Origin of the sequence: Nostoc sp. 'Peltigera membranacea cyanobiont' 232, assembly GCF_002245985.1 — a bacterium.
GTDB lineage: Bacteria > Cyanobacteriota > Cyanobacteriia > Cyanobacteriales > Nostocaceae > Nostoc.
This window is the reverse complement of the sequence record NZ_NOLK01000022.1, coordinates 1-57,671: the sequence shown is the minus strand read 5'-3', so window position 1 is coordinate 57,671 and position 57,671 is coordinate 1. Positions and strand designations below refer to the sequence as shown.

The following is a 57,671-nucleotide window of genomic DNA, read 5'->3' as shown; positions in this document are numbered from 1 at the left end:
CACCTATGTTAAATGGTCAGTTTCGGCGTTCCTATGTGTTGTGGCAAGAATATGTCGCTCCTCTAATTGTACTGGAATTCGCTTCTGGGAATGGTTCAGAAGAAAGAGATAATACTCCAATTACTGGTAAATTCTGGGTATACGAGCAAGCAATCCGCGTACCTTTTTACGGCATTTACGAATTTAGCAAAGCTGCGGTTGAAGTTTATCACTTAGTTGATGGTAGATATCAGCAACTCACAGCTAACGAACGTGGACACTATGAGATTTCCTTGATGGGTGTCCAATTGGGTATTTGGCAGGGACAGTATGGAAATACTACAGCGCCTTGGTTGCGTTGGTGGGATGCACAAGGAAATTTATTACTAACTGGTGAGGAAAAATCGCAGTTATTAACACCTCAATTAGAACAAGAACAAGAAAAATCCCAGTTATTAACATCTCAATTAGAACAAGAACAGCAAAAAAAACAGCGTTTAGAAGAACGCTTAAGACAACTTGGAATAAATCCTGATGAAGTTTAATATCTGATTGGGGATGGATTCAAGAATGTTATGAGCAGTTATTCGCTTTATGGAGACAATGCTAAGAGCGATCGCGCCTTGTGTTCTGGTAGGTGATGAACCAAACTTGAAGCGATCATTATATAACTAAATAAATCATCAGTTGCAACTACTCTCTAACTGTTTTATTTGCTGTTCTTGATATTCTTCAGGAACGAAACTGTAACCAAACTCAGAACACTTGGACTTGACAACTTTGGCTAATTCAACCTTTTTTTTTTTTCGATTCCCATTCTCAAACTTGATTAAATTTGTCTCATCAGCCCCCTTAGCTTCAAATTTAGGGTCTGCTAGATTATCTCGTAAATTTAGACGTGTTGGCTTATCTTTTATATTTATAAATAAGGACTGAATTAAGACTTCAGAAGCATCGTAAGCTGTCACAGCCCAGGGACTAATTTCTCTACCTCGCCATAATTCTTCGGCTTTCTTAGCAAAATTGGATTGAGAAACTGTTGTTTGTATCCACGGAGTAGTCACCACTAAACGAGCTACAACATCTTCACCTAGCAGAAGTGTGTCATCAGTGAAAAGGGGATTTGCTCCTACCATCACAAAATCATTAGGGCTAGCCTTGATTAATTTGAAAGCATTCCGTATGCTATAATTCGTGGTTCCTCCATCTGGAATCAGGACAAAGGCTTTAACCCCTTTAGCATTGGCTTTTTTAATAGCTTTGCTTGGCTTAAAGAAAGGGTTAGATAAATGAAAATCTATATCTTCTCGGTCATTTATAATATCTATTTTAAATGCAGAAAAATTATTATTTAATTCCGTCCAAAATGAACGACTAAAGTCACTGGATGGATTGTAATAAACTGCTACTTTAAAATATTTGTGATTCTCTAGATAACGTGCTACAGCTATAGTGTTCATCTTAAGAGAGGGGATTGTACGGAAGAAAAAATGATCGTTTGGGCGTGGAAGTTCTGTGGCACTACTACCAGGAGAAACCGATACTAACTGGCCATTTTCATAAATGTCCCTTGTTTTAAGAGTAAGATCGCTGGCATAATGACCTATAACTGCAAGTATATGCTTTTGTAGTACCAAAATTTTTGCAATTCCCATAGCTCGATTAACGTCGTTTGCGTCATCTGCTATTAATACTTTAAGACCAATTTTTGGCTGATCTTGTTGTTTACTTAACAACTCTTCTTGGGCTTGAGCAACTCCCCTCAAAATTTGTAACGAAGTATAAAGGTTGGTATTTATAGGAACTACTACAGCAATTGTATAAGCTTGTGTCTTGTATTTTTCAATTTTGGCGTTATTAAGATATATCAATGTTTCAGGATCATTTGGTTCTTTGTTTCTTGCTTTTTCAAAGAATTCAATAGCTGTTGGATAATCATTGTTTCTATAAGCCTCTATACCTTTGCTTTTATCATTTAAAATAGACCCTGATATTAGAGATTTTTCACCGCAACTTAAAAAATTACTAATTGGTAAGTTTATATTAATATTCTCCTTACCATTTGGACAAATAGTAGGAGAATTAACTATTAATGGATATATTGATATTACTAAGAGTAATCCAATCATTATACATCCGATAAAAATTAGTATTTTTTTTAAATGTCTTCTAATTCCAATTTTTTGCTTTCTTGATTCCTTGTTATTTATATTGTCATAATTTGGTACTGTTTTTAAATCATCTGTTTCTAATTGCGATGGATTAACCCTACTAATCGAATTTTCTGACTGAGTTTGTTTTGTTTTTAATATTTTTAACTTTTGGTCTATTTTTTCAATCTCATTTTGATGATCTATTATCCTTTGATTGATCTGCTGAATATCATTTGTAAACTTAAGCTGTCGCCTTGGATCTGTTTCACAACGCAGCTGATTTTGTAGTTCATTCCATAGCTTCCTATCTGTTGCCAGCTGCTCTTGCAGGTCTTTAAGCTGATCATCCATAGTTAGTTTAGTCTCTCCGCAATTTAGCGATTAACTGTTCCCAAGCCAACTTAATGTTGAAACCACTTCCAAACTCTAACTCCCCTTCGTATTCCACAAGCATTGGCACAATTGGTAGAGTTATTTTTAATTTATGTTTGGCATCTAGCTCAGGATCTTTGATAATTTCAGCTACTGCTACACTATTGAGAGGCAAAGTAGGAATTCTTTTTTCTAATGCTGCTAACATGTGTTGCATCTGCTGCTCTGAAATCAAGTTTGCTTCCAGTGCATCTATTAGGTTCTGAATCAAAACTAATTGTGCTTGATCTAATTGCTGAGTAATAGCACTAATTATGGCTCGTTCGATAGCATCATAGCGGTTTAATAAAGCTTGACGCATTTGATTTTGATTTTCATAAATTGCAATTTGACCATTTAATAAAATATTTAACTTCACATCCATTTGCTGCAATTGGCTTTCGACCTTCTGCATCTTTGCATTTGGAGTATTTAATAATTCTTGGTCTAGTTCAGCGTACTCTTGTTTGTAGCGAGCAAGTGAGTCCCATTGCCGCTCAATTTCCTGACGATACCCAGCCTTTACACGAGGGTTTGTCTCGTAGCGCAATGCTTCTTCAAACTCCTTAAGCAGTTCTTGGTCTTTGCTAATGTGTGTTTCTAAATCTTGTAGTCTCTGAGAAAAGGCTGGAGAGAGCATAAGGTTAATTCTTTACTTCCTGATAGCTAACTTTGTAAATCGCAGATAGATTAAGTAAACTCAACAGCACTTGGTTTTTATTCGGAACTCAACTGAAGTCAAGCCATACCGTAATTACCGTAAGTCCTTTTTAGTGTAGCAATGTCTCGCATCTGTGTGCGATCGCACCCGACAAAATCCTTACCCGATCAAATGAAGTTAAAGCGATCGCACCTTTGGTTGATTTCAGGTGCGATCGCCTTCTGTTATCCAACCTCAAGCCGTTATTTCAGAACTACGGCAGGAAAATCAGCCAAAACTCATAGACAAAGCTGTAGCATTGAGTGAAGTACCCGTCAGCAAGGGAGCGAGGGCGATGTACGCAACCGTCACACAACCACTGACTTTTGAAGAGTTTCTCGCCTGGGACGATGGTTCAGGCAGAGAGTTTGAGCTATTGGATGGGATTCCCGTGCCATTATCAGAACCAAATGCAAATCATGAGGATTTGATCCAGCGACTGTGCGCCTACTTAGAAAATCACTGCCAAGAAAATGACCTACCTTACATCTCTCGCCAGTCTAAGCAGGTTCGGCTCAAAACAGCGCCACCAGAAAAGGAAAAAAGCCGGAAAGCAGATATTGTCATATTTGCAAGAGTTGAATGGCAGAGGATGAAAACTAGCTCTAGTTCTGCTGCTGCATATATTCCACCACCCGGAATCATTGAGGTCGTTAGCAACAACTGGAAGGACGACTATCTGACAAAACTTGCTGAATATGAGGATTTGGGCGTTTTCGAGTACATCATTGTAGACTATGCTGCTTTTGGCGGCATTCGGTTCATTGGTTCTCCCAAGCAGCCAACCATTACAATCTACCAACTTGAAGATGGAGAGTATTTACCCCCAAAGGTATTTCGAGGGCAGGATCGAATTGATTGTAGATTGTTTCCGAACATTCCCTTAACGGCTGAACAGATTTTTGCAATGAGTCGTTGATTAGCATTTCTGTCTCAGATAATGTTATGGTAGCCACTTTAACTTCTGGCGGCTCCACATTTTCTGTTATTGGAATTTCTGAAGGATTTTCTGACATCGATTTTGTCGTAAGATAAAATCTGTAATTGGATACCTTAAATAAATAATCTTAATTCATGCAAAAAATCGTATCCGATCCAAAAATAATGATGGGCAAACCTGTCATTTCAGGAACTCGTATTACAGTTGAGTTAATTCTCGAAAAACTTGCTGCGGGTGAAACATCTGAGCAGATACTCCAAGCGCATCCACGACTTACCGACGAAGGAATTAAAGCAGCTTTGGCATTTGCGGTTCAAGCTTTACGGTATGATGTGGTTTATCCAACGATTGAGAGAGCTTCTTGAAGTTTTTAGGGGACGAAAATTTAGATTGGCAAATCGTTGAACATCTGCGGCTTGATGGTCACGAAGTTCTGTATGTTGTCGAAATGAACCAGGAATTGCTGACGATGAAGTTTTGAACTTGGCTAATAATGAAGGTGCAATTCTATTGACATCAGATAAAGATTTTGGTGAGTTAGTTTTCCGTTTAGTCGAATTGCAACAGGTGTCGTATGAATTCGGTTATTCGGTTTATCTCCAAATGATAAAGCAGAAATTATTGCCAATGCCATTAATCAACATGCAGATGAATTATTAGGAGCTTTTACTGTTATTTCATCTAAAAGTATTCGCATTCGTAAAATGACATGATGTAGAAGAATTCAAAGAAGCGTTTTCCATCAGCTACGATGAAAATAAAAATCCCTATGACCTGCTATTAATCAAGGTCTTAGGGATTTATTTCCTTACGGGACTGGTGCGGCTCGAACGCACGACCTGACGCTTAGGAGGCGTCCGCTCTATCCAACTGAGCTACAACCCCAACTAGGAAGCATATATGATTATAGCAGTAGTTTTAGCGAGACTGCCAAAGATTATCCCAAGAGCCGCCGCCTACTTCTAAACCACAAAGAAAACTTTCTACTTTTAGAATTATCTGAGATTTTCTCCCATTTAATTCTCGTAACTCTAAATTTAACTTTCCTTGCATAGTGTCTCGGCAACAATATCTTAAACCTTCTGCTGTCGGCGCACGCAGAGGTGTACCAGGTAAATCTGTGATTCCTGTCAATTCAATTTCATAATTAGAATTGGTAGCTTTCATTTGCCATCTACCCCAAGGCTGAATTTCCCAATCTACTTGGGAATTCCAGGGAACGAATTCATAAAATTTACCTTGATAGTGCAACCCAATCATCGCTACAGATTCCATCCACCACAGCACACCCCGCCGTCCACCGCCAGCAGTTAATGCTAAGTCGGGTTCGCCTTCAAAGCAATTACAATTTATCCAAAACCATTTTTGAGGAAAAGCACCACCCCAATTTTTCTCGCCGTAGGCTGGGGCGTTGGTAAATTCGTAGATTTTGCCATTCCAGTCGATTTTCCCACTGGCTAAACCGTGAGCCATTAAAATCTGCCATCCAGGTTCAAAAATCTGCGAGAATGAGAGCCAGCCAGCAGTTGATTGCTGAATACTATTTTTATTACCCCAACCGTATACTGGTTGAATTTCATACTCCCAACGGCAATAATTATTTGTAGCGTAGTCGCGAATAATTCCCTGATTCAAGGTAGCTGTGGCTTGATATCCTTCTTGAACATGATGCTCAAACTCTGCTGGTAAAAGATATAGAGGAGCAATTTGCAAATCCGTTTTACCCCAATGACCTAAACCTAAAACATCCCGACTACCCCAAAATTTCTTCACATCAGGAAAAGTTCGGCATAAATACTCATCATCTGGGCCGAGGACTTGGGCTGCACCGCCACTGTAAGGTTTACCGCCGATGGGGTCTTCAATGGAGTACATAAAAGCGAATGTTTGCCCAATTTCTGGCAAAGTAACGCGGTAATACCAACCCTCAAAAAAGCGGCGACTACCACCATCCCAGTGATAACCAGAATGGGGCGTTTGGGTTGATTGGAGGAAATTTAGGGGAATAGTTAACATAGTATATAGTTGCCGATTTTTTCAGTATGCGCGATGTTTAACGACAAGCCGAAACGTCTACGCTTCGATATCAATGATGCTTATGAAATTCTTGGGCTGGAACCTGGTGCATCTCAAGCACAGGTGAAACGAACTTACCGTAAACTGGTGAAAATTTGGCATCCCGATCGCTTTTTCGATCAAAAGCAAAAACAGGAAGCTGAGGAAAAGATCAAATCAATTAACGCAGCTTACAACAAGCTCAAATCTGAAAGTCCATCCGAGCCTCCCATTTCTGAAAATCCATCTTCATCTTCGCCTAAAAAATCCCCAAAAATATCTGTCAATCGTTGGGATGCAGAAGCTTTCTATACTTTAGGAGTAGAAAATGCCACAGAAGAAAGATATGAAGATGCGATCGCAGATTTTACCCATGCAATTCGTCTCAATCCTCACTATGTTGACGCATATAAATATCGTGGACTAGTTTGCTCTCAACTCGGATACGAATATAGAGCCGCTTCCGATTTAAATAAAGCTGCACAAATAGAACAAGAGTTAAGAAATCCGGGTGCTGTACGGAAAGTGCGATCGCCTAGATATGTATCAAAGCCTAAACCTTGGCTAGAAAGATTTTGTCAGGGGATTAAAAAGATATTACGGCTAAATCGGCGTTGGAGATGAGAAGCGCCATATTTTAAGATGCTTTGGATGCCGATAACATACTTTGAGTTAGTTAATACTTATGCTTGCGAATACTAAGTATATTGAGATTTGCTGCTGATTTTCAGTATGAGCGATGTCTAAAGACAAGCCGAAACGTCTACGCTTTGATATAAATCATGTTTACGATATTCTGGGGTTAAAACCAGGTGCATCCGTTGATCGGGTCAAGCAAGCTTACGGCCAGATGGCTAAGACTTGGCATCCAGATTGTTTTTTTGAACCGCAAAGGACGCAAAGGACGCAAAGGACACAAAGGACACAAAGGAAGAGAAGGAAGAAATCCTTAACTGAACTGTATTGATATATACCTAAGCCTCAGTCTACTGAATCGATGCTCTAGAGCGTTGGTCGTTTACTTTCGAGGATTTCTGTAGCCTTCAGAACAGAAAGTGGGCGGTAGAATAAATAGCCCTGTACCTCCTCACAGTTGATAGATTTTAAGAACTCCAATTGCTCTTCTGTTTCTACCCCTTCGGCTGTCAACTTCAATCCCAAACTGTGTCCCAAGGTAACTATGGCCTGGATAATATGAGCTACTTTGGAATCCGGCTTCAAATCTTTAACGAAAGACTGATCTATTTTCAGATTGTGAAGTGGCAAAAGCTGTAAGCGCGAAAGCGAGGAATGTCCCGTACCAAAGTCATCAATGGAGATGTAAACACCCATCTGTTTTAGATTCTCTAACACCGTTCTGGTAAAATTTAAATCCTCAATGGCTGTGGTTTCCATAATTTCTAATTCTAAAAAGCGCGGCTCTAGACCCGTTTGCTCTAAAACTGTGGCTATAATCTCCACCAATTTGGGTTGGCGAAACTGCTTTAGAGAAAGATTGACAGCGATCGTTATGGGTGGTAATCCTGCATCTTGCCAGATTTTGTTTTGGATACAGGCTGTCCGCAGCACCCATTCGCCAATGGGGATAATTAATCCACTTTCTTCGACGAGGGGAATGAAGACACTGGGTGCAACCAATCCCATTTCTGGGTGTTGCCAGCGTAACAGAGCCTCCATACCAGTAATTTCTCCTGTGGCAATGTTTATACGAGGCTGATAGTACAGCGCAAATTCTTTACGTTCTAGGGCATAGCGCAAACTCTTTTCTAAAGTCAGAAGTTCGGGATTTTTGGCGCTTAGAGAAACACTATAAAATTGGTAGTTATTCCGCCCTTTATCCTTGGCATAATATAAAGCGGCATCTGCGTGCTGAATTAGTGTTTCGGCATCAGGACTGTTGTTATCAAGCAACGCAATACCGAGGCTGGCAGTCACATAAAGTTCATGCCCTTGGAGATGGAAAGGATCTTCTAAGGTTTGTAAGATTCTGTACGCCACCTGCGTTACTTCTTCAATATCTAGGACTCGCGGCAGTAAGATAGTGAACTCATCGCCTCCCCAACGGGCTATAGTGTCTCCACCTCTGAGTAAGTCTTGTAATCTTTGAGCGAGGCTTTTTAACAATTGGTCTCCCAAAGTGTGCCCCAGGGTGTCATTAATGACCTTGAAGCGATCCAGATCGAGGAAGATCACAGCTAAACTTTCGCCATTTCGAGTGGCATTGGGCAGAGTTTTACTGAGCAGTTCGCTAAATAGTAAGCGATTGGGCAACCCTGTCAGCAAGTCATGGAGGGCTTGATAGCGAATTTTCTCTTCTACTTGCTGACGCTGCCGCGCACCAATGATACTGGCGGCCATTGTCAACAGGGTAGATTCTTCATGCTTTGACCAATGACGCTCAAAGGTGCAGTCTGCCAAGCCAAGATACCCCCAACACTCGTTCTCTAAGCGGAGAGGCACCAGGAGAAGGGATTGAATGCCATCTCTGATCAGGAATTCTTGTTCGGCGACAGGAAATTCTGAGGTGAGGCCGCTAATCGACTGGCCGCTAGAGAGAACAGTGTGCCAACGGGCTAATCCAGAAGCTTGATAAGGTTGATTCTGCCAATGGTGGTGGGTAGATTCAATCAAAGATTGCGTCCATTCAAACCGGAGGCTGACAGCTATTTCTCCTGTAGCAGGATGGAGATGGTTCTGAAAGAGATAGGCCCGATCTGCCTGGGCAGCTTCACCCAGCAGAGCTAGAGCTCGATCGATACCAGTTTCATAATTCATTTCCCCTAGCAAATAATTGGCAGCTTCTGCAACAGCTTGTAGCAAGCGATCGCGCTGACGCAGTTCGGCTGTAGCTTGTTTTTGCACCGTAATATCTCTAATAATAAAAGTTCTAATTAAATCACTTTCAGGCAGGTAGAGAACGGATTGCTCAAAAACTTCTGTACCTACTTCCACTTCGCGCACAAAAGAATTTTTTTCTAGATTCTTAACTGTATTCAGAAGTCCCGCTAATATTGGGTGTTGCGTCCCAACTTTTCTGAGGTTAGGAAACTTGAGAGCTGCGGCTGGATTGAGATAAGTCACTATGCCCTCGAAGTCCATCTCAATAATTGGATTGGGGATGAGTTCAGGGAACGATGCTAGGCGAGCTAAAGCAGACTCACTAGCTGCTTCAAAACCAGGATCGATAGCTAGGGTTTGAAAAGGATTGGCAGGACTGGCTTGCTCTGATAAGAAACCAGATAAGTCTTCAACATCAAAAGATTCAGAGAATGCTTGTTCTGAAATGTTGGAAATAGCATAATATTTAGCCTGAGCTTGATTACTACCAAAGGCAATGATATCTCCATTTCTAAGATTATGAGAAAAGCATTTAGCACTATTTATAAATAAGCCATTAGTACTTCCTTTTCCCTTATAGTTGCCATCAATAATCTGGAAGCCATATTGGTCAGTCTCTGGAACAGTTACTCGTAATAAAATTGCATGTTGCATTGATACTGACCGAGAAGCCAAGATAATAGTGTTTGCAGGATGCCGCCCCAGAGAATAAGTAGTCTCTCGCAAGGGGACAGTTCGCCGCCCTCGCAGGTCTTTGATGACCAACAGATGGCGTATTTTTTCCCGCTCATTTCCTAGCATGGCTGTTCCTCAATTTCTCATATATTTATGTTTTAGTCTGAAAAATAACACTTTCAGAAGGTGGTATGAAAGTCTTAACTTCTAGGAAAACTTGTTTAATCAAAGTTGTCACCACCTGCGATCACAAAATTAGTGTGAATTGCAAACCAGCCCTTCTATTCATTATTGACCTTATTGAATAATATGGCTAATTGTTGAATCAGTTTTTGCGGTAGAAGTTCTAGCTATTTTCTCGACTCATTTGGACTTCCCAAAAATAAATTATTCAGTAGGGTGTGTTATGGTGTTAAGCCTAACGCATCACCTACAAATAACTGGTGAGTGCGCTATCGCGGTAACACACCTTACAACTATGACTATTGGTTGGAATATTTTTAAATTGAAATCTCAGAGATAAGTTATAAGAGTACTCCAAGAAAGAAAATGCCCAATTGTCGTTGCGAGCGAAGCGAAGCAATCGCAGCCCTTGGGATTGCTTCGCTTCGCTCGCAACGACGGGTTTTGGATCATTTATTTTTTGGAACACTCTAAACTTTGTCCCTTCGTCTATATAACCCAACCTTCTCTTTCTTAGGATACCCAGAATCAGATCAAACACTGAATAGAATACATAGTGTATTTACGGATTTTTATTTGGAGTGGGGAAACTCCAAATTATATAGATAACCGTGTTATTTTTATTTTTTAATGGCTGGAATCCGCCATTGGTGCAGCCTATCGGATATCAAGGAAGGAAAATAAACTATTTCTAACACCTAAATTTTAAAAAGGATTATAGAGTAAACTGAAATACAGACCGTTTTCTTGTAATGTTCTGTCATTTGAGTCAACAGATATTAAAGGAACGCCCCAATCAAGACGAACGGTGAAGCGATCGCCCTGTGTCCAACGCAACCCCAAACCAACAGCAGCTAAAGTATTATGGTTGGGATTCTCTCTACCCGAACTATTCCAGCCAATACCAAAATCTGCAAAGGGGACAACCTGTAAGGTACTATCTATTTGAGGTAAACGCAGAATTGGTACTTGAACTTCCGCAGAGACAAAAGTGCCGTTATCCGTTAGCAGGTAATCTTGACGATAGCCCCGAATGCTATCTTGCCCACCTAAGCCAAATTGCTCTAAAGGCAAAAGTGTTCTAGATGCAAGTTGTGTGTTTAAACGAAGTAACAGTAAGGTTTCAGGAGCTAAAAGGCGTATCCACTGTGCTTGTCCTTGCCAAGCAAAAAAACGCCCATCGGGAGCATTTTGATTAATCGTGGGATTCAATACATCTATGCCCAAGCTAAATTGAGAGCGGAGGGCGATGACTTGGCGACTGTTACGACTCGTCCACTCTTGAAAAAATCGGAATGCAGATACCTTTGTGCGTCCCTCTTCATCAGCACCTAAACCGGGGAAAGGTAGTTGTTCTCCCAAAGGGCTATAAGAGGCTTCACTTTCCCGGCGAGAGGCTGTCAATCCCAGAGCAAATTCTTGGGTAGGAGTTTGAACTATGGGCTGGCGGAATGTTACTTCGTAATAGCGAGAAGCCGATTCGATATCTAAAACGTTGAAAGGAGGTTCAATGACATTACTTGACGTAGTGTCATAGTTGAAGGTAAGTGTCCCATTGCGGGGATTGAGTGGTAATGTGTAGCTTGCGTCAAAGGAATTGCTACCATCGGTATTAGTGTAAGCAACACCTAGAGAATCTCCTAATCCCAATAAGTTGGCTTCATTCAATTGTAATCGGCGGCGAAAACTGCCAACACTAGGCGATCGCCCATTATCAAGAACTATTTGGCTACTAAAGGTTTTTGCCTCACTAACCTTGACTTCTAAAAGACTCGAACCTGTCCGCGATCCTGCTGATAGTTCAGCAGACACGTTTTGAATTAAAGGATTCAGTTGCAATAGTTGCAGTGCTTCTAGTAGACGTTGGCGATTCAGAGGTGCTGATGTAGCTATTGCTAGTCGGCTGCGGACATAATTTGGATTTAACCGCCGAGTTCCAGTTACCTGAATATCTTCTAATTTACCTTCAACCACCTGAATTTTGACAACACCGGATTGGATTGTTTGGGGTGGGATATATGCACCAGAAGTAATGTAACCATTTCTGACATATAGATCGGTAATTTTAGAACGCGCTTGATACACTTCAGTCAGCGAGATCGGTCGTTTGGTAAATTCAGCAGTGGCTTTGGCTAACTCTTTGGGACTGAAGACTGTGCTACCAAGAACTTCAAACCTTTCTACAACAATAGTTTGAGGAAAGTTGCCAAGTGGTGGTTCATCAGGTGTGGGAGTTTGGATAGAGGGGGGAAATAGTTCTGCTGGTGGGGGAAGTTGCTGTGGTAGTTCTGGTGAAGGACGTGGCGAAGGTATGGGTGGTTGTAAATCTCGTGGTGGTGGGAGTTGTTGTGACAGGATAAAATTACTAGTTGGTAATTGTGTTGTATCAACAGCCTGAGCTTTCAGTGGACTAGAAGATATGCTGCTGAGTAATATAAGCAGTGGTAACTGGGACGTTATAAGATTCTGAGGATATTTATTAATCATCACACTGGACTATTTTTTGTCAGTAACTATGGGATTATACGGAAACTGCCTCAGATGTGAATCTTACTTCATCTTTTGCCGCTAAAGTTGATATCTTGGGCAAATCTCAATTTAAAAGCGAAATAATCTGGTGATTGCAGACTTCAAAGCATCGATTATTTAGACCGCAGAGTGTCAATCCATATCCCTTTCCTGGAACATTCCCATTAATTTACGTTTACGAGCGTGGGTTTGCATCAAGTTTTGCCGATAACTTAACCAGTCAGCTTTCTTCCCAGATTCCAAATAGGCGGTACGTGCCTTTTTCAACCATTCAACTGCGTAGTAGTAGTATTCGGCTTTACCCGCATCCATAATCTTTTCGGCACGGCGACGCGCATTAGCAATCACCCAACTAGGATTGTGAGAGATAGCAGCATTCATGACGCGATGAATCAACTCGGAATCATAAGAACTGAGTTCGCTAGCGATCGCAATTGCATCATCAATTAGCCCCTCATGCAAGAATATATCCACCTTGGCTGATTCTGTTCCCCAACCACTATAAGTACGAATAATTTTCAGCAAGTCTGTTTTGACACTTTCCCAGTTTTCCCCGGCTAATTCTGCCATCCTTTGGTAGTCAAAAAAAGAGGGCTTAACTTGAAAAGCCGCCTTGATTGCTAATAAAGCAGCTTCACTATTACCCAACTCAACAGCTAAATCACTTGTCCAAATTCCTAATTCATACTGACAATTCCCTGGTAAATTTAAGCCACTCTGGGCTATATCTAGTGCTTGCTGTAATGCCTCCTGTTCGCTAAGTGTTTTCGCTAGGGCAAAAGCCTCTTCCATTGAGTTCATCTGGGTTTGAGCAGCATCAATTGCTTCTTCCACCCTGCCCAAACGCCCTAACATTGTCAGATATTGTTGGGTTTGCCCTTCTGCTTTTGCTAAATACAAGTATTCTTGGTAACGTTCCTGACCTTCAAGGATTTTTAGCCGAATTAGTGCCAAATCATCTGCATAGTCTGGCACATCTTCTTCCCAAGCTCCCCTTTCAGTAATATTACCTTGGAGAACTTGTAGCAATGGTGGATAATCCCAACCTTGGCGTAAAGCTTCCATAACTAAGCCAAAATCAGCATTCCACTCATCTTGCCAAGCTTCCAAATTTATTTGAATATCAACTTTTTCTTCGGGGGTAAGTTCAGCAGTCAGAATTGCTTCACACCAAGCCTGATTTAATTCGCCAACAATTTCATCATTTTCAGCACCGTAATCTGCAATATCGTCCCAATTTTCCACACAGGTAAAGGTAATCGCTTCTAAAATAGCGATCGCATTTTCACCTTCTCCCCGTTCGCTAAAATCTACCGCAGTTTGCACCACATTCAGTAAATCTTCGGCAATCGGATCTTCTTCACACCCCTCCTCAAAGTAGCGGACAGCATCCCGGATAATCTGCCGGACTTGTCGCCGAATGGGAGCCGGATCGATAGTAAGGCGGCGCACAAGTCTTATGGTTGTTTGCTCAACCATCGGATTCGTCATCCAACCTACATGACGGTCAATCGCCTCAATTAGTGGTGGGTATTCTTTTACCAACTCTTGCAGCAGCCTTTGAGTTTGGCTACGATCTAAGCGATCGAGTAGTTGTTCTAGGGTGGGGCGCTGCTCAATATTTTCCGACTCACGGGCACAGACAAGCATCGTCGCGACAATGTGTTTGCACCATCCGTCAAAGTTGTAGGCACAGGTGCAGTTTGCTGAGGTTAACCCACTGTCATCGAAGCTCAGATTGACATGATAAGGTCTATCTTCAGTGCCTGCAACTTCAGCCTGAAGCAGATGACCGCGTTGGGTAACGGCATTGACAGCACCAGCTTCATAGTATGCCTCGCCACGTTGGAAAGATTTGGTGTTGGCATGACGGCGGATAGTAAATTCAGTAATTTGGGGAATAGACATCGAGCGATCGCCTGTGTAAATCCTCTGGATGAATCCAGTTATCAGGCAGATGGTAGGGGATTTAAAATCAGTTAGCAGTTTCCAGTATTCACTGATAATTGTATGCTGGGGGCTTAAACCCAGCAACGAAACTGACAACTGATAACTGATAACTGTTAAAGGGGTTGCGCTGATTGTCGGTCAAGTTGAGAATAAATAGGCGAAGCACACGGGGAACCTAAGGTGAGTCAAGGATTTGATTACGATTTAGTCATTATCGGCGCTGGTGTAGGCGGACATGGTGCAGCCTTACACGCCGTAGGTTGTGGTTTGAAAACAGCGATTATTGAAGCTGCTGATATGGGAGGAACCTGTGTTAATCGGGGCTGTATTCCTTCTAAAGCACTGCTGGCGGCATCTGGACGTGTGCGGGAGTTACGCAATGCCCACCACCTCAAATCGCTGGGAATTCAAATTGGTAGCGTGGAATTCGATCGCCAAGCGATCGCTAATCATGCTAATAATCTCGTCTCGAAAATTCAAGGAGACTTAACCAACAGCCTCAAACGTCTAGGAGTAGATATCATTAGGGGTTGGGGAAAAATCGCTGGGGCGCAAAAAGTCTCTGTAACCGGAGACGGTGGCGAAAAAACCATCACAGCTAAAGACATCATCCTTTCGCCTGGTTCAATTCCTTTTGTACCTCCAGGGATTGAAGTAGACGGCAAAACTGTCTTTACCAGCGACCAAGGTGTAAAGTTAGAGTCGTTACCAGACTGGGTAGCGATTATTGGTAGTGGTTACATCGGCTTGGAATTTTCTGATATTTACTCAGCTTTGGGTTGTGAAATCACCTTGATTGAAGCTTTAGATCAGTTAATGCCAGGATTTGACCGCGATATTGCCAAACTTGCCGAACGAGTGCTGATTACTCCCCGCGATATTGAAACCAAAGTGGGGATATACGCTAAAAAAGTCACCCCTGGTTCACCAGTGGTAATTGAATTAGCAGACTTCAAAACTAAAGAAGATGTAGATGTCATCGAAGTAGATGCTTGCTTGGTGGCTACAGGACGCATCCCGGCGACCAAAAATCTTGGTTTGGAGTCTGTGGGTATAGAACTCGATCGGCGGAGTTTTATCCCAGTTGACGATCGCATGGCAGTACTATCAGCCGGTGAAGTAGTACCAAATGTCTGGGCAATTGGCGATGCTAATGGAAAGATGATGTTAGCACATGCGGCTTCTGCTCAAGGCATCATCGCGGTAGAAAATATAGTTGGGAGGGAAAGAATAGTAGACTATCGCAGCATCCCCGCAGCAGCTTTTACCCACCCAGAAGTCAGCTATGTAGGTTTAACAGAAACCGCAGCGAAGGAATTGGGACAAACTGAAGGTTTTGAAGTCGCCACAAGTCGGAGTTACTTCAAAGGGAATTCCAAAGCGTTGGCAGAAAATGAAGCCGACGGTATTGCCAAAGTGATATATCGCAAAGATACAGGAGAAGTCTTAGGCGTTCACATTTTCGGACTGCACGCCTCAGATTTAATTCATGAAGCCTCAGCCGCGATCGCAAACCGTCAATCCGTCCAAAGCCTCGCGCATCTAGTTCATGCCCACCCAACACTCTCTGAAGTCTTAGACGAAGCTTATAAACGAGCGATCGCCATTTAGGGATTGGGGATTGGCGATTGGTAATTTACAAATAACCAATGACAAATAACAAATGACAAAGGACTAATAGCAGCAAATGCTAGGCAGTGCTAAAATTAGCATTTCGACCTCAGAATTTATCAGCAGAGGAAACTAACCCTCAATTTCTCGGCAACAGCCAGATTTAGGTTACTTCCTCGCCGACTAGTTGCTAACTAATCTCTAAACAGGAGAATGATTCTTCAACCATGATCAAACTGCGCTTGAAACGATTCGGTAAAAAACGGGAAGCAAGTTACCGCATTGTTGCCATTAACAACCTCGCTCGCCGTGATGGCCGTCCCTTAGAAGAATTGGGATTTTATAACCCCAGAACCGATGAAGTGCGATTAGACGTTCCCGGTATCGTCAAGCGACTACAACAAGGCGCTCAACCCACTGACACCGTACGTCGCATTCTAGTAAAAGCTAATGTTTTTGAACAGGTCAGTGCAACAACAGCCGCATCATAATTTCGGAACAAAATTGCCAACAGCCAGTCCCAACTATGTTGATCTGGTTGGGTTTTTGGTGCAGCCGTTTTTGGAATCTCCAGAAACTTTAAGCGTCGATTGTGAAATTTCTCAGGCCCTAAACCGGGTTTGGGTTCGCATCGCCTTTGAAAGCACAGATAAAGGAAAAGTGTTTGGTCGAGGGGGACGCAATATTCAGGCGATTCGGACAGTAATTGCCGCAGCCGCAGCCGCAGCTGGGCAATCAGCATACCTGGATATCTACGGCAGTACCACTCCGGGCCGTGAAGGTATGTCTTTTGATGAAGAGACAGAAGAGCGATCGCCACCGCCAACTAAGAGAGAAGTGCGTGGAAATGATGGGCCTAAACCCATTGTTAAACCCCGCCTCCGCTAGTTTAAAACTAGAGAGCAAATCTGAGCGGTTGTAGTTACCTCCGCTCAGAATTTTTGTAAAGATGGAAAGTAGCAAAAAGATTTTTAGATATTTTTTTGAACTCTTCACCAGTAGGGGCGTAATAATTACGCGCCCTACAACAGATTAATTTGTTGCAAAGATTTTTCTAAAATGTAAGTAAAAAAGCGTAATTTCGCCTTTAGCGATAAAATATTAACCTTTGTCAAAAATAGATCCTTACGAATTAAAAAATACTATGGCAGGTGCTTTAACAATTCAGCTGCCGAATGTTGCTAGTGCGATCGCTCTTGGGGGAGATGGAGAAGAAAATCTCAAAATCCTATCTCGCCAAACAGGAGCCACTTTAGTGCTACGCGGACAGGAATTAGTCATTTCTGGTACCCAAGGGCAAATCGATCTAGCTTCTCGATTAGTGCGATCGCTTGAAGACCTCTGGATTAAGGGCAATACTATCACCAGTGCTGATATTTTAACAGCCCGTCAAGCCATAGATAGCGATCGGCAAGGGGAACTGCAAGATTTACAGCGAGATGTCCTTGCCAAAAATCGCCGAGGCGAAGAAGTCCGTGCTAAAACCTTCCGCCAGCGTCAATATATCGACGCACTCCGTAGACGCGATCTTACCTTTGGGATTGGGCCTGCTGGTACCGGCAAGACTTATCTCGCCGTTGTTGTCGCCGTGCAAGCACTCCTTGCCAACCAGGTTGAAAAGCTAATTTTAACTCGCCCTGCCGTTGAAGCTGGTGAAAAACTCGGTTTTTTGCCTGGAGACTTGCAGCAGAAAGTTAATCCCTATCTTCGCCCACTTTACGATGCTATTTATGAATTCATCGACCCAGAAAAAGTACCTAGTTTAATGGAACGCGGTGTGATTGAAGTCGCACCCCTCGCCTACATGCGGGGACGCACCCTCAATAACGCTTTTATCATTGTTGATGAAGCTCAAAATACTACACCCGCTCAGATGAAAATGGTTTTGACTCGTTTGGGTTTCCGTTCGCGGATGGTGATTACAGGAGACATGACACAAACTGATTTACCACTTCACCAACAATCGGGTTTAGGGGTGGCTTTACAAATTTTAAAACACGTTGAAGGCATTGCCTTTTGCGAATTTACTCAAAAAGATGTAGTTCGCCATCCTCTTGTTCAGCGCATTGTCGCTGCTTATGAACAATACGAAAAATAGGAATTGGTATTGGTAATTGGTAATTGGGGATCAACAAATAACAAAGGATAATAATTTATGAGTACTACTTTGAAAGAATTTTTAGAAGCTTGTGAGACTCTTGGAACTTTGCGTCTAATTGTTACTAGTAGCGCGGCTGTATTAGAAGCACGTGGCAAGATTGAAAAGCTATTTTATGCAGAATTACCAAAGGGTAAGTATGCAAATATGCATACTGAAGGCTTTGAGTTTCACTTGAATATGGACAGAATTATTAAAGTAAAATTTGAAACGGGTGAAGCAAAAAGAGGAAATTTTACAACCTATGCTATTCGGTTTTTAGATGATAAACATGAGTCTGCTTTAAGCTTATTTTTGCAATGGGGTAAACCGGGAGAATATGAACCAGGCCAGGTGGAAGCTTGGGAGACTCTAAAAGAAAAGTATGGGGAAGTTTGGGAAGCTTTACCAGCAGAAATTTAATACATACAGCTAAACTGACAGGGGTGGAGGAAATCTGATATCTGCACTGAATTGCTGCACATTCACGCTGCGATGAATCGGTAAAACATATTCTAAATTTTCATGGGGTCGAGGAATAATATGAGAAGAAAGCACCTCGCCACCGCTAACTCGCAGTACCGCCTTTAGTCCTGCTGTCACTGCCACATTAACCTCACCAATAACCCCTCGAATTAATACGGTAATTCGTCCTAAATCAGTATTTTCATAACCAACAAGGGTGACACGAGCAGCTTTACACATGGCATCTCCAACTTCCACTGCTGTGGGAACGCCATAAACTTCAATCATGCCTAGTGCCAATGTCATGCTGTCACCATAATTTAGGATTGTAGAGTTAGATATTTTTAACTATAGGAATCCGGTTTGATTTCTGAAAATATCCGTAGGATGTGAGCGCGGAGAGTACGGCATCAAACCCTTAATAATAGTGCGTTACGAACTCCGTTCTAACACACTCTACAATACCTAATTTCGTTCAAAAATCAAATAGTAATCCTATATATAGCGGTTATCGATTGGATGAGAACACCAAAGTCCTTGCTGTCAAATCATTTCAGCAAAGTTTTTGTATCTCACTGAACTGCACACCGCTATATCGGCTAATTGTGATGGTAAATTAGTTACTAAACGATATTTTGTGAGTTAATAGCTAGCAGCATAATACGCAATATATTTAGTGTATCATTATCCCATATTTTAAGTAAATTAACGCAAATAAAGTGAACTATAGAAAGAAAAATAAAACTCTGTGATTATCTTTTAGTAAGTGCTTGAGTGCTAAAGCACTTACTAAAATTTTTTAATTTTTTACACAAATTTACTTGATTTTTAATCGATAAATAATAAACGTTAAATACAAAATTGCGAATGCTTACAATAAAGGTAATTTGGAGTTTTTGCTTGCTGCTTTCATTCCTACTATGGAATGGCGACGCTCTTGCAGGAGAATTGTCTGAACGGTTAGCAAATTTTCCGCAGTGGGAAAAATTAACTTCAGTGCAACCGGCTTCGGGTGATTTGGTTTACCCGGAATGGATGGCTGGTTCTTGGCAAGTTACGAGTACTTTGGTAGATTTAGCCGCGCCTTTAGCACCAGATATCGTAACTCCAGGGTTTGAAGGTAATCGCCACCAATTAGATCAGCCTGTGAATTTTGTAGTAAGATTTGTGAAAGAGCAACCACATCTAGCCGGGTTAAAAATATTCCGTAAGACAGATTACAAGTCCCCAAATTTAGTAGCAGATAGAGCATTTAATAGCTTGAATTTGGCACGGGCTTATTTAGGGAATGAAGCAGTGTTATCAGTAAAAGTAGATCCAGATTCACCTAATCGTCAGATTACATTCTTGCGTAGCAGTCGCCAACTAGTCTCCATTGTGACTGCACGAGCTACAGAAACTATCCCTGATGGCAAATTTATCACTACAGAAGTGTTTCAACAATTATTTAAAGGTGGTTCACGCCCCTATTTAAACTCGGTAGAATCTACCACCGCTTATCATAAACTTTTAACGACTAATCCGGCAATTGAAGCAGATCAAGTTACTGCTGTCTATCTTTCACCCCAAGATCCAGATTACTTTAAAGCTGGTTCTCGACCAGTTGCTCTCTATCGCTATCGCCTAGAGTTTGTTCCAGTACAAATGCCTAATATTCAGAAAGAATGATTTAAACTTAATAGACCTTGACTAATTTGTATTACGTTTGTAGTATATAAATTCCAAGCTCACGATCGCGCTCTTGGACGGTGTGCATCATGGCCAAATTTCAAGATATTGTCAATTACTTTCGCTCTGACTGGAAGCTGAGTGTTTTCAGTATTACAGCATCTAGCATCTACGAAATTATTGATTTGGTTGTTCCTTATGCGATTGGGCAGATTTTAAATGTTTTGTCTAATCAACCTTTGGATAAACCACTTCAAAGTGCGATCGCAACTTTTTCGGACATCACCAATTACCCAGTTAATAAAACTCTATCTTTGGGTATATTACTGAGTTTAATATTTGTTGTCACAGTAGTGAAAGCGCCTGCACAACCTTGGTTAACCCATTGGTTTCATTGGGATATAACCTTAAGGATGCGTCGCCAGAAAGCCCAAACAGCCATAGAAAAAATTCTCACTCTTCCACTAGAATTTTATGATGAAAATAACCCCGGACGTATTGCTGGAAGAATAGCTAGAGGAATTTCTAACCACACTTTTACTTACCCTGAAGTTGCCGGACAGTTTATTCCTAGATTAGTTCGAGTGCTGGCAATTTTTGGATTTATCTTGGTAATTGAGTGGCGAATTGCAATTTTGTATTTGATTTCCTTTGTAGTTATTTTGAGCTTGAGCTTAAAGCATTTAAAGCAGCTGATTTGGCACGAAACTATTCTCGATAAATATTCAGAAGATACGGAAAGTCGTAATTCGGAACTAATCACCAACATCAAAACGGTGAAAGCATTTGCTACAGAAGCTAATGAACTGAAACGGCAAAAGCAACGTTTAGATCGGGAATTAATGGTAGTTGAGTATCGTGTCCACAAAGGATATACCAAACTAGCTACTTGGCAAAGGACTGTAATTCAGTTTTGCGTGTTTACTATCTTGGGTTTGACTCTAGCAGCAACCGTAGATGGAAGAATTTCTCTTGGTCACTTTGTCATGACCTTAACTCTTTCTAGCATGGCTTATGCGGAATTAGAACCTATTAGCAATTTGGGAGAAGTTTTTGCCCGTCGTTATTCTTCGATGATCCGGTTTCACGAATTTCTCCAAGAGCCAACTGCATCTGGTTCAGCGAGTCTTTTAGAAGAGAGTAACCACACAGAATCACCTTATAAATTTACTGGAAAAGTTGAGTTGTCGCACCTCACTTTTGGATATGAAGCCAACCGTCAAGTTTTGCAAGATATCAACTTGTTGATTGAGCCATACCAAACAGTAGCATTAGTGGGGCGTTCGGGTTCTGGTAAGTCTACTTTAGTGAAGTTGCTGTTACGATATTTTGAACCTCAACAAGGTCGAATTTTGATTGATGGTCAAGATATTCGCACTTTGGATGTGGGTAAGTATAGACGGAGATTAGCGATCGTTCACCAAGAAGTAGACGTTTTCAACGGTACTATATTGGATAACCTGACTTATGGTAGGCGAGATGCCAGCTTGGAGCAGGTTAAACAAGCCTGTAGAATTGCCAGAGTCGATGAAGTAGTGCAGCAGTTACCCCAAGGTTATTACACCGTCGTGGGGGAACGAGGTGTCAGGTTATCTGGAGGACAAAGACAACGGTTAGGAATTGCTAGGGCGTTGTTAGTGGAACCAGACGTACTGATTTTTGATGAAGCCACCTCTAGTTTAGATTATGAATCTGAGCGTTCGATTCAGCTAGCGATGCGATCGATTCAGGGTACTTGCACCACTATTGTGATTGCTCACCGTTTAAGTACAGTGCGGGAAGCAGATAAAATTGTAGTTCTAGAGCAAGGCAAGATTGTAGAAGTGGGTAGCCACGATGAACTCTTGCGTCACGAGGGCATTTACCGCCGTTTACACTCCCTGCAAGAAACAGGAGAACTTCTAAGTTAGGGGATATACACATTTTGGATTTTACATTTTGGATTTTGGATTGACCCCATGAATCAATCTACTTGATTCAATCGACTTTATTGACAATACAATAAGGTCGATTTTTCTAATTGTCCCCCGCAAGATTACGTTCTATATTAAATAAAATTACTTTTTCAGCAACATTAAGAAGCTACCAATAGCAGCCTCTTAATAATCATTATGAATTATTGAATATTTAATTTTTTGGAAGTCTCAATTAGAAGTAGCTATTCTCACCTTGGTACAAGGAATTGGCTATTTATTAAAGCTTTTATTGATAAATTACAAAACTAAGTACAGATTTTAACTAATTCGTAGCGAATTAAATTTGACAAGACTCTGTGTCCCTACCCTACGGAAAGGCAAAGCGCATCTGCACTTACCTTTGCTACTTAGTGCGTTTAAAAACGCTACGATTTCACGCAAAACTGTACTAAGATTTACTCTTCTCAGCTTCTTTCTGCGCCGCCTCACTATATTTCTTATATAGTTGAGTCCGAATTTTAGCTTCCTGATAACGGCTGTGATTTTGTGGTACCTTACTCATTAAATCTGAAGCCCGTTGCCACTTAGCAGCGATCTCTAGCCACTGAGTTGAGGTTGTGGCTGTTTTACCAGATGTAGAAGCAAGATTTGCAATTCGCACAGATATTGCAAATGGATCGTCAGATGGCTCATCAAAGCTATTGTTAGGAACGCGAGATGGTGTTTGGGCTTTCCTCTGGTTAGTATTTTCTGTAGTTAAAGATTTAGAAGTTCCTAGTTGCATTAGGTTTTTTAGTTGATCGCCTAACTGGGCATAAACAATCCAACTAAGCAACAACAGTGAGCATAAACCAACTGCTGCTAATACCTTAGTTTTAGGTTTATTATTGTGTTTCTCTTTGTTAATAAGTACCAAAGGACGAGAGACTGGGGTTTTAGGAAAATTTGGTTTTCCTAGTTCAGCTTGAGCGTCTGTGAAATCTTTAATTAGTTGCTTTACAATATTGGGCTGAATTAAGGCAATTTCGTGCGACCAAAGCAATTGGTTGTCGCGATCGCTATCTATTTCTTTTAACCACAGTAATTGTTGTTCCCGAACAATCCGACTATTGATATTGACCCGGCGAATGTGACGCGGGGCGATAGACTCAAGAATTTGCTGGATTTGTTCTACGAGAGGGGATTGCTCAAGTTGCTCTATCCTAGCCGCTTCACACAGAAGTTGTAAGACACCATCAGAAAAAATGGCTCTAGTTCTGACACCAGACTTAGCTAGCTTTTCATTCAATAGCTGAATAATCGCAGCAACACTGCCTTGGTGAGCTTGCCAACCGATATCGTTTATCCGGTCTACCATCTGAGGTTTGGTGATAACTCTTCCACCCTGACTGATTAACGTATTCATTAATTTAGGGACTCTTTTCTACTGACCTTGATCTTGTCTTCGATTTTACGAGTAAAAAGATGAGTTGCCAAATAAAATCACAAAAGTCGAGCCTCCCTTCTCGGTTCGGTAAGGATGCTCGATCGCACTCAGTTAATTAGACACTCCTACGGTTTGAAAGCGTAGGATTCTTGAACTGAAACCGTACTTTCAGGGTAACGCCCATGCTGACGGCCGAGCTACCTGTTTGACATAGTACATGATGATGTCTTTTTGCGATCGCACGAGCTTAAGTTGAAGTAGCTAAATATTATCAGGCTCAACACCGAGACTTCTGTTGATTGAGAACTGGGTAAGAGACTAGTCATAATTAGCCACCTGATTGAGAATATGGGTGGATGACTATATTATCTCAGAGACTTTCGCTGAGATTTCTGGAACTGTCATCCTGTCAGATATTGTTCACAATCGAAACAAAATAGCTGTATCAGGATAAATTTATGATTAATTCTCGCTTTTTTTGCCTTTTTGTTCAGAATGGCAAGATTATTTAGTGCAGCGATCGCTACATTAGAAGATATATAAATAAAAATCATTATTGATTTTTATTAGTTCGCGGTTCACACAAAACTATGAGTGCAAGTACCATTATTTCCGAAAATCCCTTACTCCAAGGCGTTGGCTTACCTCCCTTTGCAGAGATTAAACCAGAACGAGTAGTACCAGCTTTCAATCAGTTGTTGGCAGAACTTGACCAGCAGCTTGCCACCCTAGAGGCTAATGTACAACCTACTTGGAGTGGTTTAATAGAACCCTTAGAAAAGCTTACAGAACGGCTTACCTGGAGTTGGGGGGTGGTGAATCATTTAATGGGTGTTAAAAATAGCCCGGAACTGCGCGAAGCTCATGAAATAGTACAGCCACTAGTCGTACAATTTATCAATAAGCTCGGTCAAAGCCAACCCATCTACAATGCTTTTAAAGCACTCCGTACCAGCGATAATTGGGCAAATTTAGAATTAGCTCAACAGCGCATTGTAGAAGCTGCCATCCGGGATGCAGAACTTTCTGGTGTTGGCTTGGAAGGAGAGGCAAGAGAGCGTTTCAACGCCATACAAATGGAGTTAGCGGAACTTTCTACCAAATTTTCTAACCATGTACTTGATGCCACTAAAGCTTTCAGCTTAACCCTAACAACACAAGCAGAAATTGACGGTTTACCACCAAGCTTAGTGAGTCTAGCAGCTCAAGTTGCTCGTGCAGCTGGCGAAAGCAACGCCACGCCAGAAAATGGCCCCTGGCGGATTACTTTAGACTTTCCCAGCTATGGCCCTTTCATGCAGCACAGCACCCGTCGAGATTTGCGTGAAAAACTCTACAAAGCTCATATCACCCGCGCTTCATCTGGCGATTTGGATAACAACCCCTTAATTGAGCGTATTTTAAAGTTGCGTCAAGAACTCGCAGATATACTAGGCTTTAAAAGTTTTGCCCAATTGAGCCTTGCTAGTAAAATGGCTCCCAATGTTGAGGCAGTCAACGCCTTATTAGAAGAACTACGCCGTGCTAGTTATGATGCTGCTGTCAAAGACTTGGTAGAACTCAAAGCTTTTGCCGCAGCACAGGGAGCAGCAGAAGCTGAAGACTTAAAACACTGGGATATCACCTTTTGGGCAGAACGCCAACGAGAAGCAAAATTTGCCTTTACCGCAGAAGAATTACGTCCCTACTTTCCTCTTCCCCAAGTATTAGATGGTTTATTTGGACTAGTCAAGCGGCTGTTTGGTGTTACTGTGACTCCTGCCGATGGTCAAGCCCCAGTATGGCATGAGGATGTCCGTTATTTTCAAATTGCTGACGAAACTGGTTCTCCCATAGCCTATTTCTACTTAGACCCCTACAGCCGTCCAGCAGAAAAACGTGGAGGTGCTTGGATGGATGTGTGCATCAATCGGGGCAAAATCACTGAAAATGGTGTCACTGCCATCCGCTTACCAGTAGCTTATTTGGTGTGTAATCAAAGTCCTCCCATAGATGGTAAACCTAGTTTAATGACCTTCTATGAAGTAGAGACCTTGTTCCACGAATTTGGTCATGGACTGCACCATCTGCTTACTAAGGTTGACTATCCCGGAGCCGCAGGCATCAATAATGTGGAGTGGGATGCAGTAGAGCTACCTAGTCAGTTTATGGAAAACTGGTGCTATGAGCGACCCACTTTGTTTGGTATGGCGAAGCATTACAAAACTGGTGAAGCCCTACCGGAGCATTATTATCAAAAGCTGCTAGCGGCGCGTAATTATATGAGTGGTACTGCCATGTTGCGGCAGATTCACCTGAGCAGTCTTGATTTAGAACTCCACTATCGCTATCACCCTGGTAGTAATGAAACTCCATCAGATGTGCGCCATCGCATAGCCAAGACTACTACCGTTTTACAGCCGCTTCCAGAAGATGCTATTTTATGTGCTTTTGGACATATTTTTGAGGGTGGTTATGCGGCGGGTTACTACAGTTACAAGTGGGCTGAGGTACTGAGCGCTGATGCTTTTGCCGCTTTTGAAGAAGCTGGGCTAGAAGATGAAGAGGCTATAAAAGCTACAGGTCGGCGTTATCGGGATACGGTGCTGGCGCTTGGTGGTGGTCAGCATCCAATGGAGGTGTTTAAAACTTTCCGAGGTCGTGAACCAAGTACGATCGCTTTACTCAGGCACAATGGTTTAGTCAGTGCTGCTGTAAATTAAACAACACCTCTGTGGAGACGTTGCAATGCAACGTCCCTAATCACCAACTGAACCAGATTGACTTATCGCTCTTCTATGACTCTGGAGAGAGAATAATCCAAGCGATTAGAAATCGCGGCTACACAAACTCTCATCCGCCTGCGCGGACTAACGCCAAAATAGGGTTTTAAATTTAATCTGACGAGAGTAATAAAAGAGCGTTATGTCACTAGTTGTGATTTTTTCGTCTGCATACCGACTCAATCCCAATAAGAAACCCCCTCTGCTTGCGTCATAGTAAAGTGATTACAAAACAGAGGGGGTTTATTTTTTATTTTTTTATAGGCAGACTCTAAAGACAATACTGGCAAACAACCAGTTTCTCTGATGTTGTGTTTATTTTAACCTGCCTACTTAGTTCAGTCTATTTCCAATCGGGAATCTCGGCATCTTCTCCACCAATCCCGATTCCAGTGTTAAATATTTCAGCATCAGTTAGATTGAGATCGTTCATTGATGCTTTATACACATTAGAATCGTGAATCGTCGCGCGAGTAAAATTTACTCCGTTGAGATTAGTTTGCTTCAAATTCACATTGGTTACATAAGCTGATGTTAGGTTAGCACCTGCCAAGTTAGCACCTGTTAAGTCAGCACCTTCGAGGTTAGCCCCTACGAGGTTTGCTCCTTGGAGCTTCGAGCCTCTCAAGTCAGCACCAATTAAATGAGCGCCACTGAGGTTAGCTCCCGATAAATTACACTGGATGCATTCCCCAGTTGAAAGCAGCTTTTGTAAATCCTGCGGATTTTCGGCTCTAACCGAGCTAGCGAAAAATAGGGGAGTTGCTAAGGCCATGGCCGCTAATAGCTGGAGTTTCATATATTTTCCCCCTTAATAATCAAGTTGCGTCCGTTCTGTCCCTCACAACTCTATTATCTCACTAAACTTCGTAAGGTCAATCTATCTATGTACTAACAAGTTGATTGCGATCTGAAACAGCTACGATCGTGAGATAAAAAATGCCATATATCCTGTTTATGGTCGATTTTTACCCGATAAATCCTAAAAAGCTGATAGTGTTAAATCTCTGTTAAATCTTTTTCAGGGCTTGCACTACTCGCCATAATTTGGCTACTTTGATAAGTATTTATACTTGATGAAGTGATTTGATTGCAAATTAGCAAATTTAGCTTAAGTCTTTATAAATTCCCGTATATACTGATTAACCAGTTCAGGCTGTTCTTGCTGTACCCAATGGCCAGAATTAGGAATGTACTTGATTTGAAAATCCCGGACATAAGCTGTGGTATCGTAGGTTAGTTCTTTGCCAAGTGCGGTGTCATTTTCTCCCCAAATCATCAGTGTTGGCACTTCCAGAATGCCCCAACTTGGATTTAGCATTCTCTGCTGAAAAATATTGCGATAGTAGTTCAACATTGCTGTGAGGGCACCACGTTTTGCAGCGGCATCTTTATAAGCCTCAATATCCGCTTTGGTAAAAGCATTCTTGTTAACTGCTGTACCTTTAAAAACCGTTTCAATTGCTTGGTAGTCTGAAGATTGTAAAAATAATTCTGGTATCCACGGTATTTGAAAAAGGAAGATGTAGTAACTACGCTGCAACTGTTGAAGAGTTCGTAAACCTTGAGCAAATTTGGCAGGATGAGGCAGGTTAAGGATAATTAATTGCTCTAACATTTCGGGATGAGCATAAGCAAAACTCCAAGCGATCGCACCACCCCAATCATGCCCGACTAATACACATTTTTGGTATCCTAATCCTTTAATTACTCCCTCAACATCTTTAATAAACTCATCCATTACATAAGCGGATTGCTCGCTTGGTTTATCACTGTCGTTGTAGCCCCGCAAGTCAATGGCGACAACTTTAAAATTTTGGGCAAATTCTGGGATTTGATGCCGCCAAGAATACCAAAACTCAGGAAACCCGTGCAACATCAACATTAAGGGGCCTTCACCTTGGGTAACGTAGTGTAGTTTCACCCCATTGGTAGTTATATACTCGTGTTTCCAAGAAGTTTCTATCATAGACATAATTCATCACAATTCAGAATTATAAAATACTAAATATTAATACTTTACTTAATAAGTGTAATATGATTTTTAGCAACCTCACATCTATTAAAAGACAGTATTACAATAGTGATTTATTACAAAATAATTAGACAATTTGCCCTGGGATAGATGTGAATCGTGGGTAAATTTTGGTAAAAGGTAGATATAATTATCATCCAACTACCATGACACAACAGTTGACAAACCATGCTTCATTGTGGGTTGAGCGACTGGGACGATTTGGCTATGTTTCCAAGGGAGTAGTTTACGGTATAGTTGGAATACTGGCAGCACAGGCGGCTTTTGGCAGGGGTGGTAAAACAACTGATACCCAAGGCGCTCTCCAAACAATTGTCAACCAGCCATTTGGGAAATTTTTGCTGGCTTTAGTTGCAATTGGCTTGATTGGATACGTAATCTGGCGTTTTGTACAAGCAATTAAAGACCCAGAAAATAAAGGTAATGATGCCAAAGGTTTGGCAGTGCGAATTGGTTACGCAGTTAATGGCTTAATTTATGCAAGTTTAGCCTTAAGTGCTGTGAAAATCGTTACGGGTACAGGCGGCGGTAAAAATAGTAGTGATTCTACTGAAGATTCGACAGCACGTTTGCTTTCTCAACCCTTTGGTGAATGGTTAGTTGGAACTGTGGGAGCGTTTGTAATTGCTCTAGGCTTCTATCAGTTTTATCAAGCTTTTAGTGGAAAATTTCGTAAAGAACTCAATTTAAGTAAGTTAAGCAACACACAAGCTAAATGGGTAATGAGGATTTCCAGATTTGGTTTAGCAGCACGGGGTATAGTATTTTGCATTATTGGTTGGTTTTTAATTGAAGCAGCAAGACAGTCGAACGCCGCCACCGCAGAAGGTTTGGATGAAGTATTACAGACGCTAGCGCAACAGCCTAACGGAGCATGGCTTTTGGGTATTGTGGCACTAGGTTTGGTTGCCTATGGAATTTACACAATAATACAAGCGCGGTATCGTCGGCTAGTCAATATTTAGATGGTGCAGTGCCGAGAATTTTAATTTATAGAAATGGCAATAATAGAAACCCGTGGTATTTGGCTGACCACTACTGATAGTAAAGTTCTCAGGTCAAAGGAACGCATTGCCGAGGCGATGGATTTCTTGGCCGAGACAGGATTTAATGTGGTGTTTCCCGTTGTTTGGAACAAGGCAGTAACTTTATATCCTAGTCAAACAATGCAGCAGACATTTGGAGTCGAAATTGACCCGATGTCTGTAGGTCGTGACCCTTTAGAAGAAGTGGTGGTTGAGGCGCGGCGAGTTGGGTTGAAAGTCATTCCTTGGTTTGAATACGGTTTTGCCAGTTCCTACAATTTGAATGGTGGTGTACTTTTACAGAAAAAACCGGAATGGGCTGCGCGTGATTTTAATGGTAACTTACTGAAGAAAAACGGCTTCGAGTGGTTGAATGCACTCGACTCACAGGTGCAGGAATTCTTTTTGAACTTGGTGCTGGAAGTTGCGAATAATTACGATGTGGATGGTATTCAAGGTGACGATCGCTTGCCAGCATTACCCTGTGAAGGTGGTTATGATGAGGGAACTGTCACTCGCTATCGCCAGGAATTCGATCGCAATCCGCCACAGAATCCCAAGGATAGGCAATGGTTACAGTGGCGTGCAGATATTCTGACTGAGTTTTTGGCGCGTCTCTACCGGGAAGTGAAAGCGGTGAATTCTAATTTATTAGTAGCGATCGCACCTAATATTTATGATTGGGCATTCCAGGAATATCTGCAAGACTCGCCCACATGGCTGAAGCGGGGAATAGTTGACATGATTCAGCCACAGATTTATCGCCGTGATTTTAGGAGTTATCAGGCGATCGCTGATAAACTAGTAAACCAGCAGTTCACAGATGCGACGTTGCCCAAGTTAGCACCGGGAATACTGATGAAGCTTGGCTCTTACTGCATTAGTCGAGAATATCTGGTGCAGGCAATTGAATACAATCGCCAACTTGGAATTCAAGGTGAGGTATTCTTTTTTTACGAAGGTTTGCGCGAGAATAATAATAGCCTAGCTAAAGTTTTGCGAAATGGCCCCTATGCTAAGTCTGCATTATTTCCTACTCTGTCAGATTTGAGTGTGGGTAGTGTGAGTAATAAGAGTACATCTTCGATTTGGCAAAGGTTGTTAAAAAAGATTTTTTAAGGGAAAAGGCGCGTGGAATCTCAATTTTCGGTGGAACAGGTAATTAAGACTTTAAAAGAGGATTTACCAACACTTTTTGAAAAAGATATTTCTTATGATATTTATACACAGGATATCTATTTTAAAGACCCGATAAATACATTCAAATACAAATTTAACTATCGGATTATATTTTGGACTTTGCGATTTCACGCTCGGCTATTTTTTACTCAAATTTACTTTGATGTGCATGAGGTTTATCAGTCAGACGAAGACACAATTTTAGCAAAGTGGACAGTGCGGGGAGTGTTGCGTGTTCCCTGGAAAGCAGGTTTGCTTTTTAATGGCTATTCAACTTATAAACTCAACCCAGATAATTTGATATACGAGCATATCGACACATGGGATCGCAAACCAGGGGAGATTTTACGGCAGTTTTGGCAAAGGGGAGAGATGGCTAATTAGCTATTGGAAAAATGACCCTTACTTTTAGCTCAGACATTTACAGCCAATTGCTGTCTCAACATCAACCTCGGATTATCAAGACAGAAGAGGAAAATGAGAAGTTTTTAGAAACTGTTGAAGAGTTGCTTTCTCGTTCTCATCTGACTCCTGAAGAAAATGCTTTGTTGGAATTATTGGTAAAACTGATTGAGGATTTTGAAGATAAGCACTATCAGCTTAATTCCTCAACACCTTATTCAAGACTCTTGCATTTGATGGAAGCTAGGGGTTTGGGACAAGCTGATTTGGTAGAAATTATTGGTTCGAGCGAGATTGTTGCTAAAATCATTAGCGGTGAGTTAGAAATCACTAAAAACCAAGCTGAGGCTTTAGGAAAATTTTTTCATGTTTATGCAAGTTTGTTTATTTGTTGATTTTCTAGATGGTAAAAGTATATAAGAAGCTACAGAGGAATTACAAAATGATTTACTAGGTAATAAAATTATAGAATAAATGTAGTGTGCGATAGCCTTGTTTAACTTTTTCCGATACCGCCAAATCTTGACAAAACGTTCAAAAACTAAGCATTCTGAGGGTTTTTTATTTGAAAAATAAAAATACTGATCTGAAAACCGACCTCAAAAGTAACGTAGGGAGGGCAGTTAAACCAATAATGTTTTCCCAACAATTGGTTGATGATATAAAGTCATTAGCTTGCTAGCATTTAAAGTTTCTATGGCATAAGCTTTTCCTGTTAAGTCGCTGAATTCTACTTCAAAAACTCCAGGTTCATATTCTTCTACAATCGTTCCTACTTGACCGCGATACAATCCCAATTCTGGTAAGTCTTCGGTTAGGGCAACTACATCTAATAATTTCATTGGTATTACCTCATTGCTAAGATTTCACCGCCGGATACTGTTTCAAAACTTGCTTTAAATATTGCCCAGTATAAGACCTGGGATTTTTTGCAACTTCCTCCGGTGTACCCACAGCAATTAATTCTCCGCCTTTGTCGCCACCTTCTGGCCCCAAATCTATCACCCAGTCAGAACAACGAATTACATCTAAGTTGTGTTCAATTACTAATATTGAATTACCTTTATCTACCAATCTTTGCAACACATCTAACAATTTATGGACATCGTAAAAAGATAATCCTGTTGTCGGTTCATCTATTAAATAAAGTGTCTTACCTGTGGCGCGTCGAGATAGTTCTGTTGCTAATTTTACCCGTTGCGCTTCACCACCAGATAAGGTAGTCGCAGGTTGTCCTAGTTGAACATAACCCAACCCGACATCAAATAAAGTTTGCAAACGCGCGATCGCTTTGGGTATATTCTGGAAAAAGTCTAAACTCTCTTCAACTGTCATTCTCAGAACATCAGAGATAGACTTATCTTTATACTTCACCTGCAAAGTCTCGCGGTTGTATCTTGCACCTTTACAAATTTCGCATTGCACGTAAACATCTGGGAGAAAGTTCATTTCAATCACATTTACACCCTGTCCGCTACAAGCTTCGCAACGTCCACCTTTAACGTTGAAGGAAAATTGTCCAGGTTTATAGCCTCTAGCTTTGGCTTCTACTGTTTGGGAAAAGACATCTCGAATGGCATCGAAAATTCCTGTGTAAGTTGCAGGGTTAGAACGTGGTGTGCGTCCAATGGGAGATTGATCGATAACGATCGCTTTATCAACCGCGTTTAATCCCTGAATTTTATCCAAATGTCTGGGTAAGGGAACTTTCTTCGTTAAATGGTGTTGCAGAGATGGGTACAGTAATTCGTTAATTAGGGTAGATTTACCAGAACCAGACACACCAGTTATGGAGACGAGTTTACCTAATGGAATGTCTACATCTATATTTTGTAAATTGTTGCGATGGGCATTTTTAATTCCCAAACTGCGCCCATTTCCTTCTCGGCGTTCTGCTGGTGTGGTAATTACTCGCCTTCCTGATAAATATGCACCCGTTAAGGAATCTTCTGCTGCTAATAATGCCTGAAAATCTCCTTGGGCAATAATATTTCCGCCGTGAATTCCTGCGCCAGGGCCAATATCAACTATATGGTTAGCTGCGCGAATTGTTTCTTCATCGTGTTCAACGACAATTAATGTATTACCTAAATCGCGCAATTTAGTTAAGGTTTTGAGCAATCTGCCATTATCTCGTTGATGCAAACCAATACTCGGTTCATCTAAAACGTAGAGAACTCCTGTTAAACCAGAACCAATTTGCGTTGCTAGACGAATTCGTTGGGCTTCGCCACCGGAAAGGGTCATGGCGGGACGATCGAGGGTGAGATAATCTAAACCGACATCTAACAAAAATTGCAATCTAGCTTTGATTTCTCTCAGGACTAAATCAGCAATTTGTAACTGGCGATCGCTCAACTTAAATTGCTCAATTCTCTCTCGACAATCCCGAATTGATACGGTAGTCAATTCTAAAATTCCATATTGTCCCAACTTCACCGCCAACGCTTCCGGTTTCAAGCGTTTTCCTTTACAAACTTCACACGGTTGATCGATTAAATACTGCTCTAATTTTTGCTTAACTAATTCCGAACCACCCTCATATTGTCGTTGCAAAATGGGAATCGCACCTTTAAAACTCTGCTTTCTTTGTGCCTCTGCGGCTCGTTCATCTTTCTCGCCAAACAAAACAATTTGCTGTTGTTCTTCTGTCAGCTTGCTCCAATTTGTCTGTAACTCAAACCCATAAATTTGTCCGACACTATAGAGTAATTCCAAATAATAAGAATTATCTTTTTCTGACCAAGGCGCGATCGCAGCATAAACTGGCGCTTCCCAGTCGGGTACGATTAAATCAGGCGCAAATCTTCTTAAAGTCCCAATTCCGTGACAGTCGGGACAAGCACCATAAGGTGAGTTAAAGGAGAACAATCGCGGCGATAGTTCCTCCATTACCGCGCCATGTTCTGGACAAGCAAAGTTTTCCGAAAATACTAATTCTTCTTCTTTTTCTTGTCCGTCGTCACCAAGTAGGCTTACCAGAATGGCCGCAATCCCACCAGATTGCTTGAGACACGTAGAAAGAGAATCAACCAAACGCTCCTGAATATCAGCCTTTTTCACCAAGCGGTCAATTACCACTTCGATGGTGTGGGTAAAATTTTTATCCAATTCAATAGAATCTGACAGTTCGCGGATTTCGCCATTGATTCGCACGCGGACAAAACCTTGAGAAGCCAGACTTGACAAAAGCTTACGGTGTGTGCCTTTCTTTCCCCTGACAACGGGTGCAAGGATTTGAAAGCGGGTGCGTTCTGGTAATTCCATGATGCGATCGCACATCTCATCGATTGTCTGGGGTGCAATACAGCGATCGCATATCGGACAATGGGGTTCGCCAGCCCTACCAAATAACAGCCGCAAATAGTCGTAAATCTCTGTCACCGTACCCACAGTAGAACGCGGGTTATGAGACGTTGATTTTTGGTCAATGGAAATTGCTGGACTTAAGCCTTCAATGGCTTCCACATCCGGCTTATCTAGTTGTCCGAGAAATTGGCGGGCGTAGGCGCTGAGGGATTCGACATAGCGACGTTGCCCTTCAGCGAAAATGGTGTCAAAGGCTAGGGAAGACTTACCAGAACCCGAAACGCCAGTGAATACGATTAAGCGATCGCGTGGCAATTCCAAGTCAATATTTTTCAGATTATGCTGCCTAGCACCCCGAATCCGAATGGTATTCTGGCTGTTGTGGCTGGGGTACGGAAGATGTCCATTCAAGGATGCTGCTAGCTGTTGGTCTGACATATTGGGCGGCGAAGAAGGAGTTTCTTATGAAACAGTCCTTAATAATACTATCTTTAATTGATTTATAGTAGAACAATCGTACTGTTTTAATTAGTTCTTCCTCTAGATTCATGCCGCAGACATCCTTAAGAGTCTGCTAATTTGAAAGCATCCCGATTAAATATCCTTCTGAGGGCGAAGCTATGGTGTTGCAAATCCAACCGCCGACCCAGCCAGAGGTCATCTACCCAGATAGTGACGGACAACCAGTGGCTAATAATACTATACAGTTTGGCTGGATTGTAGAAATTAAGCAGAATATAGAGTGGCTATTTGCCGAAGATCCAAATGTATTTGTCGCCGGTGATTTATTTTGGTATCCCGTAGAGGGACGTAACAAAATTGTTAACGCCCCAGATGTCCTGGTGGTATTGGGTAGACCAAAAGGCGATCGCTTGTGCTACCAACAATGGAAAGAGGAGGGAATTGCACCACAAGTAGTGTTTGAAATTCTTTCTCCCAGCAACACCCAAACTGAAATGGACAAGAAATTACTTTTCTATGACCGCTATGGCGTAGAAGAGTACTACATTTACGATCCCGATCGAAATAATTTGCGTGGATGGTTGCGTAGCGAAGATGGATTAGATGTCATCCCCCAAATGGAAGATTGGGTTAGTCCTCTGTTAAAAATTCGCTTTGTTCCATCATCAGAGGTTTTACAGTTATATCGCCCTGATGGAGAAAGGTTTTTAACTTATACAGAAATTTCTCGCAACGCCGAGCAAGAACGGCAACGGGCGGAACTTGCAGAACAAGCTAGAAGAGATGCCATACCCCGATTATTGCAAATGAATTTGACCATTGAACAGATTGCCCAAGCTTTGGCATTGTCAGTGGAAGAAGTGCGAACCCTTGCTCAGGAGTAACGCCGCGTGCAATTTTTTAATCGGGTCATTAGAAATTGAATTTGTACTTGAGATATTCTGATTATGCTAGCCAATGCAGCCACTCATAATGTCACCTGGGAAAAGTTACCTGATGATTTTGTTTTAGACAACGAGCCAGTGGATAACATTAATCAGCCACTCTTGGCTGCTGCTTTAACAGAAAGCTTGGAACTTGCTGGCAGATTACCCACTGATGCTTTAACGATCACTAACTACGGTATCTGTGCCACTTTAAATAATCGATTTGTCGTCAAAGCACCAGATTGGGGTTATGTACCATCTATTCGAGTCTCACGAGAAGAAGTGAAGCGCAGTTATACGCCACGACTCCAAGGTGATATTCCCGTAATTGTGATGGAATTTCTCTCAGATACCGAAGGTGGAGAGTATTCTAGTAAACCGACTTATCCCCCAGGTAAATGGTTTTATTATGAGCAGATTTTACAAGTGCCAAACTATGCCATTTTTGAACCAGATGGCGGAGTTTTAGAAGTTTATCGGCGAGATGATTTAGGACGTTATAAACTGCAAACACCGGATGCAAATAATCGTCACTGGATTGCCGAAATAAATTTGTTTTTAGGCGTATGGCAAGGAAGCCGAGAAAACCGCACAGGTTATTGGTTACGTTGGTGGGATGATAACGGCGAACTATTACTGTGGGGTTTGGAGTTAGCAGCAAAAGAACGCCAGCGTGCAGAGAGATTAGCCGCTCAGTTAAAAGCGCTGGGAGTAGAACCAGAGGTTTAACTAGGAACTTCGACCTTTTTGCTCGGTCGTTCGTGTTCGGAACTCGGAACTTCAGCCTTTTTGCTCGGTCATTGGTGTTCAGAACTCGGAACTTCGACCTTTTTACTCGGACGTTTGTGTTCGGAACTCGGAACTTTGACCTTTTTGCTCGGAGTTCGTGTTCGGAACTCGGAACTTCCACCTTTTTGCTCGGTCATTGGTGTTCGGAACTCGGCGTTCCGAGTTCCGAACTTGAATTTTGTCCCTTTGTTATCAAGCGATGTCTACGACGGGCGTAGCTGCGGCATCCAATACGGTTCGGTTAAGTGCATAGGTCTTAAAGATCCCCCTTAGTCCCCCTTTTTAAGGGGGAAATAGAGCCATTTTTTAGCCCCCCTTTTTAAGGGGGGTTGGGGGGATCGAGTCTTATCCGAACCGTATTGCGATCGCATCCATCACCTACAGCCCTGCCCCCCTGCTTCCCCTCTCCCTACTCCCCCGAACACACCTTAGCCGCATCAGGATGGCTAGCCAAATAACTCTTAAGCCAACTGCAACCCCGTGCTAATAAATCATCAAGATTCAAATTCCACAATTTGATCGTCTTGTCAGCACTGGCGGAAGCTAAAGTTTTGCCATCCGGGCTGAAGACGACGCTGTTGACCGAACTGCTATGCCCACTCAGGGTGGAAATTTCTTTGCCCGTGTCCCGATTCCACAATTTGATTGTCTTGTCAGCACTAGCGGAAGCTAAAGTTTTGCCATCGGGGCTGAAGACGACGCTGTTGACCGTATCGCTATGCCCAGTCAGGGTGGTAATTTCTTTGCCCGTCTCCCGATTCCACAATTTGATCGTCTTGTCATAACTTGCGGAAGCTAAAGTTTTGCCATCGGGGCTGAAGACGACGCTGTTGATCCTACTGCTATGCCCAGTCAGGGTGGTAATTTCTTTGCCCGTCTCCCGATTCCACAATTTGATTGTCTTGTCATAACTTGCGGAAGCTAAAGTTTTGCCATCGGGGCTGAAGACGACGCTGTTGATCCTACTGCTATGCCCAGTCAGGGTGGTAATTTCTTTGCCCGTCTCCCGATTCCACAATTTGATCGTCTTGTCCCAACTTGCGAAAGCTAAAGTTTTGCCATCAGGGCTGAAGACGACGCTCGTGACCAAACTGCTATGCCCAGTCAGGGTGGTAATTTCTTTGCCCGTCTCCCGATTCCACAATTTGATTGTGTTGTCATTACTGGCGGAAGCTAAAGTTTTGCCATCGGGGCTGAAGACGACGCTCGTGACCAAACTGCTATGCCCAGTCAGGGTGGTAATTTCTTTGCCCGTCTCCCGATTCCACAATTTGATCGTGTTGTCATTACTGGCGGAAGCTAAAGTTTTGCCATCGGGGCTGAAGACGACGCTGTTGACCGCATCGCTATGCCCACTCAGGGTGGTAATTTCTTTGCCCGTCTCCCGATTCCACAATTTGATCGTCTTGTCCCAACTTGCGGAAGCTAAAGTTTTGCCATCCGGGCTGAAGACGACGCTCGTGACCAAATTGCTATGCCCAGTCAGGGTGGAAATTTCTTTGCCCGTCTCCCGATTCCACAATTTGATTGTCTTGTCAGCACTAGCGGAAGCTAAAGTTTTGCCATCCGGGCTGAAGACGACGCTGTTGACCGAACTGCTATGCCCAGTCAGGGTGGAAATTTCTTTGCCCGTGTCCCGATTCCACAATTTGATGGTGTTGTCAGCACTGGCGGAAGCTAAAGTTTTGCCATCTGGGCTGAAGACGACGCTGTAGACCGAACTGCTATGCCCCTGCAACTGATTTTGTTCACGAATGTTCAGCAGAATAGTCTGTAAACTAAACAAAGGGCTGTAAGCGGGATATTCTGTTAAAGATTGTTTATCCTTGACCAGACTTTTCAATTCTTTAGAAGCCCGCATCGCTAACAGCAGTCCGTCAATTTCACTTGAATTAAACTGTCGCAGCGCATTTGTTCCATCTTGTTCTAATCGCGTAGCTATTAGGGCATTTTTTCGGGCTGCATCTGCCTCTGTCTTGGCAATCTGCGCTGTTTTCAAATCTCGTTGTGCTTGCTGTTGTTGTTGCTGTGCCTTGTTTAGTTCTTCCAAAGCATTTTTCTGGGCAATGTCTGCTACTTTCAGGTCACTTTGAGCTTTTCCTGTTTGTTGTTGTGCCTGTTGTTTTTCTATCGTTGCTTTCTTCGCATCTTCCTCAGCAGACTTTGCCTTTTTTGTTGCGGCTTTAAACTGTTGATTAGCTTTTCTCAAGTTAGCTTCTGCTTCTTTCTCTCTGGCTTCTGTCTTTTTTGCCTGCTGCGATATCTGCTCGTTTTTTTGACGCTGGGCTTCGGCTTCTGTCTTAGCTGTTTTTAAATCTCTGTTGGCATGATTAGCTTGCTGAACACTCTGCTGTGCAAATATTCCCGAAGCAATTGCCCCCACTAGAGCAAAACCCAGCACCACAGAACCAATACGAATCCGTTGATTAGCTTTGTGGTTCGCCTCTGCTAATACCTGCTTTGCCTGTTCTTCTGCCTCCAGCCTTTTCTGCACATCGCGCTTTTCCAACTCTTGGCTAGCAGCTAAAAACTGATAATCCAAATCACTCAAACTTTTACCTACTGCCCATTCTTGGGCATCTTGCAAAGTCTGTCCCCGCAACAAGCGCGACTCATCTTCACGTTCCGACTCAACCCAGGCATTAAATGTATTGGAGTAAGGGCGCAAGTTTGCTAAAATCTTGTCACACCATTCCTGTTTAAACACCTCTGCATAAATCCGGTTATAAATTCGCAGTTTCCCTTCCCGCTTCACCACTAAACCCGTCAGCCGCAGTTCCGTTTGTTCAGGACTATCATCAGTTGCTATCTCTCCCTGCTGCAAAATCTGCTGATACAACCCCAACAATCGCCCAGTCCTCTGTTCCCCACTCTGCAAAATTCTGTCACGAATCGTCTTCAAATGCTCCGGCTCATCTTGCGTCTCCCAATTCTCAATAATCCGCCTTCTTACCAACCCCTCAATTTGGGATTTCTCCTCGTCTGTATAAGACGCGATAAATCGCGTCTCTACAAGGTATTCCTCAATTAACAACTTACAAACTTTTTGCGTCAAAAACGGCTGTCCTCCCGTCCAAGCCAGCACTAGAGCCATTGCATCTTGAGGATTTCCCGTTGCTGCCAAACCCCGCGCCAAGGGTTGCGCCTCTTGGAGTTGAAAGCCAGTTAAATCTATTGCCTGTCCAATATTAAAAGGTGTCCGGCGTTTATCTTGAATCAAATCTGAAGGTGTAGATACGCCAATCAAAGCAAAGGTGAGGCGATTATATTCAGGATGGTCTGCTCGTCGGTTGTAGCAATCGCGGATAACTGCAAAAAAGTCATCTAAGTTGAATGAAAGACTCAGAACGCTGTCAATTTCATCAATAAAAATAACAATATTTTCAGTAATTGTTTGAAGTAATATTGTTTCAATAAACTTGCTAAAGTGCTGTACTGGTGAAAGCAAACCGTTATCAGTCCACCAAGTATCTAAATCAAAAGTTGTATAAATATTAAAACTTCCCACCAGAGTATCAATCACCCCGGCATACCACTGTTCTGGGGTAATATCTGCCGTCCCAATAGCTGTAATATCAACAGCAGCACAAGCAAATCCCTCAGTTTGCAACTGCTGCATTACCTGCACCCGCAAGCTAGATTTCCCCATCTGCCGAGAATTGAGTACATAACAAAAATTCCCAGCCTTCAAGCCTTCATAGAGGTCATGGTCAGCTTGCCGTCTAACATAAGTTAGGGCATTTTGAGGCAGGCTACCACCGACTTGATACTGGTATTGGGTCACGTCGCTTCGCTCCGAATTCAAAATTAAAAATTAAAAATTCAAAATTATGAAATACAACGTGAGTTAGACAAACCTCTCCCTGCTTTGAACTAAAGTTCAAGTCTGTCCCTCTCCGAATCGGAGAGGGACGGTTTTGCGTAGTAAAACCAGGGAGAGGTCATAATTACAAATTACGAATTACGAATTAAATGAGCTAGGTGTTTTAACACTTTCAAGACAATATATATGTCATCACGACTATCTAAAGCAAACAAATCAGATAGAGCGTATTGTGGAGTTTCAGTTTTTAGCAGTTTGATAAATCTAAATTCATTACCATTGGTGACAAACCCAAAAACAGGTTTTGCCGAAGTTGCATCTGCCAACATATAAGCCAATGCTTGTGGAATTGCTGGCACTAAGGAGTAATCTGCTCGTTTTGCCTCAATAACGAGAACCCAAAGTGGAGGATGGAACACTAAGATGTCAATACGTCCTCTGATAATGATGCCTTCGTCTTCAGAAGAAATTCTGACCTCTTGTTCTGAGGCGATGTAGAAAGGCGGTTGATAAAAACCTGCTAGACGCAATAGTGGAGATAGCACTACCATTTTGACTACAGGTTCTAAAATAGGATATTTCGATAGATGCAAATATTCTGTCTTGACTTCGTTGAGAGATTGCTTTTCTAAATCACTCAACTCAGGTAAATCTTGCTGCCACTCTGAAAAAAAAAGTTCGTCGTCTGCAAGGTGTAGACCAAATTCATCGATGAGGTGGGCTAGGGTGATATCTTTTCCTTGAATAAGTTGAACCATTGTTGAGCCTTTTAGTTAAATAGTAATTGCAGATGAAAGTATTTCAGGTCTTCCTAATGTACTTTCTTAATTTTTAATTCCCAAGCGATCGCAAAAATATTGACGATACAATTCACACAGTGGCACTACTTGATTGCCTTGAAACTTAACTAACCCCATACTGCGGAGTTTAAACGCTTCAGTTGTACCTACATCGACGGGGCGATTTGCTGTCATCACTTGTTTGACCGCAGCTAGCAATTCTGTATCCTCTTGCAAATTCAGCCAATGGCGGCGTAAATGGTCACTGTAAGGCCCTTCCTGAGTTGCAGCGATTTTTTGCAGATTTTCCAGCGTCATCCTCCCACGGGCAATTTCATAAAGCGCTACCCGCACTAAATAAGGATGACCACCCACGAGTGTCGTTAATGCTTCAATTTGTGAGTTAGACCAATTGAGTCTGTGACACTGTACCAAGTCTTGTATTTGTGTTTGATTTAAGTCTGGTAACTCAATGGGTAAACCGACATTAAAAGGCGACTGATTAATATTGAGCGGGATATAAACTTCCTTAGAATGCACAATCACTAACCGGAGATTTTTCCAAACTGTCTCATTCTTTGACCGCTCATGCCAAGCGCGTAGTAATCCAAAAAAATCAGCCGCAATTATGGGATGCTTAAAGACTTCATCGACTTCATCCAAACCTATAGCTACGGGGCTATTAATCGCAGGTAATAAATACCGTTGAAAGTAATTTGTACATTTATTCTTACTACCTAAAACACCCTTCCAATACTCATCTAACTTATCGGTTAAATTCAGTTCGTAAGTAATGCTGGCACAGAACCACTGCAAAAACTGATCTAAATTGCCGAGAAATTCTGCATCGGCTGACTGGAAATTTACAGGTGCTGTCTGATAGTCATGTTGACTAGCATGATGGAGAACTCGCGACATGAGGGAAGTTTTGCCCATCTGCCGGGGAGCTTTGATGCGAATTAAGGCCCCTGGTTGGAGAATAGCTTCATAACAGTCTACCTCAATAGGCGATCGCTCCACATAGAAGGCAGAGTTTAGAGCTACCTGCCCTTCTGGATTTTCTAAGATGACTGCTGGTTTTATCTCGGTATCTGGAATAGTTTCGTTAGCAGAGATAGCACCTTGGGGATTGTTCCGACTTTTCAGCACTGGGGTGGAAGATTCTGGAATACTTTCTAAATCAATAGCGCTACAGCCAAACTCGTAAGCATCCTCATAAGACCTATCAGCACCCAGTGCATCATAAAAGCCTACCGCAAATTTAATCGCGGCGCGATCGCCAATTGCTCGATTCATCCCAACTACGCAGTTAATGTGTTGGTAAATTGCCTCAGCTTGCACCTCGCTATAGCAGGCATTTAATAAAATACACTCAATTTTGTCTTTAAATAACTTAAATAGCCTTGCCAGTGACTCTGTACTCACCAGTTGCATTTCCCCTGTATTATTTTCCAAGGCTAAACCTTGATTTCCTCCACCATGTCCAGAAAAATGGATAATATGAGGATTATGATCTAAAAGCGCCCGCCGCAAATCGTCAGGGCGTACTGCCCATTTTGTAATCAGTTCAAATTTATCTCGGCTGCGAGAGCGTTGCAACCCTTCCTGAATTTCCCTTACTTCCTCGTCCAACCGGAGTTTATCTGTCGTCGTGGGATTAGCCGACACAATCAGGATTTTTTTCACAGCGCTATCAACTATTAAATGCAGGCTTCTGGCTTAGATGTAGTTTACTACAGCAGATAACTACACAATTACTGATAGGGCATTACCGTTAAAGAGTCTTTTAGCTCCATTAAAGAGTCTTTTAGCTCCATTAATGAGCCTTTTAGCTCCATTAAAGAGTCTTTTAGCTCCATTAATGAGCCTTTTAGCTCCATTAAAGAGTCTTTGATACTCATTAATGAGCCTTTTAGCTCCATTAAAGAGTCTTTTAGCTCCATTAATGAGCCTTTTAGCTCCGTTAAAGAGTCTTTGATACTCATTAAAGAGTCTTTGATACTCGTGAATGAGCCTTTTAGCTCCATTAACGAGTCTTTGATACTCGTGAAAACTTCAGCAATTTTCACAAGCGTGGAATATACATAATTTTAGGGGCACAATATATTGTGCCCCTACGCGTATAGTCTATTCAAATGAAAATCGCTGTAAACCTTAGCCGACAGCAACCTAGATAATTTTATTCTCCGGTTTTTTCTTGGCAACTTGCCTTTAAATCAAAGCTTGTACATTCTGTAGCTTCCAGCAATTGTCTAACTGCATCACCAGGCTGACAACTCATCAAAGTTGTCCCAACCGTAGCCAGTGTAATAACAGTGGCTAGTCCCAGCACTGTAGCTCGTTTTCTAGGTTTGATTGTACTGACTAAAGTATCTATCCCAGTGGCAGTACCAACAACCTCAATTGGCCCAAGTGCTTTTAAAGCAACAGCCGCATTAGCATAGCGATGTTTCCGATTGCGTTCCACCATTCTCATCAACCACCACCGAAAACGCGGACTGATTTGAGGAACTAACTTCTGGAAATTAAAGCGATAGTTATCATCAATTAATTTGCCAATCTCAACAGAACGGGTATTAGTAAGTAAGCAAATTAGTGTTGCTCCTAAACTATATAAATCTGATGCCTCAGTTAGGGAATGACCAAATTGTTCTTCTGGAGGCATAAAACCTGGGGTTCCGGCGACAAAGCTGCTCAGAGCTATTTTTGCACCCTGTATCCTAGCTAATCCAAAATCAACCAGGTAAGCATTTAGTTCCTCATCGACCAAAATATTCTCTGGCTTAATATCCCGATGAATAATTGACGGAACTTGCTTTTGTAAATAAACCAAAATTTCTAAAATTGACAGAGCAATTTGCTTAATTTCTTCTGGATAAAAGCTGCGTGTCAATCCCAAAGATGGAGCATTTTTGTATTCCTGTACTAAATAAAAAGCCCCTGGCATTTCAAAGGAATCTACATAGCGAGGGATGCGGGAATGATTCAGTTGTTTCAAAATTTCAATTTCGCGCTCATAAGCTTTCACTCCTGATAAATCAGCACTTGCACGAGCAAAACAAAACTCTTTAATCACCACCTGTTCATTAGAGTCGAGGACATTAGCTAGATATGTAATGCGTCCCCCTTCTCTATTGCATCCTAGTTCGCTGATAACTTGATAGCCTTGTTCAGAAAAATCTGGATGGTGATTTAAGGGAATTACCCCTTTATATCCATTGTGCATATCAAGCTCCATTACACACCAAATGAGTTCGATTATGTCAAGGTGCAACTAAAAAATTAAGATCGATTCACCCAGATTGCTAGCCCCATTGTTACCACGCCTGGGCCAAGGTGCATTGGCAGAAAATTTTGCATCTTGGCGCGAAATTATCACCTTTGCGCTAGCCAATGGACAATCTGGGCATTAACAATATCTGGAACCTCATCATGGGGACAATGACCGGCATTGGGAATGGGAACAATTTTGATATCTTTGCCATTCTCATGCGCCTTTTCGTAAATCTTTGCCCCGGTAATTGGTGTCCAGGGATCGTCAGCACCCCAAATTACTAATAAGGGACGTTCGACTTTGGGCAAAAGTTCCTCTGGGCTTGGGCCTGGAGGCGCTGTGAGAATGGAAGCGAAGACTTGTTGCGCTCCTGGGTCGCAAGAGGGAGTATAAAGTAAATCGACTAATTCATCGGTGACGGCTTGGCGATCGCGGTAAACTTGGTAGAGGGTACGGCGAATTTGGGCTTTTTGACGGATGCGGTTATAGACAAATTTACCTGTAATTGGCGATCGCACAAACCGATTAAAAGCTGCCATCACTATCCGTAGCGGCGGGTTCAATTCGTGAGGACGATGACTCAACCCACCCGCAGAGTTAATTAAAATACCACCAGCAGCAATTTCAGGATGTTCTACCAGCACAATTAAGCTCAAAAGTGCGCCAATGGAGTTGCCAATAAATACAGCAGGTTCGTGTATATGTGTGGTGCAGAAATCTTTCAGCAGTTCTACCCAAACTTCCACACTGTAATCAATAAGCGCTTTCTCGGAACCACCAAAACCTAAAAGGTCTATAGCAAATACCTGGTAGCCAGCATCAGCTAAAACTGAAATATTTTTGCGCCAGTGTCCAATGGAAGCACCGAAGCCGTGAACCAGTACTAGAGGTCGTCCAGTACCCATGACAGTGTACTGGATTTTGTAGCCCTGCCAAGTCCAAAAGAATTTTTCAAAAGCGTCTTGGGTTGCAAGCTGCTGTGTAGTTACAGTCATTATGAAGATTAATAAAGTCTTTCTTTAATATAGTAATGTTCTCTGACCTTATAACTCCTCACCCAGGACTGATTAGATGTTAGTTCCACAATTACCAAGGGATTAATAAGTCAAGAGGTATTTAGTATCCCTTGACTTTTTAGACGAATGGTAGTGTGAGATGAAATACATTAATCAAAGTTACTTTGCTCAAATAAGCAAATTTGTTCTGGCTGTAACCTCTGTGGCCATATTTTCGCCAATAGCTTCTGCGTCTGCCGCTTTAGGATTCTCTACCACCATCGCCCAAATATCTGATAATTCCTCCACAGGTCAACAACTTTTAGCCGATAAAAAAGTAGAAAGAAGGAGTCGCACTCAGGTAAGTAGTAGTAAAGTTTCGGCAAAAGGGAAAAAGACAGGTTTTAGCCTTGCAATTTGGCAACCAGCAAATAATTTTTCCGAAGTAATTGCCCGTGTTTCTGTCAAGAGTAAAAGCGATAAGAATTATTTACAAGAGCGGTTTTTGGGCGATTACAAGTACAAGATTAAGCAAAAAGCAAAATTTGTTAAGGGATTAAAAGCTAGCGATCGCATCGTCGTGCGATTATATAATACTCAAAACCGCTTTATTGGCTACAGCGAATTTGAATGTTTGTCGGCAAATACCACAGTTAACCTGATTTTGTCAGCTAAACCTAATGAATACCAAGTCGTTCGCACTGTTTATGGTGTTGATGCTGACCAAGATGGCACTATTGATGCAGGTAAGACCACTTACGACTACTTCACTCAAGTCAGGAACCAACGGGTTATTTTCTTGAGCAGTTCTCAAACCTTCCAAGGTAATCAGTTCCAGGTAGAGGGTTTATCACCAATTTCAGCAACCAGTGTTTATCCTCTCTCTTTTACTCAAGGTGAGTTTGCTTTAGTGCGCCAGTCGTTCATTAACGTCTTTAGTTCCGATTTAGCAGAGGTTTTGCAAGCTAATCCAGGTAGTTTGGTGCAGGTGACTGAAGTCAGCGATAACTCTAGCTACGACATTAGCCAAATGCTAAAGAACTATCGCAAAATCAGTATGTCTCGCAGTCTGCAAGTTGGTTTTTCTGATGTTTCGGTAAACTACTGGGCTAAAAGTTTTATTACCAAATTGACAGCAATGGAAATTCTCGAAGGTTTTCCTGATGGGACTTTCCGCCCAGATGCACCGATAACTCGTGCCCAATTTGCAGCAATGCTACGGAAGGCTTTTGCTAAGGGGAAAATTCGCCAAGCGATGTCTAACGACAAGCCGCTGCGCGTCTACGCTTTTAAGGATGTCTCAACTCAAAATTGGGCTTACAATGCCATCAGCGAAGTTTATCAAATGGGCTTTTTTAACCCTGTTGTTGACAAGGATTTCAACCCCAGCCAAAAGCTTTCTCGCCTTGATATTTTGGTAGCATTAGCGCAGAGATTAAATTATCAAACTAGTGGCTCTACGGATGCAATCTTATCTGTTTACAGCGATGCAAATACTATTCCTCGTGAATATCGCAGTTTAATTGCTGCCTTGACACAACGCGGTATAGTCGTCAACTATCCCAATGTGAACTTGCTAAATGCTGAACAGATAGCAACCAGGTCTGAAGTCTCTGCTTTGCTATACCAAGCCTTGTCTAGCACTGGAAAAGTAGCAAACATCTCCTCGGAGTACGTGGTTGGACAACAGCAAGTTGCAGTTGACGGGCAGACTGAAACTTCAAGGGAACGCATTAAACCGCGTCGCCATTGTAACCAAGGAATTGGTAATGGTGCTGAGGGCTGTGACCCAGGCAATTCCCATCCTCACGGTGGTAGTAATGATGAAGGTGGACGGACTCCTGGTAATAGGTAATACCATTTTTTAAGAGACGCGATTAATCGCGTCTCTTGCTTGCTCTACTCCAAGAAAGCTGACACGATTGATAATGAAGGTAGGCGTTATCTTCACAAAATTTACGAAATTTATGTTTTTAACTTGGTTCGACAGCAACTCTTGGTTACTGGAAATCGGCAGGAAACGAATATTAATTGACCCTTGGCTGGTTGGTTCGTTAATTTTCAGCAATTTGGATTGGTTATTTAAAGGTTCGCGATCGCAAAATCGCCCCATACCAGATAATATTGATTTGATTCTGCTGTCTCAGGGTTTAGAAGACCACGCCCACCCACCAACGCTAAAGCTACTCGACCACAGCATCAAGGTTGTAGCTTCTCCCAATGCTGCCAAGGTAGTCCAGCAGTTAGGTTACACCCAAGTTACAGTATTGGCTCATGGTGAAACTTTCAATTTAAATAATCAAGTTGAAATCAAAGCTTTTCCCGGTTCGCCCATTGGCCCGACTCTGGTAGAAAATAGTTATCTTCTCAAAGAATTGGCGAGTGGTCTAACTGTATACTACGAGCCTCACGGATATCATTCTCCACAACTTCAGCAAGCTGCACCTATAGATGTAGTGATTACACCGTTTATTGACATGACGCTTCCTTTGCTTGGGCCGATTATTAAAGGGAAAAATAGTGCTGTAGAAGTAGTAAAATCATTAAACCCTCAAGTAATATTACCTACGGCGGCTGGTGGGGATGTGACTTTTGAGGGAGTGCTGATGAAACTTATTCAAACTAAAGGAAGTGCTGAAGAATTTCGTTTGTTGCTAGAGAAGAACAATCTGGCGACGCGGGTACTTGAGCCGAAACCAGGCGATCGCTTTGAACTACCATTAGAAAAACGAGCATTAGCAATCTAAGAGGATGTTTTAAAAGTATTTGGCTGTGATTTGAGGCACTTATTGATCCCCCCTAACCCCCCTTAAAAAAGGGGGAACTGGAATCAAAGTCCCCCTTTTTAAGTGGGATTTAGGGGGATCTAAAATTTTTATACCGACAATAGGACTTTTAAAACATCCTCTAAGCACCTAGTACAACAAGGCAAAAGTAAAAAGAAAGAACGCTGATTTTGTAAGATTTATAGCGATTTTAAATGGGTGGCTTATTTACGCCGTGTTGTACTAGCCTAGCGATTAGAAATCAAGGCTTTGAACCCGCAAAGGCGGGTTTTGTCTGTATAGCCGCAACTTCTAGTCGCCAAGGCTTTATAAATTATCTTGTATATACTTCTCTAATCGGAAAAGGAATTTGAATTCCTGCTTGCTGATAGCGTTTGTGTAATTTTTTCACAAATAGATGTTTACCAATTCGTTGATCGAAGTATTCGCTGACGCGCATATAAAGCGTAAAATCTATACTAAAATCATTAAAAGTATGAAATCTGATATATGGTTCGCTGTCTTTTAATTCCGGTGCAATTTCTTGCATGACTTCAATGGCCACTTCTACAGTCACTTTTTCAACTTGTTCTAAATCGCTATCATAACTTACACCCACATCCATTGTTAAAGTAATTTCCTTTGCAGGTAAATGATAGTTGGTGAAAATCGCCGAAGATAACTTAGAGTTGGGAACAATGACTACATTGTTTGACATTTCTTTAATTGTCGTGTTGCGCCAAGAAATATCTATAACATATCCCTCATGTCCAGCATCTAATTTTACATAATCTCCGGTTCTAACTTGCTTAGAAATAATTAAGTAAAAACCAGAAAATAAATTTGCAAGTGTGTCTTGAAGTGCCAAACCAACTGCTAAACCACCAATACCTAAAGTTGTGACTATTGGTGTAATTTGAACACCTAATGTTTGCAATATAATTAATGTTCCCAAAACGAAAACAGTAGTCTTAGCAAGGTTAGAAATTAGTGATGTGGGAACCCCTTCTGCTCTGCGAATAAATAAATCAACAAAACCAGCAGTCAATCTGGCGAAGACTAAGGTTACTGAATACAGCAGTGCGATCGTTATAATCTGGTGCAGGACGTTGGTAATATCTGGTTTGAGGGGAGAACTTAGAATTGCCCAAAAAAAACCGCTAAGGACAAACCAGATAAAGGTCATACGATGCAGGGAATGAAATATAATATCACCCCCGGCAATTCGTTTATGATTAACGAATGTTTCCAGTTTTTTGAAGATAACTTTTTCACCAATTATTCCAGCCAGTAAGCCAGCGAGAATAAATGCTATCGGCGTAATCCATTCCATCATATCGATTTTAAATTTTGATTTTTAGATTTACGAGAGCAGCATTTTGCTGTGATTATGGCTAAATTTTACCTTGTTGTCGGATTAGCTGCTTGAGATTTTCTTTCCTTATGGACTTGCCAATTATTTACCACCCAGATTATATTGCTCCCTTACCTGAAGGACATCGCTTTCCGATGTCTAAGTTCCGACAACTCTATGAATTGCTGTTAACTGATGGTGTCGCTAATCAAGAACAATTTCACACCCCCGAACGTCCGCCACTAGAATTGATAGAGTTAGTCCACACCCCAAGCTACGTTCAAGCTTATTGTGAAGGAACCCTAGACCCCAAAGCACAGCGCCGCATTGGTTTACCTTGGAGTCCAGCATTAGCAAATCGGACTTGTGTAGCGGTAGGTGGTACGATACTCACTGCGAAACTGGCACTAAGTCAAGGTTTAGCTTGTAATACGGCTGGTGGAACTCATCATGCCTTTCCTAATTATGGGTCTGGTTTTTGTATTTTCAACGATTTAGCGATCGCTTGTCGCGTTTTACAAAAATTCGGACTCGTCCAAAAAATCCTAATTGTGGATTTGGATGTCCATCAAGGAGACGGTACAGCTTTTATCTTCCAAGACGACGACAGCGTTTTTACTTTCTCCATGCACTGCGAAGTCAATTTCCCCGGTACTAAACAAAACAGCGATTTGGATGTTCCTTTACCAGTGGGAATGGAGGATGACGCTTATTTACAAACCTTGGCGAATTACCTAGCAGATTTATTGTCTAAAGTCAAGCCAGACTTAGTATTTTATGATGCTGGTGTTGACCCTCATATAGGCGATCGCTTGGGTAAATTAGCCTTAACCGATGCTGGCATTTTTCGCCGTGAAATGCAGGTTTTAAGTACCTGTATGAGTAGCGGTTATCCCGTCGCCTGCGTAATTGGAGGTGGTTATGCTGATGATATGAAATCTTTAGTTTGGCGACATTCCTTACTGCATCGCGCCGCTAGTGAAGTTTATCAGCAGTATAAACTTTGATACAGCCTCTATTCTTTGGAAGTGCCTTAGATGAGAAAATTTAGAAAAGTAATAACAATAATAATATTAAGTACATTGTTAGGAATTCCGTTAGCTCTTTTATCGCTGTGGTATCAGATTCCTCCTCGTTGTAAGCAATTCTGCTTTAGGGAAGCAGGTGGTGGTGAGTCCTTAACGGCAGGGTTCCCATTCCCAATATTGCATGACGAGGTTGGTAGCTCACCTACATCTGGCTGGGGGAGAATCGGGATTGAAGATTTTTTTACTCTAAATCTTGGGGCATTTTTCTTAGATGCCTTTGTTTACGGTTTCATAATAGTCATGCTTTTTGTGATTACAAAAAGTGTTTTTAAATCCGTAAAACGTTCAATACGGTAGAGCTAATACGGACAAAGGTAATAGTGGATGAACAACAGCAAACTCAGAGTCTACGAACTAGCAAAAGAATTAAATTTAGATAGCAAGAAGCTATTAGTAATTTGTGAAAAACTTAAAATTGTAGTCAAAAGCCATACCAGTGCAATCTCAGAATCCGATGCAGAACGAATTCGTGTAGCAGTAAGTAAACTAACAGCAAAATCCTCGAAAACTAAAACAAACTCTGAAGATTGGGGCTATACGTTTATAGCTTCAGCAATTGATAGTTTCATCCGTCATCTTGAAGGTGAGGCTGCTCTGAAATCATATTCCGATTTTAGGGAGCGCCGCGATCGCGCCAATGAGTTAATGTATGAATGTGTCGGTAAAAAGCCTTGTCTGTTTTATGTGCGTCGCAAAGGTGCAGGTAAAGAGGCAAGAGAGGAAATCTGGGATTTGACAATAGCAACAGACTCCGATGATTCTCCATTACCCGCAAGACTTGACAAGCTCAGAAAAACATTAGGATTTAGAGCAGCCGTACAAAAAGATGGACGCGATGGGTTAAAAATACTGTCGGCTCAGTTGTTACAACCATCACGGGGACACGCCGACAGCTATGCTATACCTTGTCGCTTGCGTTTACTGGCTAATCATCAGCATCATCTCGACATTCCGCAGGCGACATTAAAACGTATCGCCGCCGCGCCAGTTTGTGGCGAAAATGTGCCTACAGAAGATCAGCTGAAAGCTTGGAAAGCGTTTTTGCAAATTGAGGAAAAAATTGCTAAAGCTCGTCAATTTTGTGTGCGTTATGTAAGCCATAACTATAACTTTAAAAGACGAATTAGTTTTGAGATTGATGTAAACTCAGCCACCCTTGACGGCTTTTATCAAAATTCCCTCGACGTAGAGAATTTTTGGGAACGAGCAAGACGCACAAAAAACGAAGATTTAAAACTTTTTGAAACTGCTCCCGTCGGCAAAAATTGGATTAGCGGTCGTCAATTAGGCACTGTTGAAGAAGTTGATATCAACCGTGGTATTATCAGCCTCAGACTAGAACGCGACTTAGCTGAATTTATGGCAACAGAGCGTTATAAATTACCAGATAAAGGATTTTTGTGTTTCGAGGCAGTTGGTGATATTCAGCAAATTCAGCGTAAGAAAAAAGCGTTAGATGATTTGAATAATGGTTACACCCAAAATCCCTATTTGGGTAACTTTTTATTCGATGCTGCTCAGGCTAGACAAATCAAAACAACTGTTGAACTTCAACCACAAGATTTATTATTGTCTTCTGCTAATCCTGGCCAAAAAGCAGCAGTAGAAAAGGTACTTGCCGCTAAGGATCTTGTTCTCATCCAAGGGCCACCAGGTACTGGTAAAACTACCGTAATTGCCGAGATTTGTTATCAAATTGCGCTTCGCGGTGGGCGTACCCTAATCGCTTCGCAAGCTAATTTAGCAGTAGATAACGCCCTGAGTAGATTAGTTCACAACCCAGTAATTCGGGCTGTACGCAAGGGTAGAGCCGAAAAAGTTGGGGAAGAAGGACAGCCATTTTTAGAAGACCAAGTGATTGGCAGATGGCTAGAAAATACAGCTTCTGACTGCGAAAATAATATTACACAACGGCTCGAAAATATCAAAGTTTTCAGCCAATTACTGGCATCATCACAAAGATTCACAAACTACTTTCAAGCAGAGGAAGAATTCAATCAACAACAAACTAAATACAATAAAAATAAGTTAAAGATAGAAACAAACTTTAAAAATCAAGAACAGTTTTACAACGAAACTGTAGAAAAACAGAATAACGTTGAATCTCTAATTGCAGGTCTGGAAAATATACTTAATACTGCACAAAATGTTAACTGGGAAGCTCCAGAAGTTACAGACTTCTTGCCACTTCTGAAGCCATACACAGAAGGTAATAGTTTAGTAGAAGAATTTTTAGGAAATGTTCGTAAAACTATAAAATATACTGATGAACTTGGCTTTGTACGTCCGGCCCTTGGTGCTTTTGGTTTAGCGGCTTGGTTGCGTGAAACTGTAGCAAGAGAAATTTCTGGATTTAAAACTGCTTTGACTCATGCTGAAGAAGCCAGTCAAGCCATCTTAGAAGTTGCAGCATCAGTGGAGGTTGTAAAACAGAATTTTGCATTGTTAAATCAGGTACAACCAGATTATCAGAAATATCTTGCCAAACTGCAAAACCTACAACAAACAATCCAGATTTGGGAAAACCGCCAACGGGAAATTGATTATATTATTTCAGCCGTAAAAGAATGGAAATCTACAGCACTTTCTTATTTGTATCAAACTTTAAAAGATTGTCAGCAATCAGGTTTACCGCTAACAGAGAATTTAGTGGACTTACCGTTAGGTTTTTTGATGTTTGCTAATACATTAAAATTACCAATAGTACCAAAAATTTACAAAATTAATCTACCAGAGTGGGAGCTATTGACAAAAGCGATCGCTTATGAAATGGACGGAGGTTTTACTGATAGGCGAGGTAAACAACATAATTTTAGCTATTTTTTACAAGAAAATTTTAGTCAGATTCCAATGGTGCTATCAAAGAGCGATCGCACCCAATGGCAAGAAACCTATCAACAGTTTAGCAATTATCAACTACTCAACCCCAAACAGCGAAAATTACTAGTTGAAAATACCCAAGCTTTCTTAATTAGAATGCAACGGACTTATGGTGCATCATGGGAATGGAATAACATCGATTCTACTCTTACCCGCATTACCCAAGAATTACTAGATACTATTCTTGTAAATGCACGTCAATGCGTTTTAAAAGTAAAAACAGAAACGGAACAACAGCTACAGTATCTACAACGACAATTAAATGAACTTCAAAAAAATGAAATTAGCGAACAGCAAATATCCATTACTCAAGCTGAGGTAGAAAAATCACAACAAGACGCTAATTTGCAACTTGGAAGAGTTATTAATATCTTGCAAGAACTTAATCAACAAAATATACCTACTCAATTACGGGTTTTAACTGAAAAATATCTCGCAACCCAATCAAATATTTGGGAAATTCCACAAGAATTCTCAAATCAAGTGAATTATTGGACAACTTCTATTAGTCAGCTTGAAATCTTAATTTCATCCTTAGAACCTTTTGCGGTATTGGAGATGATTAAAAATTCTCTACACGAGCATATATCAAAGCTAGAAGAAGAAACTAAAACTTCTCTACAGCAGCTTCAAAAATTACAAATTAGCCTGCGTGAAATAGAAGAAAAATTACAACCACAGCCATCAGATAGTTTAATAGAAGAAAGAAACTGGTGGTTGACAGAATGGCAAATAATCCCAGATAAATTTAAACCAGAAAGTTCTGCTGCTAACTTGTTTAATATAGAATTATTGCGCGGTATCAATATTCAGTTTGAATCTTGGCAACAGCAACTCAAAAAAGACGAAATTTTTCTCAACAAATATCAGAATTTTGTACAAGATTGGATTGGAAAATTAAGACAGCCAACAGAAGGCGATAGCGACGATTTAAGACGTATTTATTTAGATAATGCTAACGTCGTCGGTATAACATGCGTTCAAGCTGCAAGTAGAGGTTTTTCGGAAGAATTCAAATCCTTTGATGTCGTCATCATCGATGAGGTTAGTAAGTGTACTCCACCAGAGTTATTAATCCCAGCTTTGAAAGGCAAAAAGTTAGTCATGGTAGGCGATCATCGGCAATTACCACCCATGCTTGATACTAGCACTGTAGAAGAAGTTGCTCAGACAATGGGCAATACACGAGACGAACTACAATTCTTAGAAGAATCACTGTTTAAAAGTCAGTTTGAATCGGCTGATGAAAGCATTAAACAAATGCTGACTACACAATATCGAATGCATCCATTTATTATGGGTGCAATCAATCAGTTTTATGATGGTAAACTAGAATCTGGAATTTTGGAGCCGGACACAAAACGCGCACATCATTTAGCAAGCGAAATTATCCAAGAATCTCAGCATCTTATTTGGGTAAAAACGCCTATTGAAAATCAGTTTTTAGAGCAACGAAATGGAACTTCTTACTTTAATACTCTAGAAGTTGATGCGATTGAACGTCTGTGTCAGCAGTTTGAGAACACTTGGGCTGAGAAAGTTGCCAATGGTGAACCAAAAAAAGAAATCGCTGTAATTACATTTTATGGCGCTCAATTAAGAAAAATTGATGAACGTCTGCAATCTGAACTTTTCCCTTCGCTAGAAATTCGTACTGGTACTGTAGACCGATTTCAAGGAATGGAACGACCTGTTGTAATTGTGAGTATGGTTCGCAACAATAGTAAAGGAGATGTGGGATTTGCTAAGAAACCAGAACGGGTAAATGTTGCATTTTCTCGCGCTCAAGAACTCCTGATAATTGTGGGTTGTCATAATTTATTTACCCATCAATCAGGTAAAGTCGGAAGTATGTATTCTGAAGTTTCAAATATTGTGAATCTTCATAAAGGTTTTGTTGATATTTCTGGCCTATTTAGCTAAACTTATTTACAGGTTTTCTAACCAAAATTGTGATTTTTCAATGAAAGGAATAGGGGAAAAGTAGTTTTCTTTCTTGTACCTATGGTTTAGCGCATCTTCATACAGAATTGGTATGAGTAAACCAAGTCAGGACTTACGCAAAAAAGTTCTGAAGTAGCGGTAATTCATGAATTACCGCTACGACAAATCAGGTTTTTGAGAGAATTTTACGTAAGTCCTACAAGTTTATCTATTAAGCCTCGATCGCAGGGTTATAATCATCTGGATTATTAAAACCTGCAATCCAAGCGGCTGCTTGATGGCAAGTCTGCATGTGAGGGGGGACGCGCAAGATATGAATATGTCCTGTGGATGGACAGGTGACTTTCAAAACCATAAACGGCTCGTCATCCTCAAAAGGAATGTACACTAGTTGACGTTCTCCACCAGCGTCACGATCGCGATCGCGGATCAATCCTCCCACTTGCTGCAAAAATGTCTCGTATCCCAGGCGTTCAATCAGCACGCGGCGTAACTCAACATTCTCCACATTGAGGATATCTTGTCCTGTTAGAGACTGGGATTCAAAGGCAATCTTATCTGTCACCTGCACGCCTCGCCAGCGCCAGACAAAACCATGCCCAGCAGATACACTGTTAATCCCACTTCCAGCCAACTCAATCCAAGAGGTAACGTGGAGTCCTTTGGGAAGAGTTGTGAGGTTTACACAGTCGCTGATATCAAGACTTTCACAGGTGAGATTTTCAGGGAGATTGTAAAGATCGAACGCACCGCTTAAATCCAGATGACCTAAAACACGCATTCCATCCCAGGCGTGATGCTCAAGGATAAGTTTTCGAGCATATTCAGCTGATACAGGCTCGTGACTTTGCTTTGGGCGCTGCAAAACTGGTTTATTCGGCACACGTCCATTCGACATAATTTTGAGCATTAGTCTATCACCTCCACATAAGCATCAGGTCGATATTCGCGTTGTTTCCAGACGCGGTAAAGCCCTTGGGGTAATTCAATCGCCCGATGTTCTTCATGAACTAAAGTAGCACTTGCTTCTTTAACCTCAAGAAAAAGCTCACTACCATGTACCCACAACTGAACAGCATCAGATTGCTGAATGCGATGGCTATGTCCTGTAACTTCACCATGAGCAAGAGTAGCACCTACACCCTTCTTAGCACCGACAGGTAAGCTAGCAATATGCCCGATCAAAACGTCACCATGTCTGTAGAGAATACTATCTTCAGAGTTATTGCTGTTCTTAAACATCTTTATTTATATAATTACGAATTACGAATTACGAATTACTAACGCCCCTGTCTCAAACCTCTTTCCATAAGCATCTGAGGTTCGATATTCTCAACTTTAGGTATCGCTTCTAACAGAGGAATCCCAGCGATCGCATCGGCAATATTACCCGATCGGGCACGCAACCAAGCGGTGTGAGGTGCATAGTTAAGGCTTTGTGTTATTTCGTAACCCGCTCGATTAATTAGCTCACGTTGCGACTCCGCATCAACGCCTTCAGCAAAGCGGATAAAAACCAGTCCAGTTGGTACAGCTAAAGAACCATTGGGTTGGACTGTGTAAATTGGAGTCAGTGTATTGTGTTCTGATGGATTTGGTTCACCTGAAAAAACTGCGATCGCACCATCGTTAAGTTGTAAAATTGCTCCTGGTGCCACCGTTTGGGGTTGATTATTGTAATGTATTGCATAATACCCAGACTTCCGAGTGTAAGATCCAGTAGTGTGTAGGCGTAGCCCGCCGTAAGCATTGCTACCAACCCGAATTTGTTCAGGATAATCAGAAAAATAGTCGTTTTGAAATTTCACTTCAGCAATCAGGGGTAAAGAGTACACCTGGAGAAAATACTCAGCCGGAAAATAAAACATCTTTCTTAAGTTCTAATGATGTTATAGCGTTTTTTAGTGGTATACAATACAAATTTTTCATCGGAATGCAAGCTATATGCCCCTAATGATAGTGAAGATTCTTAAAGCAGCCTAATTTTGAATCCTCTCTTTTCTGGAAAGACGAATCGAAGGTTTGTATGAACTTTTGAGAGATTAAATCCTGTTCAAACTGTATATTTTTAATGCTGTAATACACATATAACACATGAAATAAAAAGCATCTATAAACTAAACGTAAACACACGCTGCGTAGTAGTCCCGGATTTCTCACCAATGCTCAAAACGTTGTGCAGGGGAGCAGAGGGGCAGGGGAGCAGAGGAGAGTTCAATGTGCCAAGTTCAATCCCCTCTGCCC

At 41.6% G+C, this 57,671-nt stretch carries 47 protein-coding genes, 1 tRNA gene and 1 pseudogene (1 of these 49 running past the window's edge); 26 read left to right on the top strand and 23 right to left on the bottom strand.

The window, feature by feature from the left end:
- Window positions 1–524 carry the 3' portion of a Uma2 family endonuclease gene (locus CDG79_RS10160; protein WP_094342023.1) on the top strand. The gene continues 265 nt to the left of window position 1, outside the view, so the window shows 524 of its 789 coding nt (coding positions 266–789); its start codon lies off the left edge, out of view; it ends in the stop codon at window positions 522–524.
- 138 nt (window positions 525–662) lie between these two features.
- On the opposite strand, the gene CDG79_RS10155 is transcribed toward CDG79_RS10160, so the two are convergent.
- Window positions 663–2,483 (bottom strand): ABC transporter substrate-binding protein, encoded by a 1,821-nt coding sequence (locus tag CDG79_RS10155; protein ID WP_094342022.1) that lies wholly within the window; start codon window positions 2,481–2,483, stop codon window positions 663–665.
- A 7-nt stretch (window positions 2,484–2,490) separates the two neighbouring features.
- Window positions 2,491–3,183, bottom strand: a complete 693-nt coding sequence (locus tag CDG79_RS10150; protein WP_094342021.1) for a hypothetical protein — start codon at window positions 3,181–3,183, stop codon at window positions 2,491–2,493.
- Window positions 3,184–3,324: 141 nt separating this feature from the next.
- Between CDG79_RS10150 and CDG79_RS43580 the strand changes: the two genes are divergently transcribed.
- The 4 genes and pseudogenes from CDG79_RS43580 (at window position 3,325) to CDG79_RS45435 (ending at window position 4,843) form a co-directional block, all read left to right on the top strand.
- Window positions 3,325–3,510 carry a hypothetical protein gene (locus CDG79_RS43580; protein WP_143855453.1) on the top strand — a complete coding sequence of 62 codons (186 nt, stop codon included), beginning with the start codon at window positions 3,325–3,327 and terminating at the stop codon, window positions 3,508–3,510.
- Between the two features lie 28 nt (window positions 3,511–3,538).
- A complete protein-coding gene (locus tag CDG79_RS10145) occupies window positions 3,539–4,162 on the top strand; it encodes a Uma2 family endonuclease (protein WP_094342045.1) in 624 nt (207 codons plus the stop codon).
- A 155-nt stretch (window positions 4,163–4,317) separates the two neighbouring features.
- On the top strand, window positions 4,318–4,548 hold the full coding sequence (locus CDG79_RS10140) for a DUF433 domain-containing protein (RefSeq protein WP_094342020.1): 231 nt from the start codon (window positions 4,318–4,320) through the stop codon (window positions 4,546–4,548).
- Window positions 4,545–4,843 (top strand): annotated as a pseudogene (locus CDG79_RS45435) (DUF5615 family PIN-like protein). The gene CDG79_RS10140 and the pseudogene CDG79_RS45435 overlap by 4 nt, the downstream one beginning before the upstream one ends.
- 151 nt (window positions 4,844–4,994) lie before the next feature.
- Here the strand turns inward: CDG79_RS45435 and CDG79_RS10130 are convergent.
- Window positions 4,995–5,068, bottom strand: a tRNA-Arg gene (locus CDG79_RS10130).
- Between the two features lie 33 nt (window positions 5,069–5,101).
- A complete protein-coding gene (locus CDG79_RS10125) occupies window positions 5,102–6,199 on the bottom strand; it encodes a tocopherol cyclase family protein (RefSeq protein WP_094342019.1) in 1,098 nt (365 codons plus the stop codon).
- 33 nt (window positions 6,200–6,232) lie between these two features.
- Between CDG79_RS10125 and CDG79_RS10120 the strand changes: the two genes are divergently transcribed.
- Together CDG79_RS10120 and CDG79_RS10115 are read left to right on the top strand one after the other, a co-directional pair.
- Entirely contained in the window at window positions 6,233–6,862 is a 630-nt protein-coding gene (locus CDG79_RS10120) for a J domain-containing protein (protein ID WP_094342018.1), read from the top strand.
- Window positions 6,863–6,977: 115 nt separating this feature from the next.
- Window positions 6,978–7,205 carry a J domain-containing protein gene (locus CDG79_RS10115; protein WP_223278086.1) on the top strand — a complete coding sequence of 76 codons (228 nt, stop codon included), beginning with the start codon at window positions 6,978–6,980 and terminating at the stop codon, window positions 7,203–7,205.
- A 35-nt stretch (window positions 7,206–7,240) separates the two neighbouring features.
- Here CDG79_RS10115 and CDG79_RS10110 read toward each other — a convergent pair whose 3' ends face one another.
- The 3 genes from CDG79_RS10110 to CDG79_RS10100 form a co-directional block, all read right to left on the bottom strand.
- On the bottom strand, window positions 7,241–9,877 hold the full coding sequence (locus CDG79_RS10110) for an EAL domain-containing protein (RefSeq protein ID WP_094342017.1): 2,637 nt from the start codon (window positions 9,875–9,877) through the stop codon (window positions 7,241–7,243).
- 762 nt (window positions 9,878–10,639) lie between these two features.
- Window positions 10,640–12,421, bottom strand: a complete 1,782-nt coding sequence (locus CDG79_RS10105; RefSeq protein ID WP_189524947.1) for a ShlB/FhaC/HecB family hemolysin secretion/activation protein — start codon at window positions 12,419–12,421, stop codon at window positions 10,640–10,642.
- A gap of 174 nt (window positions 12,422–12,595) precedes the next feature.
- A complete protein-coding gene (locus CDG79_RS10100; protein ID WP_189524946.1) occupies window positions 12,596–14,371 on the bottom strand; it encodes an SWIM zinc finger family protein in 1,776 nt (591 codons plus the stop codon).
- Between the two features lie 222 nt (window positions 14,372–14,593).
- Between CDG79_RS10100 and lpdA the strand changes: the two genes are divergently transcribed.
- The 5 genes from lpdA to CDG79_RS10075 all read left to right on the top strand — a co-directional run bounded on the left by lpdA (window position 14,594) and on the right by CDG79_RS10075 (window position 18,584).
- The gene (gene lpdA, locus CDG79_RS10095) at window positions 14,594–16,024 is read left to right on the top strand and encodes a dihydrolipoyl dehydrogenase (protein ID WP_094342016.1); all 1,431 of its coding nucleotides are present in this window, start codon (window positions 14,594–14,596) and stop codon (window positions 16,022–16,024) included.
- A 227-nt stretch (window positions 16,025–16,251) separates the two neighbouring features.
- The gene (rpsP, locus tag CDG79_RS10090) at window positions 16,252–16,515 is read left to right on the top strand and encodes a 30S ribosomal protein S16 (protein WP_094328165.1); all 264 of its coding nucleotides are present in this window, start codon (window positions 16,252–16,254) and stop codon (window positions 16,513–16,515) included.
- Complete coding sequence (locus tag CDG79_RS10085) at window positions 16,475–16,912, top strand: KH domain-containing protein (RefSeq protein WP_094342015.1); 438 nt, start codon at window positions 16,475–16,477, stop codon at window positions 16,910–16,912. The genes rpsP and CDG79_RS10085 overlap by 41 nt, the downstream gene beginning before the upstream one ends.
- Window positions 16,913–17,168: 256 nt before the next feature.
- Window positions 17,169–18,122, top strand: coding sequence for a PhoH family protein (locus CDG79_RS10080; protein WP_094342014.1), 954 nt, complete (start codon window positions 17,169–17,171; stop codon window positions 18,120–18,122).
- A 57-nt stretch (window positions 18,123–18,179) separates the two neighbouring features.
- Window positions 18,180–18,584: a ChuX/HutX family heme-like substrate-binding protein gene (locus CDG79_RS10075; RefSeq protein WP_094342013.1), complete on the top strand. Its 405-nt coding sequence runs from the start codon at window positions 18,180–18,182 to the stop codon at window positions 18,582–18,584.
- A gap of 9 nt (window positions 18,585–18,593) precedes the next feature.
- Here CDG79_RS10075 and CDG79_RS10070 read toward each other — a convergent pair whose 3' ends face one another.
- A complete protein-coding gene (locus CDG79_RS10070) occupies window positions 18,594–18,932 on the bottom strand; it encodes a carbon dioxide-concentrating mechanism protein CcmK (protein WP_094342012.1) in 339 nt (112 codons plus the stop codon).
- 561 nt (window positions 18,933–19,493) lie between these two features.
- On the opposite strand from CDG79_RS10070, the gene CDG79_RS10065 reads away from it, so the two are divergent.
- Complete coding sequence (locus CDG79_RS10065) at window positions 19,494–20,294, top strand: DUF6816 family protein (protein ID WP_094342011.1); 801 nt, start codon at window positions 19,494–19,496, stop codon at window positions 20,292–20,294.
- A gap of 89 nt (window positions 20,295–20,383) precedes the next feature.
- Window positions 20,384–22,204 carry an ABC transporter ATP-binding protein gene (locus CDG79_RS10060; protein WP_094342010.1) on the top strand — a complete coding sequence of 607 codons (1,821 nt, stop codon included), beginning with the start codon at window positions 20,384–20,386 and terminating at the stop codon, window positions 22,202–22,204.
- Window positions 22,205–22,658: 454 nt separating this feature from the next.
- Here CDG79_RS10060 and CDG79_RS10055 read toward each other — a convergent pair whose 3' ends face one another.
- Window positions 22,659–23,615 carry a hypothetical protein gene (locus tag CDG79_RS10055; RefSeq protein ID WP_094342009.1) on the bottom strand — a complete coding sequence of 319 codons (957 nt, stop codon included), beginning with the start codon at window positions 23,613–23,615 and terminating at the stop codon, window positions 22,659–22,661.
- A 611-nt stretch (window positions 23,616–24,226) separates the two neighbouring features.
- Here CDG79_RS10055 and CDG79_RS10050 point away from each other — a divergent pair.
- Window positions 24,227–26,338 carry a M3 family metallopeptidase gene (locus tag CDG79_RS10050; protein WP_094342008.1) on the top strand — a complete coding sequence of 704 codons (2,112 nt, stop codon included), beginning with the start codon at window positions 24,227–24,229 and terminating at the stop codon, window positions 26,336–26,338.
- Window positions 26,339–26,741: 403 nt separating this feature from the next.
- Here CDG79_RS10050 and CDG79_RS10045 read toward each other — a convergent pair whose 3' ends face one another.
- Window positions 26,742–27,197 (bottom strand): pentapeptide repeat-containing protein, encoded by a 456-nt coding sequence (locus CDG79_RS10045; protein WP_094342007.1) that lies wholly within the window; start codon window positions 27,195–27,197, stop codon window positions 26,742–26,744.
- Between the two features lie 312 nt (window positions 27,198–27,509).
- A complete protein-coding gene (locus CDG79_RS10040; RefSeq protein WP_094342006.1) occupies window positions 27,510–28,373 on the bottom strand; it encodes an alpha/beta fold hydrolase in 864 nt (287 codons plus the stop codon).
- 206 nt (window positions 28,374–28,579) lie between these two features.
- Between CDG79_RS10040 and CDG79_RS10035 the strand changes: the two genes are divergently transcribed.
- Genes CDG79_RS10035 through CDG79_RS10020 form a run of 4 tightly spaced genes read left to right on the top strand, consistent with a single transcriptional unit; the run spans window position 28,580 to window position 31,434 of the window.
- Entirely contained in the window at window positions 28,580–29,398 is an 819-nt protein-coding gene (locus CDG79_RS10035) for a DUF1206 domain-containing protein (protein WP_094342005.1), read from the top strand.
- A 33-nt stretch (window positions 29,399–29,431) separates the two neighbouring features.
- The gene (locus CDG79_RS10030) at window positions 29,432–30,577 is read left to right on the top strand and encodes a glycoside hydrolase family 10 protein (protein ID WP_094342004.1); all 1,146 of its coding nucleotides are present in this window, start codon (window positions 29,432–29,434) and stop codon (window positions 30,575–30,577) included.
- 12 nt (window positions 30,578–30,589) lie between these two features.
- Entirely contained in the window at window positions 30,590–31,021 is a 432-nt protein-coding gene (locus CDG79_RS10025) for a DUF2358 domain-containing protein (RefSeq protein WP_094342003.1), read from the top strand.
- A gap of 11 nt (window positions 31,022–31,032) precedes the next feature.
- Window positions 31,033–31,434 (top strand): helix-turn-helix domain-containing protein, encoded by a 402-nt coding sequence (locus CDG79_RS10020; protein WP_094342002.1) that lies wholly within the window; start codon window positions 31,033–31,035, stop codon window positions 31,432–31,434.
- A gap of 228 nt (window positions 31,435–31,662) precedes the next feature.
- On the opposite strand, the gene CDG79_RS10015 is transcribed toward CDG79_RS10020, so the two are convergent.
- Together CDG79_RS10015 and uvrA are read right to left on the bottom strand one after the other, a co-directional pair.
- Window positions 31,663–31,881, bottom strand: coding sequence for a DUF4926 domain-containing protein (locus CDG79_RS10015; protein WP_094342001.1), 219 nt, complete (start codon window positions 31,879–31,881; stop codon window positions 31,663–31,665).
- Between the two features lie 16 nt (window positions 31,882–31,897).
- The gene (uvrA, locus tag CDG79_RS10010; RefSeq protein WP_094342000.1) at window positions 31,898–34,786 is read right to left on the bottom strand and encodes an excinuclease ABC subunit UvrA; all 2,889 of its coding nucleotides are present in this window, start codon (window positions 34,784–34,786) and stop codon (window positions 31,898–31,900) included.
- Between the two features lie 182 nt (window positions 34,787–34,968).
- Between uvrA and CDG79_RS10005 the strand changes: the two genes are divergently transcribed.
- Window positions 34,969–35,694, top strand: coding sequence for a Uma2 family endonuclease (locus CDG79_RS10005; protein ID WP_094341999.1), 726 nt, complete (start codon window positions 34,969–34,971; stop codon window positions 35,692–35,694).
- Between the two features lie 63 nt (window positions 35,695–35,757).
- Window positions 35,758–36,465, top strand: coding sequence for a Uma2 family endonuclease (locus tag CDG79_RS10000; RefSeq protein ID WP_094341998.1), 708 nt, complete (start codon window positions 35,758–35,760; stop codon window positions 36,463–36,465).
- 469 nt (window positions 36,466–36,934) lie between these two features.
- On the opposite strand, the gene CDG79_RS09995 is transcribed toward CDG79_RS10000, so the two are convergent.
- The 6 genes from CDG79_RS09995 to CDG79_RS09970 all read right to left on the bottom strand — a co-directional run bounded on the left by CDG79_RS09995 (window position 36,935) and on the right by CDG79_RS09970 (window position 45,396).
- Window positions 36,935–40,309: an AAA-like domain-containing protein gene (locus CDG79_RS09995; RefSeq protein ID WP_094341997.1), complete on the bottom strand. Its 3,375-nt coding sequence runs from the start codon at window positions 40,307–40,309 to the stop codon at window positions 36,935–36,937.
- 170 nt (window positions 40,310–40,479) lie between these two features.
- Window positions 40,480–41,106, bottom strand: a complete 627-nt coding sequence (locus tag CDG79_RS09990) for a type I restriction endonuclease (protein WP_094341996.1) — start codon at window positions 41,104–41,106, stop codon at window positions 40,480–40,482.
- A gap of 66 nt (window positions 41,107–41,172) precedes the next feature.
- Window positions 41,173–42,813, bottom strand: a complete 1,641-nt coding sequence (locus CDG79_RS09985; RefSeq protein WP_094341995.1) for an AAA-like domain-containing protein — start codon at window positions 42,811–42,813, stop codon at window positions 41,173–41,175.
- Between the two features lie 68 nt (window positions 42,814–42,881).
- Window positions 42,882–43,112 (bottom strand): hypothetical protein, encoded by a 231-nt coding sequence (locus CDG79_RS09980; RefSeq protein ID WP_094342042.1) that lies wholly within the window; start codon window positions 43,110–43,112, stop codon window positions 42,882–42,884.
- Between the two features lie 194 nt (window positions 43,113–43,306).
- Window positions 43,307–44,365, bottom strand: a complete 1,059-nt coding sequence (locus CDG79_RS09975) for a serine/threonine protein kinase (protein WP_094341994.1) — start codon at window positions 44,363–44,365, stop codon at window positions 43,307–43,309.
- Window positions 44,366–44,502: 137 nt separating this feature from the next.
- Complete coding sequence (locus tag CDG79_RS09970; protein WP_094341993.1) at window positions 44,503–45,396, bottom strand: alpha/beta fold hydrolase; 894 nt, start codon at window positions 45,394–45,396, stop codon at window positions 44,503–44,505.
- A gap of 160 nt (window positions 45,397–45,556) precedes the next feature.
- Here CDG79_RS09970 and CDG79_RS09965 point away from each other — a divergent pair, with 160 nt between their 5' ends.
- On the top strand, window positions 45,557–47,251 hold the full coding sequence (locus CDG79_RS09965; protein ID WP_189524943.1) for an S-layer homology domain-containing protein: 1,695 nt from the start codon (window positions 45,557–45,559) through the stop codon (window positions 47,249–47,251).
- Window positions 47,252–47,363: 112 nt separating this feature from the next.
- On the top strand, window positions 47,364–48,143 hold the full coding sequence (locus CDG79_RS09960; RefSeq protein WP_094341992.1) for an MBL fold metallo-hydrolase: 780 nt from the start codon (window positions 47,364–47,366) through the stop codon (window positions 48,141–48,143).
- A 352-nt stretch (window positions 48,144–48,495) separates the two neighbouring features.
- Here CDG79_RS09960 and CDG79_RS09955 read toward each other — a convergent pair whose 3' ends face one another.
- On the bottom strand, window positions 48,496–49,497 hold the full coding sequence (locus tag CDG79_RS09955; RefSeq protein ID WP_094341991.1) for a mechanosensitive ion channel family protein: 1,002 nt from the start codon (window positions 49,495–49,497) through the stop codon (window positions 48,496–48,498).
- Window positions 49,498–49,604: 107 nt separating this feature from the next.
- Between CDG79_RS09955 and CDG79_RS09950 the strand changes: the two genes are divergently transcribed.
- From CDG79_RS09950 to CDG79_RS09940, 3 genes are read left to right on the top strand one after another with little or no spacing between them, the layout of a single operon-like run.
- The gene (locus tag CDG79_RS09950; protein WP_094331696.1) at window positions 49,605–50,522 is read left to right on the top strand and encodes a histone deacetylase family protein; all 918 of its coding nucleotides are present in this window, start codon (window positions 49,605–49,607) and stop codon (window positions 50,520–50,522) included.
- Window positions 50,523–50,552: 30 nt separating this feature from the next.
- Window positions 50,553–50,900: a hypothetical protein gene (locus CDG79_RS09945; RefSeq protein ID WP_094341990.1), complete on the top strand. Its 348-nt coding sequence runs from the start codon at window positions 50,553–50,555 to the stop codon at window positions 50,898–50,900.
- Window positions 50,901–50,927: 27 nt separating this feature from the next.
- On the top strand, window positions 50,928–55,406 hold the full coding sequence (locus CDG79_RS09940) for a translation initiation factor IF-2 N-terminal domain-containing protein (protein ID WP_094341989.1): 4,479 nt from the start codon (window positions 50,928–50,930) through the stop codon (window positions 55,404–55,406).
- A 232-nt stretch (window positions 55,407–55,638) separates the two neighbouring features.
- Here CDG79_RS09940 and CDG79_RS09935 read toward each other — a convergent pair whose 3' ends face one another.
- Genes CDG79_RS09935 through CDG79_RS09925 form a run of 3 tightly spaced genes read right to left on the bottom strand, consistent with a single transcriptional unit; the run spans window position 55,639 to window position 57,295 of the window.
- On the bottom strand, window positions 55,639–56,337 hold the full coding sequence (locus tag CDG79_RS09935) for a DUF6745 domain-containing protein (protein WP_094341988.1): 699 nt from the start codon (window positions 56,335–56,337) through the stop codon (window positions 55,639–55,641).
- Window positions 56,337–56,669 (bottom strand): hypothetical protein, encoded by a 333-nt coding sequence (locus CDG79_RS09930; RefSeq protein ID WP_094341987.1) that lies wholly within the window; start codon window positions 56,667–56,669, stop codon window positions 56,337–56,339. The genes CDG79_RS09935 and CDG79_RS09930 overlap by 1 nt, the downstream gene beginning before the upstream one ends.
- 38 nt (window positions 56,670–56,707) lie before the next feature.
- On the bottom strand, window positions 56,708–57,295 hold the full coding sequence (locus tag CDG79_RS09925; protein ID WP_094341986.1) for a hypothetical protein: 588 nt from the start codon (window positions 57,293–57,295) through the stop codon (window positions 56,708–56,710).
- Window positions 57,296–57,671 lie beyond the last annotated feature (376 nt).

Bases quoted from the DNA above. Each gene is read 5' to 3' on its own strand.
- CDG79_RS10155 (WP_094342022.1), bottom strand. From the start codon at position 2,483: ATGGATGATCAGCTTAAAGACCTGCAAGAGCAGCTGGCAACAGATAGG.
- CDG79_RS10150 (WP_094342021.1), bottom strand. From the start codon at position 3,183: ATGCTCTCTCCAGCCTTTTCTCAGAGACTACAAGATTTAGAAACACAC.
- CDG79_RS43580 (WP_143855453.1), top strand. From the start codon at position 3,325: ATGTCTCGCATCTGTGTGCGATCGCACCCGACAAAATCCTTACCCGAT.
- CDG79_RS10145 (WP_094342045.1), top strand. From the start codon at position 3,539: ATGTACGCAACCGTCACACAACCACTGACTTTTGAAGAGTTTCTCGCC.
- CDG79_RS10140 (WP_094342020.1), top strand. From the start codon at position 4,318: ATGCAAAAAATCGTATCCGATCCAAAAATAATGATGGGCAAACCTGTC.
- CDG79_RS10125 (WP_094342019.1), bottom strand. From the start codon at position 6,199: ATGTTAACTATTCCCCTAAATTTCCTCCAATCAACCCAAACGCCCCAT.
- CDG79_RS10120 (WP_094342018.1), top strand. From the start codon at position 6,233: ATGTTTAACGACAAGCCGAAACGTCTACGCTTCGATATCAATGATGCT.
- CDG79_RS10115 (WP_223278086.1), top strand. From the start codon at position 6,978: ATGTCTAAAGACAAGCCGAAACGTCTACGCTTTGATATAAATCATGTT.
- CDG79_RS10110 (WP_094342017.1), bottom strand. From the start codon at position 9,877: ATGCTAGGAAATGAGCGGGAAAAAATACGCCATCTGTTGGTCATCAAA.
- CDG79_RS10105 (WP_189524947.1), bottom strand. From the start codon at position 12,421: ATGATTAATAAATATCCTCAGAATCTTATAACGTCCCAGTTACCACTG.
- CDG79_RS10100 (WP_189524946.1), bottom strand. From the start codon at position 14,371: ATGTCTATTCCCCAAATTACTGAATTTACTATCCGCCGTCATGCCAAC.
- rpsP (WP_094328165.1), top strand. From the start codon at position 16,252: ATGATCAAACTGCGCTTGAAACGATTCGGTAAAAAACGGGAAGCAAGT.
- CDG79_RS10085 (WP_094342015.1), top strand. From the start codon at position 16,475: ATGTTTTTGAACAGGTCAGTGCAACAACAGCCGCATCATAATTTCGGA.
- CDG79_RS10080 (WP_094342014.1), top strand. From the start codon at position 17,169: ATGGCAGGTGCTTTAACAATTCAGCTGCCGAATGTTGCTAGTGCGATC.
- CDG79_RS10075 (WP_094342013.1), top strand. From the start codon at position 18,180: ATGAGTACTACTTTGAAAGAATTTTTAGAAGCTTGTGAGACTCTTGGA.
- CDG79_RS10070 (WP_094342012.1), bottom strand. From the start codon at position 18,932: ATGACATTGGCACTAGGCATGATTGAAGTTTATGGCGTTCCCACAGCA.
- CDG79_RS10065 (WP_094342011.1), top strand. From the start codon at position 19,494: ATGCTTACAATAAAGGTAATTTGGAGTTTTTGCTTGCTGCTTTCATTC.
- CDG79_RS10060 (WP_094342010.1), top strand. From the start codon at position 20,384: ATGGCCAAATTTCAAGATATTGTCAATTACTTTCGCTCTGACTGGAAG.
- CDG79_RS10055 (WP_094342009.1), bottom strand. From the start codon at position 23,615: ATGAATACGTTAATCAGTCAGGGTGGAAGAGTTATCACCAAACCTCAG.
- CDG79_RS10050 (WP_094342008.1), top strand. From the start codon at position 24,227: ATGAGTGCAAGTACCATTATTTCCGAAAATCCCTTACTCCAAGGCGTT.
- CDG79_RS10045 (WP_094342007.1), bottom strand. From the start codon at position 27,197: ATGAAACTCCAGCTATTAGCGGCCATGGCCTTAGCAACTCCCCTATTT.
- CDG79_RS10040 (WP_094342006.1), bottom strand. From the start codon at position 28,373: ATGTCTATGATAGAAACTTCTTGGAAACACGAGTATATAACTACCAAT.
- CDG79_RS10035 (WP_094342005.1), top strand. From the start codon at position 28,580: ATGACACAACAGTTGACAAACCATGCTTCATTGTGGGTTGAGCGACTG.
- CDG79_RS10030 (WP_094342004.1), top strand. From the start codon at position 29,432: ATGGCAATAATAGAAACCCGTGGTATTTGGCTGACCACTACTGATAGT.
- CDG79_RS10020 (WP_094342002.1), top strand. From the start codon at position 31,033: ATGACCCTTACTTTTAGCTCAGACATTTACAGCCAATTGCTGTCTCAA.
- CDG79_RS10015 (WP_094342001.1), bottom strand. From the start codon at position 31,881: ATGAAATTATTAGATGTAGTTGCCCTAACCGAAGACTTACCAGAATTG.
- uvrA (WP_094342000.1), bottom strand. From the start codon at position 34,786: ATGTCAGACCAACAGCTAGCAGCATCCTTGAATGGACATCTTCCGTAC.
- CDG79_RS10005 (WP_094341999.1), top strand. From the start codon at position 34,969: ATGGTGTTGCAAATCCAACCGCCGACCCAGCCAGAGGTCATCTACCCA.
- CDG79_RS10000 (WP_094341998.1), top strand. From the start codon at position 35,758: ATGCTAGCCAATGCAGCCACTCATAATGTCACCTGGGAAAAGTTACCT.
- CDG79_RS09990 (WP_094341996.1), bottom strand. From the start codon at position 41,106: ATGGTTCAACTTATTCAAGGAAAAGATATCACCCTAGCCCACCTCATC.
- CDG79_RS09980 (WP_094342042.1), bottom strand. From the start codon at position 43,112: ATGAGTATCAAAGACTCTTTAACGGAGCTAAAAGGCTCATTAATGGAG.
- CDG79_RS09975 (WP_094341994.1), bottom strand. From the start codon at position 44,365: ATGGAGCTTGATATGCACAATGGATATAAAGGGGTAATTCCCTTAAAT.
- CDG79_RS09970 (WP_094341993.1), bottom strand. From the start codon at position 45,396: ATGACTGTAACTACACAGCAGCTTGCAACCCAAGACGCTTTTGAAAAA.
- CDG79_RS09965 (WP_189524943.1), top strand. From the start codon at position 45,557: ATGAAATACATTAATCAAAGTTACTTTGCTCAAATAAGCAAATTTGTT.
- CDG79_RS09960 (WP_094341992.1), top strand. From the start codon at position 47,364: ATGTTTTTAACTTGGTTCGACAGCAACTCTTGGTTACTGGAAATCGGC.
- CDG79_RS09955 (WP_094341991.1), bottom strand. From the start codon at position 49,497: ATGATGGAATGGATTACGCCGATAGCATTTATTCTCGCTGGCTTACTG.
- CDG79_RS09950 (WP_094331696.1), top strand. From the start codon at position 49,605: ATGGACTTGCCAATTATTTACCACCCAGATTATATTGCTCCCTTACCT.
- CDG79_RS09945 (WP_094341990.1), top strand. From the start codon at position 50,553: ATGAGAAAATTTAGAAAAGTAATAACAATAATAATATTAAGTACATTG.
- CDG79_RS09940 (WP_094341989.1), top strand. From the start codon at position 50,928: ATGAACAACAGCAAACTCAGAGTCTACGAACTAGCAAAAGAATTAAAT.
- CDG79_RS09935 (WP_094341988.1), bottom strand. From the start codon at position 56,337: ATGCTCAAAATTATGTCGAATGGACGTGTGCCGAATAAACCAGTTTTG.
- CDG79_RS09930 (WP_094341987.1), bottom strand. From the start codon at position 56,669: ATGTTTAAGAACAGCAATAACTCTGAAGATAGTATTCTCTACAGACAT.
- CDG79_RS09925 (WP_094341986.1), bottom strand. From the start codon at position 57,295: ATGTTTTATTTTCCGGCTGAGTATTTTCTCCAGGTGTACTCTTTACCC.